Origin of the sequence: Sphingobacterium phlebotomi (assembly GCF_008180195.1) — a bacterium.
GTDB lineage: Bacteria > Bacteroidota > Bacteroidia > Sphingobacteriales > Sphingobacteriaceae > Sphingobacterium > Sphingobacterium phlebotomi.
In genome coordinates this window covers 1-57671 of sequence record NZ_VTAV01000008.1, presented here as the reverse complement: position 1 = coordinate 57671, position 57671 = coordinate 1, and the positions used below count along the sequence as shown (strand labels likewise).

General features: G+C 43.4%; 41 protein-coding genes and 1 tRNA gene (1 of these 42 running past the window's edge). 22 read left to right on the top strand and 20 right to left on the bottom strand.

What is annotated here, in order from left to right:
* Nucleotides 1–2053: the 5' portion of a SusC/RagA family TonB-linked outer membrane protein gene (locus tag FXV77_RS12490; protein ID WP_246162456.1), read on the bottom strand. Its footprint begins 1121 nt before the window's first position; 2053 of the gene's 3174 nt are visible here — the first part of the coding sequence; the start codon lies at nucleotides 2051–2053; the stop codon falls past the left edge of the window.
* A 672-nt stretch (nucleotides 2054–2725) separates the two neighbouring features.
* Between FXV77_RS12490 and FXV77_RS12485 the strand changes: the two genes are divergently transcribed.
* The 11 genes from FXV77_RS12485 to FXV77_RS12435 all read left to right on the top strand — a co-directional run bounded on the left by FXV77_RS12485 (nucleotide 2726) and on the right by FXV77_RS12435 (nucleotide 23999).
* Complete coding sequence (locus FXV77_RS12485; protein WP_394344145.1) at nucleotides 2726–3583, top strand: transketolase; 858 nt, start codon at nucleotides 2726–2728, stop codon at nucleotides 3581–3583.
* 9 nt (nucleotides 3584–3592) lie between these two features.
* Nucleotides 3593–4552 (top strand): transketolase family protein, encoded by a 960-nt coding sequence (locus FXV77_RS12480; RefSeq protein WP_148919562.1) that lies wholly within the window; start codon nucleotides 3593–3595, stop codon nucleotides 4550–4552.
* A 39-nt stretch (nucleotides 4553–4591) separates the two neighbouring features.
* Complete coding sequence (locus FXV77_RS12475; RefSeq protein ID WP_148919561.1) at nucleotides 4592–6499, top strand: alpha/beta hydrolase-fold protein; 1908 nt, start codon at nucleotides 4592–4594, stop codon at nucleotides 6497–6499.
* Between the two features lie 20 nt (nucleotides 6500–6519).
* Complete coding sequence (locus FXV77_RS12470) at nucleotides 6520–8985, top strand: glycoside hydrolase family 95 protein (RefSeq protein WP_148919560.1); 2466 nt, start codon at nucleotides 6520–6522, stop codon at nucleotides 8983–8985.
* Nucleotides 8982–10550, top strand: a complete 1569-nt coding sequence (locus FXV77_RS12465; protein WP_187444121.1) for a glycoside hydrolase family 43 protein — start codon at nucleotides 8982–8984, stop codon at nucleotides 10548–10550. The genes FXV77_RS12470 and FXV77_RS12465 overlap by 4 nt, the downstream gene beginning before the upstream one ends.
* A 33-nt stretch (nucleotides 10551–10583) precedes the next feature.
* A complete protein-coding gene (locus tag FXV77_RS12460) occupies nucleotides 10584–11963 on the top strand; it encodes a glycoside hydrolase family 43 protein (RefSeq protein WP_148919559.1) in 1380 nt (459 codons plus the stop codon).
* Nucleotides 11956–13824, top strand: a complete 1869-nt coding sequence (locus tag FXV77_RS12455; protein ID WP_222867787.1) for a sialate O-acetylesterase — start codon at nucleotides 11956–11958, stop codon at nucleotides 13822–13824. The genes FXV77_RS12460 and FXV77_RS12455 overlap by 8 nt, the downstream gene beginning before the upstream one ends.
* 49 nt (nucleotides 13825–13873) lie before the next feature.
* Nucleotides 13874–15964 carry a hypothetical protein gene (locus FXV77_RS12450; protein ID WP_148919558.1) on the top strand — a complete coding sequence of 697 codons (2091 nt, stop codon included), beginning with the start codon at nucleotides 13874–13876 and terminating at the stop codon, nucleotides 15962–15964.
* Nucleotides 15965–16081: 117 nt separating this feature from the next.
* Nucleotides 16082–18739, top strand: a complete 2658-nt coding sequence (locus FXV77_RS12445; RefSeq protein ID WP_148919557.1) for a glycoside hydrolase family 3 C-terminal domain-containing protein — start codon at nucleotides 16082–16084, stop codon at nucleotides 18737–18739.
* 235 nt (nucleotides 18740–18974) lie between these two features.
* Nucleotides 18975–22031, top strand: a complete 3057-nt coding sequence (locus FXV77_RS12440) for a SusC/RagA family TonB-linked outer membrane protein (RefSeq protein WP_148919646.1) — start codon at nucleotides 18975–18977, stop codon at nucleotides 22029–22031.
* Between the two features lie 15 nt (nucleotides 22032–22046).
* On the top strand, nucleotides 22047–23999 hold the full coding sequence (locus FXV77_RS12435; protein WP_148919556.1) for a RagB/SusD family nutrient uptake outer membrane protein: 1953 nt from the start codon (nucleotides 22047–22049) through the stop codon (nucleotides 23997–23999).
* Between the two features lie 59 nt (nucleotides 24000–24058).
* On the opposite strand, the gene FXV77_RS12430 is transcribed toward FXV77_RS12435, so the two are convergent.
* Complete coding sequence (locus FXV77_RS12430) at nucleotides 24059–25093, bottom strand: LacI family DNA-binding transcriptional regulator (RefSeq protein WP_148919555.1); 1035 nt, start codon at nucleotides 25091–25093, stop codon at nucleotides 24059–24061.
* A gap of 139 nt (nucleotides 25094–25232) precedes the next feature.
* Between FXV77_RS12430 and FXV77_RS12425 the strand changes: the two genes are divergently transcribed.
* Both FXV77_RS12425 and FXV77_RS12420 read left to right on the top strand, forming a co-directional pair.
* Entirely contained in the window at nucleotides 25233–25463 is a 231-nt protein-coding gene (locus FXV77_RS12425; protein ID WP_148919554.1) for a lipoprotein, read from the top strand.
* A gap of 83 nt (nucleotides 25464–25546) precedes the next feature.
* Nucleotides 25547–26548 carry a 3-keto-disaccharide hydrolase gene (locus FXV77_RS12420; RefSeq protein ID WP_148919553.1) on the top strand — a complete coding sequence of 334 codons (1002 nt, stop codon included), beginning with the start codon at nucleotides 25547–25549 and terminating at the stop codon, nucleotides 26546–26548.
* A gap of 273 nt (nucleotides 26549–26821) precedes the next feature.
* Here the strand turns inward: FXV77_RS12420 and hutG are convergent, their stop codons facing one another.
* Genes hutG through hutH form a run of 4 tightly spaced genes read right to left on the bottom strand, consistent with a single transcriptional unit; the run spans nucleotide 26822 to nucleotide 32610 of the window.
* Nucleotides 26822–27781: a formimidoylglutamase gene (gene hutG / locus FXV77_RS12415; RefSeq protein ID WP_148919552.1), complete on the bottom strand. Its 960-nt coding sequence runs from the start codon at nucleotides 27779–27781 to the stop codon at nucleotides 26822–26824.
* Between the two features lies 1 nt (nucleotide 27782).
* The gene (locus FXV77_RS12410) at nucleotides 27783–29786 is read right to left on the bottom strand and encodes a urocanate hydratase (RefSeq protein ID WP_148919551.1); all 2004 of its coding nucleotides are present in this window, start codon (nucleotides 29784–29786) and stop codon (nucleotides 27783–27785) included.
* A complete protein-coding gene (gene hutI, locus FXV77_RS12405) occupies nucleotides 29783–31036 on the bottom strand; it encodes an imidazolonepropionase (protein ID WP_148919550.1) in 1254 nt (417 codons plus the stop codon). Before hutI ends, FXV77_RS12410 begins: the two co-directional genes overlap by 4 nt.
* A gap of 2 nt (nucleotides 31037–31038) precedes the next feature.
* Nucleotides 31039–32610, bottom strand: coding sequence for a histidine ammonia-lyase (gene hutH / locus FXV77_RS12400; RefSeq protein ID WP_148919549.1), 1572 nt, complete (start codon nucleotides 32608–32610; stop codon nucleotides 31039–31041).
* 218 nt (nucleotides 32611–32828) lie between these two features.
* Here hutH and FXV77_RS12395 point away from each other — a divergent pair, with 218 nt between their 5' ends.
* Nucleotides 32829–33896: a major royal jelly family protein gene (locus tag FXV77_RS12395; RefSeq protein ID WP_246162455.1), complete on the top strand. Its 1068-nt coding sequence runs from the start codon at nucleotides 32829–32831 to the stop codon at nucleotides 33894–33896.
* On the opposite strand, the gene FXV77_RS12390 is transcribed toward FXV77_RS12395, so the two are convergent.
* Entirely contained in the window at nucleotides 33891–34196 is a 306-nt protein-coding gene (locus FXV77_RS12390) for a Smr/MutS family protein (RefSeq protein WP_148919547.1), read from the bottom strand. The genes FXV77_RS12395 and FXV77_RS12390 overlap by 6 nt on opposite strands.
* Nucleotides 34197–34242: 46 nt before the next feature.
* On the opposite strand from FXV77_RS12390, the gene FXV77_RS12385 reads away from it, so the two are divergent.
* Nucleotides 34243–35625: a M20/M25/M40 family metallo-hydrolase gene (locus FXV77_RS12385; protein WP_187444120.1), complete on the top strand. Its 1383-nt coding sequence runs from the start codon at nucleotides 34243–34245 to the stop codon at nucleotides 35623–35625.
* A gap of 17 nt (nucleotides 35626–35642) precedes the next feature.
* On the opposite strand, the gene FXV77_RS12380 is transcribed toward FXV77_RS12385, so the two are convergent.
* The 12 genes from FXV77_RS12380 to FXV77_RS12325 all read right to left on the bottom strand — a co-directional run bounded on the left by FXV77_RS12380 (nucleotide 35643) and on the right by FXV77_RS12325 (nucleotide 48429).
* Complete coding sequence (locus tag FXV77_RS12380; protein WP_148919545.1) at nucleotides 35643–36035, bottom strand: group III truncated hemoglobin; 393 nt, start codon at nucleotides 36033–36035, stop codon at nucleotides 35643–35645.
* A gap of 113 nt (nucleotides 36036–36148) precedes the next feature.
* Entirely contained in the window at nucleotides 36149–36517 is a 369-nt protein-coding gene (gene panD / locus FXV77_RS12375; protein ID WP_148919544.1) for an aspartate 1-decarboxylase, read from the bottom strand.
* Nucleotides 36518–36525: 8 nt separating this feature from the next.
* Nucleotides 36526–37596: a DUF6695 family protein gene (locus tag FXV77_RS12370; RefSeq protein ID WP_148919543.1), complete on the bottom strand. Its 1071-nt coding sequence runs from the start codon at nucleotides 37594–37596 to the stop codon at nucleotides 36526–36528.
* 9 nt (nucleotides 37597–37605) lie between these two features.
* Nucleotides 37606–38589: a PLP-dependent cysteine synthase family protein gene (locus tag FXV77_RS12365; RefSeq protein ID WP_187444119.1), complete on the bottom strand. Its 984-nt coding sequence runs from the start codon at nucleotides 38587–38589 to the stop codon at nucleotides 37606–37608.
* Nucleotides 38590–38692: 103 nt separating this feature from the next.
* Nucleotides 38693–39715, bottom strand: a complete 1023-nt coding sequence (locus FXV77_RS12360; protein ID WP_148919541.1) for a cytochrome-c peroxidase — start codon at nucleotides 39713–39715, stop codon at nucleotides 38693–38695.
* A gap of 67 nt (nucleotides 39716–39782) precedes the next feature.
* Complete coding sequence (locus FXV77_RS12355; protein ID WP_148919540.1) at nucleotides 39783–40643, bottom strand: MbnP family protein; 861 nt, start codon at nucleotides 40641–40643, stop codon at nucleotides 39783–39785.
* Between the two features lie 56 nt (nucleotides 40644–40699).
* A complete protein-coding gene (locus tag FXV77_RS12350) occupies nucleotides 40700–42688 on the bottom strand; it encodes a TonB-dependent receptor plug domain-containing protein (RefSeq protein WP_246162454.1) in 1989 nt (662 codons plus the stop codon).
* 4 nt (nucleotides 42689–42692) lie between these two features.
* A complete protein-coding gene (locus tag FXV77_RS12345) occupies nucleotides 42693–43619 on the bottom strand; it encodes a hypothetical protein (protein ID WP_148919539.1) in 927 nt (308 codons plus the stop codon).
* A 222-nt stretch (nucleotides 43620–43841) separates the two neighbouring features.
* Nucleotides 43842–44138: a hypothetical protein gene (locus FXV77_RS12340; protein ID WP_148919538.1), complete on the bottom strand. Its 297-nt coding sequence runs from the start codon at nucleotides 44136–44138 to the stop codon at nucleotides 43842–43844.
* A 234-nt stretch (nucleotides 44139–44372) separates the two neighbouring features.
* A tRNA-Pro gene (locus FXV77_RS12335) sits at nucleotides 44373–44446 on the bottom strand.
* A gap of 853 nt (nucleotides 44447–45299) precedes the next feature.
* A complete protein-coding gene (locus FXV77_RS12330) occupies nucleotides 45300–45749 on the bottom strand; it encodes a hypothetical protein (RefSeq protein WP_148919537.1) in 450 nt (149 codons plus the stop codon).
* A gap of 115 nt (nucleotides 45750–45864) precedes the next feature.
* Nucleotides 45865–48429 carry an ATP-dependent Clp protease ATP-binding subunit gene (locus FXV77_RS12325; protein WP_148919536.1) on the bottom strand — a complete coding sequence of 855 codons (2565 nt, stop codon included), beginning with the start codon at nucleotides 48427–48429 and terminating at the stop codon, nucleotides 45865–45867.
* Nucleotides 48430–48611: 182 nt separating this feature from the next.
* Between FXV77_RS12325 and ettA the strand changes: the two genes are divergently transcribed.
* From ettA to ccoS, 7 genes are all read left to right on the top strand, one after another.
* Nucleotides 48612–50294, top strand: coding sequence for an energy-dependent translational throttle protein EttA (gene ettA / locus FXV77_RS12320; RefSeq protein WP_148919535.1), 1683 nt, complete (start codon nucleotides 48612–48614; stop codon nucleotides 50292–50294).
* Between the two features lie 5 nt (nucleotides 50295–50299).
* Nucleotides 50300–51484: a PAS domain-containing sensor histidine kinase gene (locus FXV77_RS12315; protein ID WP_148919644.1), complete on the top strand. Its 1185-nt coding sequence runs from the start codon at nucleotides 50300–50302 to the stop codon at nucleotides 51482–51484.
* Nucleotides 51485–51496: 12 nt separating this feature from the next.
* Nucleotides 51497–52567, top strand: a complete 1071-nt coding sequence (locus FXV77_RS12310) for a response regulator (RefSeq protein WP_148919534.1) — start codon at nucleotides 51497–51499, stop codon at nucleotides 52565–52567.
* A gap of 99 nt (nucleotides 52568–52666) precedes the next feature.
* Nucleotides 52667–53110, top strand: a complete 444-nt coding sequence (locus tag FXV77_RS12305) for a Rossmann-fold NAD(P)-binding domain-containing protein (protein WP_148919533.1) — start codon at nucleotides 52667–52669, stop codon at nucleotides 53108–53110.
* Nucleotides 53094–54452, top strand: coding sequence for an oxygen-independent coproporphyrinogen III oxidase (hemN, locus tag FXV77_RS12300; protein WP_148919532.1), 1359 nt, complete (start codon nucleotides 53094–53096; stop codon nucleotides 54450–54452). Before FXV77_RS12305 ends, hemN begins: the two co-directional genes overlap by 17 nt.
* A 57-nt stretch (nucleotides 54453–54509) precedes the next feature.
* Nucleotides 54510–56936 carry a heavy metal translocating P-type ATPase gene (locus tag FXV77_RS12295; protein ID WP_148919531.1) on the top strand — a complete coding sequence of 809 codons (2427 nt, stop codon included), beginning with the start codon at nucleotides 54510–54512 and terminating at the stop codon, nucleotides 56934–56936.
* A gap of 164 nt (nucleotides 56937–57100) precedes the next feature.
* Nucleotides 57101–57259, top strand: a complete 159-nt coding sequence (ccoS, locus tag FXV77_RS12290) for a cbb3-type cytochrome oxidase assembly protein CcoS (protein ID WP_148919530.1) — start codon at nucleotides 57101–57103, stop codon at nucleotides 57257–57259.
* Nucleotides 57260–57444: 185 nt separating this feature from the next.
* On the opposite strand, the gene FXV77_RS22350 is transcribed toward ccoS, so the two are convergent.
* A partial coding sequence (locus FXV77_RS22350; protein WP_222867786.1) for a hypothetical protein occupies nucleotides 57445–57671 on the bottom strand: 227 nt, incomplete at its 5' end.

Below are 57671 nucleotides of genomic sequence, written 5' to 3'. Positions count from 1 at the left end.
AGCGGCCATAAACATTGTCATCTCCAATATCGCCGTATGACGCTCTTAGTTTTAACATATCCACGAAGGAGACGTCTTTCAGGAAGTTTTCTTCGGAGAGCAACCAGCCGATACCGCCGGAGTTAAAGAAAGCAAAGCGGTATTCGGAAGAGAATTTTTCCGATCCAGTGTAAGAGCCGTTGTATTCCAGGAGATACTTGCCTTTATAATTGTAGGTCGTCCGAAATACCCAGTCTTCCCGGAAGAAAGGTTGTTCGCTACCAGTCGCATATTGATTACGGTTGAACAAGCCCATGGCGCTAACAGTGTGATCCTCGTCAAAGGTATTGGCATAGTTGAGCTGCAGCTGATAAAATAAGCGCCGATAACTTTGCGAGTTGTTCAGTGTACCAGCCTGCTGTGCCCAGTTGATGCCTTCTACAAAATCGAAGCGACTTCCATCTAGTGTCTGTCCGTAGACGGCTTGTCCGGTTTCCGGGTTGATCCATTTGGTCTGTACATTGTTATTCAAGTCGTTCACCCCGCGCCCGGCTTCCACGAAGGTATTATCCAGCGAGATGGTACCCCGTACATCTAACCCTTTGAGAAACATGCTCAGGTCTTGCTCTAAAATAAAGTCGGTGGTAATGCGGTTGGTACTGGTCTTTTCAATGCCGGAAGTAGCCAGTACACGTGCCGAGTTGATACCAGCTTGTGTATCCGGCTGGTAGTAACCCCAAGTGCCGTCGGAATAGCGTGGGTAAATGAGATCCGGTGCTACCGTATAGGCAGCGATCCAGAAAGCATAGTCGTTTCCGCCACCCCAGGGGCTTTTGCGGATGCCGTGTGAACCGGCGAGATTGGTGGAAAACTTAGTGGTGGGTGTTAACTGAAAGTCTAAGTTAGAGCGCACATTGACCCGGTTAAAGCCGTACCCGGCATCGTAACCGCGGGCATTGTCGAAGGAGCGAAACATATCCCCCTCATAGAGGTAATCTGCCGAAGCAAAATACTTTACTTTTTCCGTACCCCCGGCGATATTCACATTGCTGTTTTGGGAGAAGGCGGCGCTTTTAAAGAGGACGTCCGCCCAATCGGTATTCACGTAGCGCTCCTCTTCTTCCATACTGGCCGGATAGCGGTATTTATGGATAATGTCTTGAGGTACAAAATAACTCCAGTTGTCAGGTCTCAAAGCTAATTCATATTCGATCGCCCGGTTACGCAACATGAGCGCGTCGTAGGAATCCATCTTTCCGGGAAGCTGCGATACCGTTTTCACAATGTTATTAACGGTTCCACGTACCGATGCACGTCCGGCAATACCCCGTTTAGTCGTAATAAGGATAACGCCGTTGGCCCCACGGACACCGTATACGGCTGTTGCGGAAGCATCTTTCAGCACCGAGATGGATTCGATAGAACCGATATCCACACTGGTCATCGGACGTTCCACGCCATCCACCATAATGAGCGGCTCCGTGCTGTTCCAGGTACTGCGACCACGAATCACAATTTGAGGGTCTTCCTCACCGGGCATCCCGGTACTGGCAGTGGTGATCACTCCTGGAACATTACCGGTAAGTGCTGCCCCAACACTAGAGACACCTCCGGCGCGTTCCAGCACTTTTCCGGTCGTCTGTGTAATGGCCCCCACGACTGTTTCTTTCTTTTGGGTACCGTAACCAACGACTACGGTTTCTTCAATGTCAATGGCGTAATTGTTTAATACGACTCTAAGTATCGTTTGGTTGCCTAGCACTACTTCCGAACGGTTATAGCCAACCTTAGAAACAACGAGGGTACTCGCATCGGCTGGTACAGCAGTTAAGGTAAAGCTTCCGTCTGCTTCCGTAGATGTGGCGATACTACTGCCTTCCACGATAACACTTGCATTCTCTACGGGGATTTGATCTTGATCGACCACGACACCGCTGACAGTACGGGCATTCTGGGCGAAAGTAATCGTTGTGCTACTGATCCACCCGATAAAAAAGATGATCAACGATCGACGGGAATTTCCCAAAAAACTCGTCCAATATCTCCAAGGAGAATTAGTAAATTTTATCATCATAGTTTATTAAATTGATTATTGATTCTTAAACAAAGACACGGTTCCATTGTGGTGAACACGCGCCATTATAGATTATCTTATGAGATAGTTTATGGACCCTGTTTGTTACACATATTGTTTTTGTTTAAGTGGTTATTTAAATTAGTTGTCGTTGTCTTTTTGCTATTTTGTCCAGACGTATACGCGGGGACAAAATAAACTTTGTAGGTTTACACTTTTAGCGTTAGTGATAAACGATTCGTTCGTTTATGGATATAAATGTCTATAAAACATTTTGTGAGCTCAAATTTTCTTGTTTCATTCTGATTTCTGTTTGTTACATGTGTGTTTAACTATCACTTTATCAGTTGTTTAAAATTTGTTTTTTATTTTTTATATTCTCGATACATGAATTTTTTTGGGAAAGTGGGTAATGGTGTTTTTTGCTTCTGGATGTTGCAAATTGCTTTCTATTTATTTCAAATCGTGTCGTTTTTCGGTCTTGTGGTATGATTGTTATTTCTTTTCGCCAATACCTTTTCGTGAAGGCATGAACAAGTTTGTAATTTAGCGATAAGCTAATTAATAAGTGTACGTGAAATGAACCTGATGAAATACAAAAATATTGTACATACCAAGATATTTAGAAATTCAATAAGTGTTAAATATACATATCTAAAATAAACTGTAAGAATGGTCATGACAAAAAATAGCATACATAATTTAGAGGCAATTTCGTCACAGGTAAGACGTGATATCGTACGCATGGTGCACGCCTGCCAGTCGGGACATCCGGGCGGCTCGCTAGGTTGTACAGAGTATCTCGTCGCTTTATTTTTTGAAGCGATGGAACGTCATCAAGAATTTAATCTGGACGGGATAGGAGAAGATTTATTTTTCTTGTCGAATGGACACATCTCTCCGGTGTTCTATAGCGTGCTGGCACGCGCAGGGTATTTTGATCCGGCGGAGTTGGCCACTTTTCGCCAGATAGATTCCCGTTTACAGGGGCATCCCACAACCCATGAGGGGTTGCCCGGCGTTCGTGTAGCTTCCGGATCGCTAGGACAAGGATTGTCTGTGGCTATCGGTGCTGCACAGACGAAAAAGCTCAATCGGGATAATAGCTTGGTGTATGTATTGATGGGTGATGGTGAACTACAGGAAGGACAGGTCTGGGAAGCGGCGACGTATGCCCCACACAACAAAATGGACAACATCATAGCAGCGGTGGATTATAACGGCGCACAGATTGATGGAGCTACAGAGCAAGTCCTATCCCTAGGAAACCTCCGCGCAAAATGGGAGGCGTTTGGTTGGGATGTCATGGAGGTAGAACAGGGAAATGACATGGCCTCGGTCATCCAAGGTTTAGATGACGCTATATCACGCACAGGTAAGGGTAAACCTGTCATGATCCTGTTGCATACAGAAATGGGTAGCGGTGTGGATTTCATGATGGGCTCGCACAAATGGCATGGTATCGCCCCTAACGACGAACAATTAGCATCTGCATTGGCACAGAATGCAGAAACCTTAGGAGATTATTAATTGCATATAATGAAAAAATACACATATACAGAATCAAAAGATACGCGTTCTGGTTTCGGCGCAGGTCTATTAGAAGCCGGGAGGCAGGATGAGAACGTAGTGGCCCTTTGTGCCGACCTGATCGGCTCGTTGAAAATGAACGATTTTATTAACGAGTTTCCGGCGCGTTTCTTTCAGATTGGAATTGCGGAAGCTAATATGATGGGAATAGCAGCTGGCCTGACCATCGGAGGTAAAATACCGTTCACGGGAACTTTTGCCAATTTTTCTACCGGTCGTGTTTACGACCAGATTCGCCAATCCATCGCATACTCTAATAAGAACGTGAAGATCTGTGCGTCGCATGCCGGATTGACATTAGGTGAAGACGGTGCTACGCACCAAATCCTCGAAGACATCGGATTGATGAAGATGTTGCCAGGAATGACGGTCATTAACCCCTGTGATTTTAACCAAACAAAGGCAGCAACTTTAGCATTGGTCAATCATGAGGGTCCAGCTTATCTACGTTTTGGAAGACCTGTTGTGCCTAACTTTACACAGGCGGATCAGACCTTTGAAATCGGTAAGGCGGTGATGTTAAATGAAGGTCGTGATGTCACAATTATAGCGACGGGACATTTGGTTTGGGAGGCAATCAAAGCAGGGGAACTGTTGGAGCGTCTAGGAATTGATGCCGAAATCATCAATATCCACACGATTAAGCCTCTGGATGAAGAAGCTGTTTTGAATTCGATTCAGAAAACGGGATGCGTGGTGACGGCCGAAGAACACAACCGGTTAGGTGGGTTAGGGGACAGTGTTGCTCAGTTATTGGTCAGGAAATTGCCGACCCCGCAAGAATATGTGGCGGTGGATGATAGTTTTGGCGAATCTGGAACGCCTGCGCAGTTGATGGAAAAATATGGGTTGAATGCCGAGGCGATTGTTATCGCGGTACAAAAAGTGTTGGCTCGGAAGGAATTATAATAGACCGTGCGGTCTAATTCCTAAATATATAAACATGTTATGAGAAAGGTCATTTTAATCTTAGGAGCGGTACTGATATGGGCTGCTTCAAACGCACAAAACGTAAAAATAGCGCCCGAGGGATTCGATGTACAGCGAACCGATATTGCCCGAGGTAAAATAGATACGATTTCCTACGACTCCAAAACCGTTGGCGTTACGCGTAAAGCGTTGGTCTATACCCCTCCTGGATATGATAAATCAAAGAAATATCCCGTGTTGTACCTGCTCCATGGTATAGGCGGAGATGAATTGGAATGGTTTAGGCATGGAACGCCGCATATTATTTTAGATAATTTGTACGCAGACGGGAAGATAGCACCTATGATTGTTGTACTGCCCAATGGTAGGGCAATGAAGGATGATCGGGCGACCGGCGACATCATGGCGCGCGATAAAGTGGAGGCTTTTTCCACTTTTGAGCGTGACCTTCTGGACGATCTGATCCCGTTTGTGGAACAAAAATATGCTGTTAAAAAAGGGCGGGAGCAACGGGCGTTGTTCGGTTTATCTATGGGGGGCGGACAAGCGTTAAACTTTGGACTCGGCAACATGGATGTTTTTGCTTGGGTGGGCGGTTTCTCTTCGGCGCCAAATACACGAGCACCGGAACAGCTGTTGCCTGATCCACAGGAAGCGAAAGATAAATTGAAATTCCTTTGGGTTTCCTGCGGGGATCAAGATGGGTTGATGCATAATAGTAAACGGACACATGATTATTTAAAAAAATATGATGTTCCACATGTGTTCTATCTGGAACCGGGCGGCCATGATTTCAAGGTGTGGAAAAATGACCTGTATATGGTTACACAATTGCTTTTCAAGGACGTCGATTATCATGCTTTACGTGATCTAAGTGTGGTAGGTTTTCCAGCGGAGACCAATGTAAGAAGGGCTTTGTACCCGCAAGTTTTACCGAACAGCAAGGTGCTGTTTAAACTGCATGCACCGGAAGCACGGCGGGTACAGATCGATCTGGGGAAAAAGTATGATTTGAAAAAAGATGGTACTGGATCTTGGTCGGTGACTACCGACTCGATTGGAGAGGGATTTCATTATTACTCGTTATTGATAGACGGTGTCGCTGTTGCGGATCCAGCTAGTAAGACATTTTATGGGATGGGACGGATGGCTAGTGGTATTGAGATCCCATTCGTGGGGGGAGATTATTATGCTGTACGGGATGTGCCGCATGGCGAAATTCGTATAAAACGTTATTTTTCCCCCGTCACTCGGTCGTGGCGCCAATGCTATGTATACGTGCCGCATGGATATGATCAGTCAGGCGAGGACTACCCGGTGTTGTATTTGATGCATGGCGGTGGTGAAGACGAAACGGGATGGGCTAACCAAGGAAAAATGGACCTTATTTTAGACAATCTAATAGCGGATAAAAGAGCGAAACCTATGCTTGTCGTGATGTTGGATGGAAATATGAGCGGACAGCCGTTTTCAGAAACACCTCTTAAACAATTTGATAGAGAATTGAAAGAGGTTGCTATTCCATTTATTGAGGCGAATTTTCGTGTTAAAAAAGACACTAATAGTCGTGCGCTGGCAGGTTTATCGATGGGCGGTATTCAAACCTTATATGCCGGGATCAAAAGCACAGATCAATTTGGCTATTTGGGCGTATTTAGCTCAGGTTGGTTTGCCAATCAAAACGAACTGACTGATCCACAGTATGCGTACATGAAAGAAAACAAAGATATGATCAATGCTAACTTAAAAACATTTTGGATCTCCATGGGCGGTAAGGAAGATATTGCGCATAATAACTGTCAGATTATGATGGCAAAATTTGACGAAATGGGTGTGAAATATGAGTATAGCGAGTATCCGGGAGGCCATACTTGGCCGGTGTGGCGGATGGACCTTTTTAATTTTGCGCAACGATTGTTTAATTAGTGATGCTAGAACCTGAGTATATGTCGCGTTTATCTGTTCGGAAAAACACCTTAAAAACACTGTTGTTAACCGTTGCGTTCTTGATCCATGCAATGGCCTATGCGCAAAAACAAACAGCATTAAAACTGTGGTACGACAAACCCGCAGATGCGAATGTTTGGGAAGAGGCGTTACCCATAGGCAATGGACGTTTGGGTGCGATGGTATACGGAATACCGCAACGTGAAGAGTTGCAGCTTAATGAGGAGACGATCTGGGGAGGCGAGCCGTATCGTAACGACAACGAAAAAGGAGGAGCGGCATTGCCCCAAATCCAACAGTTGATCTTTGACGGAAAAACCGGAGAAGCGGACAAACTGATTAACGAAACCTTTTTCACCAAGACGCACGGCATGGCGTTTCAGACGGCCGGAAGTGTTATCCTGGATTTTCCCGGACATGAGACGTATACGCAATATACACGCGAGCTAGATTTAGAAAAAGCGGTAGTGACCACTAAATATACCGTAGATGGTGTGACCTATACCCGTGAAGTTTTTTCCTCTTTTGCGGATGATGTCATTGCCATGCAACTGACCGCCAGTAAAAAGGGAGCGTTAAATTTTACCGTAGCCTATAACAACCCTTCCGAACATCGAATTTTTAAAGAAGGCAGCCGTTTGGTCTTGGAAGGACGAGGGACGGCACACGAAGGTATTGATGGTAAAGTCGTATATCGGACCTACACTACTGTCAAAAATAAAGATGGGAAAGTAACATTAACAGATCAGGCATTAAAGGTGTCCGATGCCACTTCTGTGGTTGTTTATATGGCTATCGGGACTAATTTTGTAGACTATAAAACGCTGGATGACACTCGAGTTTCCCGCGCTTCGGGCAAGCTTGATTTGGCAGAAAAAAGAAGTTTTAAAACAGCAAAAAAGGAACATAGTAGGCTTTATTATAAGCAATTTGGTCGCTTTTCGTTGGATCTCGGAAAGACAGGAGTGCCTCCAGGGACCACGACCGAGCATATCGCTAATTTCAAAACGACAAAAGATCCCTCTTTAGTAACCCTATTGGCTCAATTTGGTCGCTATTTGTTAATCTGCTCCTCCCAACCGGGTGGGCAACCGGCTAATTTACAGGGTATCTGGAATAACTCGCTGCATCCGGCATGGGATAGCAAGTATACGATCAATATTAACACCGAAATGAATTATTGGCCAGCCGAGGTAACCAATCTTTCGGAAACCCATCAGCCTTTATTCCAGATGATTAAAGAACTGAGTGAGCGTGGTCAAGGAACAGCAGAAAAGCTTTATGGAGCACAAGGGTGGGTAGCACACCACAATACCGATATTTGGCGTGTAACCAGTCCGATTGATTTTGCAGCAGCAGGGATGTGGCCTACTGGTGGGACGTGGCTCACACAACACCTCTGGGAGCATTACCTATACACGGGCGATACGGTTTTTTTGCGTGAGATATATCCGATTATGAAAGGTGCTTCGGACTTTTTGTTGGCTACCCTAATTGAACATCCAAAATACGCTGAAAAAGGCTGGTTGGTGTTGTCTCCGTCTGTTTCGCCAGAACATGGCCCGATGTCAGCAGGAGTAACGATGGATAATCAATTGGCTTTCGACATGCTGACCCGTACCGCATTGGCGAATGAAATATTGGAAGAAGACGAAACATACCGTGCTGCACTGGCGGCTGCTGCCAAACGTATTCCACCGATGCAAGTGGGGAAATACACGCAGTTGCAAGAATGGCTAGAAGACAAAGATGATCCAAAAAGTGAACACCGTCATGTTTCGCATTTGTATGGTCTCTATCCGAGTAACCAGATATCTCCGTATCGGACGCCCGAATTGTTTGAAGCGGCTCGCAACTCGCTGAACTACCGAGGGGATTTAGCAACGGGCTGGTCGATCGGATGGAAGGTTAACCTCTGGGCGCGTTTGCTGGATGGTAACCACGCGTATAAAATTATCAGTAATATGCTGACTTTGGCACATGGTAAAAATAAAGACGGACGAACGTACCCAAACTTATTTACGGCACATCCGCCTTTTCAGATTGATGGTAATTTTGGTTTGACGGCGGGCGTGGCAGAGATGCTGATCCAGAGTCACGATGGCGCGGTACATTTATTACCGGCGATTCCGGATGTATGGTCAACAGGCACAGTGAAAGGCATCAAGGCGCGCGGCGGTTTTGAAATTGATATGGTCTGGGCCGATGCAGAAGTACAGAAAGTGACTATTTCTTCTACGATCGGTGGAGATGTAAGATTACGTTCCTACGTTCCATTAACAGGTAAAGGATTGAAAGAAGCAGTTGGAAAAAGTTCAAATAAACTGCTTCATCCTATTGATGGTACAACAGGGCTTGTATCAAAAGAAGCTCATTTGAAAGGCAACCATTTGAAGAATGTTTACGAATATGACCTGTCGACCACCGCAGGCAGCAAATATGTATTTAAAAGAAAAGGAAAATGATGAATAAATTCGCTAATAAGATGAAAATGCTTGCATGTACAGGGATACTATCCCTAGCAAGTGTTTCCTATGCACAAAAGGCCCAGAACCCTATCATATTTGCGGACGTGCCCGATATGTCGATAATTCGGGTAGGGGATACCTACTATATGAGCAGTACCACGATGCATATGAATCCGGGAGTGCCATTGATGAAGTCCAAAGATCTAGTCAACTGGGAGATGATTGGATACGGCCACGATTCGTTGGCGGATATGGACGAGTTGAACCTAGATAATGGCAAAAGTACCTATGGGCGTGGGACATGGGCGAGTAGTATCCGACATCATAACGGTACTTATTACGTCAGTACCTTCGCACAAACAACCGGTAAAACCTATGTCTATGTAACGAAAGATATAGAGAACGGCCCATGGGAGGTTAAAGCGTTCGAGCCCATGATGCACGATCATACCTTGTTCTTCGAAGGCGACAAAATTTATATGATATGGGGAGGGGGCAAGTTAAATATGGTCGAACTAAAGGCCGACTTTTCAGGTATTAAGCCCGAAACACAACGTGTGCTGATCGAAAATGCAACCTTGCCGAGTACCCCGGCAGGTACAAAAGGTGGTCTGCCGGCGGAGGGATCGCAACTATTTAAAGTGAACGGAAAATACTATTTGTTCAATATTTCTTGGCCTCCGGGTGGAATGCGTACGGTGATCGTACATAAAGCGGACAAATTGGAAGGTCCTTATGAAGGCCGTGTAGTTCTACAGGATAAGGGCGTAGCACAGGGCGGCCTTATTGATATGCCTAACGGCGATTGGTATGCGTACTTATTTCAAGATTACGGTGCAGTAGGCCGTATACCATTTATGGTGCCGGTTACCTGGGAAGATGGTTGGCCTGTTTTGGGTATAGATGGTAAAGTTCCCATGGACTTGGACCTTCCGGCTAGTACAGGTCTAATACCGGGCATTGTCGATTCGGACGATTTCAGTCGAAAAAAAGGCGAACCTGCTTTGCCACTGGTGTGGCAATGGAATCACAACCCAGCAGATCATCTTTGGTCGGTGAGCGAGCGTAAAGGCTATCTACGATTGAAAACGGATCGCATAGATGAAGACTTCTTGCAGGCAAGGAATACCTTAACACAACGTACGATAGGCCCCACTTGTACAGGTTCTACAGCCTTAGATGTTTCCCACATGAAAGATGGCGATTTCGCCGGATTATCACTTTTGCAAAAAAACTACGGATTGGTCGGCGTCAGCATGATCGGAAGTAAGAAATCTATCGTCATGATCAATGCGACAACGGGAATACCCGAAGAAGTTGCAAACATCCCTGTAACCCAAAAGGTGGTACACCTAAAAGCTGAATGCGATTTCACGAATAAAAAAGATGTCGCAAATTTCTTTTACAGCCTTGATGGAAAAAAATGGGAACCTATCGGAACAGAGTTAAAGATGGCGTATACCATCCCCCACTTCATGGGCTATCGTTTTGGATTATTTAATTATGCAACAAAAGCCGCAGGAGGATACGTTGATTTTGATTATTTCGAAATCAAGGAATAAGGATCAAAACCAAAGTATAAAAATAAATAGGATATGAAGTTAGGTAACATTGTTTTTGGACTATCGGCTGCTTTATTTGGACCAGCATTATCTTTAGCACAAAACCCGATTGTACAAACCATGTACACGGCCGATCCGGCACCTATGGTTTACAACGACAGGATGTATCTGTATACCAGCCATGACGAAGATAATTCGACTTGGTTTGTCATGGACGATTGGAAGCTCTATACGACGGAGGATATGATCAATTGGACGGATCATGGTGCTGTCGCTTCATACAAAACATTCCATTGGGCAAAAGGAGATGCCTGGGCCATTCAGGTGATTGAGCGGGACGGTAAGTTCTATCTATATGCGCCGATAACCTCTGCCATCAACAATCGACCGGCGATCGGCGTAGCGGTCGCAGACAGTCCTTTTGGGCCGTTTTATGATCCGCTGGGGCATCCGTTGGTGCAGACGAAGGAAGGAGACATTGATCCGACCGTGTTTATAGACGATGACGGACAGGCTCACCTGTATTGGGGAAATCCTTTTCTGTATCATGTGAAGCTGAACGAAGATATGATTTCGCTGAGCGGTAAAATTACAGAGATTCCCATGGCTTCGGAGGCGTTCGGTGCGCGAGAAGGAAACGTGGAAAAGAGGCCGACGTTATATGAGGAAGCCCCATGGTTATATAAAAGAGAAGGGTTATATTATCTATTATGGGGCGGTGGGCCTATACCAGAACACCTCGGTTATTCGACCAGTGAATCGCCGGTCGGTCCGTGGAAGTATGGCGGAACGTTAATGCCAACGGAAGGACGCAGCTTTACGAACCATCCAGGAATTGTCGATTTTAAAGCGAAGACGTATCTATTTTATCACAATGGTGCACTACCGGGTGGCAGCGGTTTTACACGTTCTGTCGCGGTGGAAGAAGTAGAATTTACCGAACAGGGTGGGATCAAACCCTTAAAAATGACGCAGGGGATTACCGAACAGCTGAAACCGTTGAATCCGTACCAGAAGGTGGAAGCAGAGACGATCGCTTGGTCTGAACACGTCAAAGGAAAGCAAAATGCGGAAGTTGGCGTGTTTGTACAGGCGATGCAAGACGGTGCGTACACGAGCGTAAAAGAAGTAGATTTCGCGGCGGGAGCTTCTAAATTTACGGCTCGAGTTGGCACGACTCATAATACGGATGTCGCCATGGAAGTACGTCTGGACGGAATAGATGGGCGGTTATTGGCAACTATAGATGTGCCACGAACGGGAGGAGATAATAGATGGACGTTGGTATCACGTGATATTCCTAAGGTTTCGGGGAAGCACGACGTATACTTTGTTTTCAAAGCGAAGGATAAACCAGGAGTGATCATGTATTTTGATTATTGGATGTTTTCTAAAGAAAATCAGAATGGCTAAGCTGTTTTTTCAACTGACCTTTTTTTTATGTTTTTTTGGAGGATCAGGCGCATTCGCCAAGATACGTTTACCCGAGCTCATCAGCGACAAGATGGTTTTGCAACGCAATATTATCCTCGACATCTGGGGGTGGGGCGATGTAGGCGAAAAAGTAACCGTCCGCTTTCTGGGGAAGCATTATTATACCGAGGCTGGCCTAGATGGTAAATGGGCAGTGCAGTTGCCACCGCAAGCGGCAGGAGGGCCATACATCATGGAGGTCAACGAAATCGTGATCCGCGATATCCTGATTGGCGATGTGTGGCTGGCCTCCGGGCAATCCAATATGGAAACGCCGATTGCGCGCCTGACCGACCGCTACCCGGAGATAGACGTATCCAATAATCACATGATCCGCCATTTTAAAGTGCCGACCCAAAACACGGCCGAATCGGTACAGGAAGACATTCCTAGGGGCGGAAAGTGGCATTCAGCCGTAGCATCGGAAGTGATGAACTGGACCGCTTTAGCTTATTTTTATGCGCAGGAGGCGTATCGTCATACGAATGTACCTGTGGGGATGCTGGTTTCTAGTTTGGGGGGCTCCGCTATCGAAAGCTGGATTAGCCAGGAGCATCTAAAGGAATTTCCGGATTTGTTGATTGATCAAGCGGCTATCGATAGTTTAAAGATCGTAGGAACCGATTGGGGAGCGGGAAAATGGAATACGCCCGATTGGAAAGATACGGACTGGCAAACGACGACTGTACCCGGGCTTTGGCGTACACAAGGATTAGACACCAAAGGTGTCGTATATTACCGTCGGGATTTTGAGATCCCGCCTTCCATGGATGGGCGACATGCGAAGCTGCATCTGGGGATGCTGATCGACAGTGATTCGGTCTTTGTAAATGGTCATTTTGTGGGGTCGACTCCGTACCAGTATCCTCCTCGGGAGTACGATATTCCGGCAGGTGTGTTGCGCGCTGGAAAAAATAACATCACGGTACAACTGACGGCGAAGAATGGAAATGGCGGTTTCGTAGAAGACAAGCCTTATAAGCTTATTGGAGACGATATGGAAGTAGATCTGACAGGAGCATGGAGGTATAAAGTTGGGTTAGACCTAGACGAAATTAACCGTTATAAAAACCGTCTTCGTAATTTGAAAGCGGCTGGATCGGGATTATACAACGGTATGATTTACCCTATCCGGAACTACCGGGTGCGAGGAGCGATTTGGTATCAGGGAGAGACCAATGCCGGTCGCCCACAATATTACCAAACGTATCTGGAATCGTTGATTCGCAATTGGAGGAAACTGTATCAAGCTCCTGAATTGCCATTTTTGATTGTACAGCTACCCAATTACTTAGAAAAATCCGACGAACCGCAGGAAAGTGGCTGGGCAGAAATACGCGAAGCACAGCTTAAAGCGACACAGGAAGTACCGAACACGGCATTAGCGGTGGCATACGATGTGGGCGAATGGAATGACATTCATCCTTTGAACAAAAAGGATATTGCCCATCGACTATTTTTAGGTGCTCGGAAGGTATCTTACGGAGAGAAGTTAATTAGCTCGGGACCTATATATCAGGATATGAAAATAGAAGGCGACGAGATTGTGTTGTACTTCACGGAGATTGGTGGAGGATTACGAAGTAGAGGAGGGACGTTGCGGCATTTTGCGATAGCGGGGGAGGATAAAAAATTTGTCTGGGCAGAGGCCGTTATCAAAGGTCGTACAGTTGTGGTTCATAGTGAACAGGTGAAAAAGCCGGTAGCCGCCCGGTACGGGTGGAGCAATAATCCGGAAGACGCCAATCTGGAAAATAAAGAAGGGTTGTTAGTATCTCCATTCCGCACAGACGATTGGTAGAAGATAGAAAGAATTTATATAGAAGTACATTTATAAGAGATTTTAAATTATGTTTAAGAAAAAGCAAATCGTGTTATCCGTCGTTGCTGCGACGTTGTTTTCGGTAACGGGGGTACAAGGGCAGGAATATGCCACGCAAGGAACAACGTCTCAGCAGAAATTTATTCATCAAGCGGCAGGAAATCCTTATTTACCTCTTTGGGAGCATATACCGGATGGAGAACCTCGGGTATTTGAAGATCCCGATAATCCCGGAAAATACCGGGCATATATTATTGGCTCGCACGATTTGAGATTAACAAGTTACTGTGGACCAGATATTCGAATGTGGTCGGCACCTGTGGAGGACCTCTCCAGCTGGCGAGATGAAGGCGCAATTTTTACCTATGAAATTGACGGGCAATGGGATGTGATGTATGCACCGGATCTCGTAGAGGTAAAACGAAAGGATGGCACAAAGGAATATTATTTGTATCCACACAGCCGAGGAGAGAACCGCGAAGCTATGGTAGCAAAAGGGAGCCGGCCCGAAGGACCTTTTACGCCCGTCAACTTAACGGAAGATGGCAGACGTACGGCGTCTGGTAGTATGATTGGTTTTGATCCGGCTGTGTACGTCGAATACATTACGGATCCGAATGACCCAGATTTTGAAATTGGATTTAGAGCATACGCTTATTGGGGTTTCCAAAGGTCCTTAGCGGCTCAGTTAGACCAAAACACGATGTATTCGGTTAGACCGGGCACGGAGGTTATCAATTATTTTATACCGGCAAGTGCCCGATATGGCCAGTTGCGTGATCCAGAAGGAACGGAATATCCGAATATCTTACCGGAGGAAGACTTAGGCTCGTTCAACTTTTTTGAGGCGTCTTCGATTCGTAAGGTTGGTAATAAGTACGTTTCGGTCTATAGCGGATACTCTGGCCCGGAGTATGGTATCGGTAGCTCTAACTCTACCCTAAGGTATCTCGTAGGTGACTCTCCTTTGGGGCCATGGAAAAGTGGCGGTGTGTTGGTTGATTCACGCGGGCCGGTGCTGAATCAGGACGGTAGTGCTTTGGTGACTACCAATGGCGGACACAACACGCATGGGAGTATCGAAGAAATTAATGGACAATGGTATGCTTTTTACCACAGGCCTCCGCGAAATTTTGGTTTTGCACGCCAAGCGGTGGTAGCCGCCGTAACCATAGATTGGGACGAAAAACCGGTAGCCCAAGGGGGTACGGTGCGCATTCGTGCGTACGATCCGTATGCTGCGGATAACACATGGACAGCCGAAGATAGCCAGGGAAGGGAATATACGGGAGCAGAGGTGACCTCAGAAGGTTTTCACGTGTATGGCTTGGATCCTTATCAGTATTACTCGGCGGGCTACGCTTGCTACCTTTCCGATGTAAGCACGATGCAAGACTCTTGGGATATCTGGGATAACCATATGCCGATTACAAAGGTAAAAGATGGTCATATTATCGGGTATAAATATTTTGGTTTTGGTGGACTTGATCAGGATAAAAAGGGATTAAAAGCCTTTGAAGGAACAAAAAAAGGTAATGAAACGGCCTTCAATGTATTTCTTACACCCAAAACAGCGAAAACGTTTAAGGTGAATGTTTGGCTGGACGGACCATGGGATAACGATACTTGGAAAGGGAAAAAGATCGGAGAGATTACCGTTCCTGCTGGAGCTGAAGAGCAGGAGACAAAATTCACGATAGACGTTGCCAAGTTTGTAGACCATTTAGAGAAAAAGCACGCCATCTTTTTGGTGGTGGAAGGCGATGGATCGGAAGCGCTTTTTGATTTAGCGGGTATCGGTTTCAGTTCCCATAAAAAGGAAATCACCCGTCCGATCGTTCCGACGGTCAGCATTGCGGTTAACGGTAGGGAAATCGACCTGTCTGACGCGCCTGTTCGATCAACGAATGCGAATGGTATTGTCGGGTATGATCTATACGAAACGAGCTATAAACTGCCTTCGGGCACAACGGAGACACCTAAGATCTCGGCAACGGCGGATAATCCGGATGTGCAAATCCGTGTTGACCAAGCAGAATCTGCTCAAGGTGTAGCGTTGGTGAAATTTGATTACAAGGGAGTCGTGAAAACACACCGTGTGGTGTTTGATTCGGAGTAAAGACATCATCAACCTATTCGTTAGTCTACCGTGCATATGGTACAGGGATAAAACGGTGTGCAATTTTGGGGACTAATTTAACGTGCAGAATACATTAGAAAATCTAATATAAATGATATGAAGAGCAAATTTTTTTACTTGACGGGCGGACTTTTACTGCTCATCTTGATGGCTTTTACAGTGAATGAACATCTCAAAGAAGATCGTTACCCGTTTAGAAACCCCGATTTACCGCTTGAAGAACGGATCGATAATTTGATAGGGTTATTGACCTTGGAAGAAAAAATCGGATTGATGATGAACAGTTCGAAGCCTGTACCACGATTGGATATTCCGGCGTATGATTGGTGGAACGAAGCTTTGCACGGCGTGGCACGTTCGGGAACAGCGACGGTGTTTCCGCAAGCTATCGGTATGGCTGCTACCTGGGACGATCAAAATCATTTGAAGACTTTTGAAATCATCTCGGACGAAGCCCGTGCGAAATACAACGAGGCGGTTCGGCAAAACGAACGTGGTCGGTACTATGGTCTATCATTCTGGACACCGAACATCAACATCTTTAGAGACCCAAGATGGGGGCGCGGGCAAGAAACATATGGAGAAGATCCCCATCTGACGACCCGTTTAGGGTTAGCGGCGGTAAAAGGTTTGCAAGGGGACGATGATCGGTATTTTAAAACGCATGCCTGCGCTAAACATTATGCTGTACATAGTGGTCCAGAATGGAACAGACATTCGTATAATGCTGTGGTTTCCGATCGTGATCTTTGGGAAACCTATTTGCCTGCATTTAAGGCGTTGGTACAAGAAGGAAATGTGCAGGAAGTGATGTGTGCTTACAATGCCTTTGAAGGACAGCCCTGTTGCGGAAGTGACCGGTTGATGATGGATATTCTCCGCAATAAATGGGGATTCGAGGGGATGGTGGTATCGGATTGCTGGGCCATTGACGACTTTTACAAGAAAGGTCATCATGAATCGCACGATACACCAGCGGAAGCTGTAGCCAATGCGGTATTGACATCGACCGATCTGGAATGCGGACAGTCTTATGAGCATTTACTGGCGTCGGTAAAGGAAGGACTGATCACGGAAGAACAAATTAACGTCTCTTTGGGGCGTGTACTTCGTGGTTGGTTTGAACTGGGCATGTTCGATCCGGAAGACCGTGTACCATGGAGTCAATTATCTTATGACATTGTAGCCTCCGACAAGCATAGGCAGCAGGCATTGGATGTGGCCCGTCAGTCCATGACGCTATTAAAGAACGAGAACCAGACCCTTCCTTTGCGTAAAGATAGTAAACGGATTGCAGTGGTGGGAGCTAATGCGGCGGACAGTATGATGTTATGGGGGAATTATAACGGTACGCCGAGATCTACCGTTACAATTTTAGAGGGCATCCGAAGGAAAGCACCAAATGCAGAGATCATCTACGAAAAAGGCAGTGATCTTGTCGACCCATGGGTGAGGCATTCCTTGTACGAATTGTTCTTAACGGAGGAAGATGGTGAGCGTGGTTTGCAAGTTGAGTTTTTTAATAACAACGCCTTAGAAGGAGAACCCGTTCGTACAGTAACCAATCGTTTAGGGATCGAGTATTCCAACCGTGGCGGTACTGCTTTGGCGCAGGATGTCCATCTAGAAAACACATCTACACGTATTTCAGGCGTTTTCGTAGCCCCTTACACAGGCGAAGTTGTTTTTAAAGCCCATGCCAATGATGGCTACATAGTGACTTTTGACGGTAAGGAAATCGGTAAGATGGTTGGTCGTGAGGCGGTTCGTGGCGCTGAATATGCCGTCCAGGTGGAGAAGGGAAAAGCGTATCCGGTGGTATTCGAACACCGTCAAAAAGGAAGTATTCTGACCATGGGGTTCTCTGTCTTTAAAAAGGAAAAAGCCGATTTTACGGATTTAACGGAACGTTTGAAAGGGGTTGATGCTATTGTTTACGTCGGCGGTTTGTCTCCACAATTGGAAGGGGAAGAAATGTTTGTGGATGCCGAGGGTTTCAAAGGAGGCGATAGAACTTCAATTGACTTGCCGAAGGTTCAACGCGATCTGTTGGCGGCATTACGCCAAACCGAAAAGCCGGTCATCTTTGTCCTATGTACCGGAAGCGCTCTTGCACTCGAGCAGGATGAAAAAAATTATGATGCACTGCTTTGTGCTTGGTATGGCGGAGAGCAGGCCGGAACGGCCGTTGCGGATGTACTCTTTGGAGATTACAATCCCGCTGGCCGGTTGCCGATAACTTTTTATAAATCCTTAGCCCAGTTGGACGGCGCTTTAGCGCAAACGGGGGACAAGACACGTCAGGGATTTGAAAATTACGATATGCAGGGCCGCACATATCGGTATATGAAGGAAGATCCATTGTATGCATTTGGCCATGGATTGAGTTATGCCACTTTTTCCTATGGAGATGTACGGTTACCGCAATCCACGATAGATGGCAATAGTCCGGTACAGTTGTCGATTCCGGTGACTAATACTTCAAAAATAGACGGCGAAGAGGTCGTGCAAGTTTATGTGTCACGGAATAACGATGTGCTCGCTCCAATTAAATCGTTACGTGCCTTCGCGCGGGTTGCGCTCAAAGCAGGCGAGACGAAAATGGTGGATGTAGAAATTGAACCCGAGGCTTTTCATTTTTATGATGAACGTACAGGTGCTTTACAGCGAAAATCTGGTGTATATACGGTTCGTTATGGAGGGACTTCGACCGATCGGGGATTGGAAACTTTAACACTCAAAATCATGGATTAGAGAACATCAACGCATCATGTAACCAATTGAAACGTTTATGTTACATGCACGAATGTGATCATTTGTGCATAGTCCTAATATTGCATGAGCAACCAAGATAATTCTATTACAGTTCCGATATTTTATGGGAGAAGTGCAACCGGTTGTATAAAGAAAGAATGCAACAAATTTTATACTAAATTTTAAACTTAACATGATAACAAAACCTGATTTTTTATCGCTCGAGCGATTTCAGATGAACAGGAGAAAAACTCCCCTGCATCGTATTATGCTCGTATTGTTTTTTTTATTGGCAAATAACGTATGGGCGCAGGAAACGGAAGTTAAAGGGAGAATCACCTCAGAAGCGGGAAATCCATTAGCAGGTGTTTCCGTTCACGTTAAGGGGACGACGAACAGCACTTCCTCTGGAGACAACGGACAGTTCTCTTTGGCGGCAAGCTCGGGATCGGTACTCGTCTTTTCATATGTCGGTTTTGCAACACAAGAATATACGCTGGGCGATGAAACAGATATCCAAATTACGATGTCAAGTTCGGATGCGCAGCTGGACGAAGTCGTCGTCGTTGGATACGGTACACAGCGTAAAGAAGCGATAACGGGATCGGTGGCTTCCATCAGTGGCGAGAAGATGAACGAGGTGCCGGCGGCGAATATTACACAGGCCTTGCAAGGCCGGGTGGCAGGGGTGCAAATGACCCAAACATCATCTAAACCCGGAGCCGCTATGCAGATACGTATCCGGGGTACGCGTTCTTTGAATGCCAGTAACGATCCCCTAGTCGTGTTAGACGGGATTCCATTTGCGGGATCTATCGGAGACATCAATCCGATTGATATCAAAAGTGTCGATATCCTAAAGGATGCGTCAGCGACCGCTATTTACGGTTCACGGGGCGCGAATGGGGTAATCCTTGTCACAACGCATAAAGGATATAGTGGGCAACAAGCAAGAGTCACTTTTAATAGTTATACAGGGCTGAAAACGCTGTTTTCGCGTTACCCGATGATGGATGGCCCTGAGTTTGTCGAACTTAGAAAAGCTGCTGGCCTGTATCAGAACGGCGAAGACGAATCCGATGACGTGGATGTAGACTGGCAGGATCTGCTTTACAAAAACGGGATCATGACCAGTCAGGATCTTAGTGTTTCGGGCGGTACGGAAAAAACAATCTATAATTTTAGTACCGGTTATTTCCGCGATGAAGCTGTCTTGCCTGGACAAAATTTCGATCGCTTTTCGTTGCGGGGAAGTTTGGACCAAAAAATAGGAGAGCGGATACGTGTGGGTTTCAGTACGAATAACAATTATTCGGTCAATAGGGGAAATAACCTAGGGGTCTATACGACTTTAAGTACAACACCCATTGCAAACCCTTATCATGAAGACGGTTCCTTCAAGGATATCGTCCGGATGGCACAGGATAATCATTGGGTATTTTCGAAGGACATCATAGAAAACCTCGGAAATAAATGGGTAGATATGGCGAAAGGTTTTGGCTCTTATAATACGTTTTTTGGCGAAATAGACATACCTGGTATAGAAGGATTGAAATATAGAGCGAATGTTGGTCTCAATTTTAGGACAACAAACAGTGGTGCCTATACGGGAGAAGGAGTTTTTAGTTCGGAGGTTAATAATCCATCTACGGCGTCGATCAACAATTCATTGCATACACAGTGGACGATAGAAAACCTATTGACCTACGATCGTACCTTCGCTGAAAAACACAATCTTAATGTGGTCGGGCTGTACTCGGCAGAGCAAATAAACTACAATAGCTCTTTCGTTTCGGCCTTACACATTCCGGAAGATAAGTTCCAATTCTACAATTTGGGACATGCAACGGGTGAAATCACGGTCAATCCGGATGATCAGGATTATTACAAAACGGGATTAATGTCGTGGATGGGACGTGTGATGTATGATTACGATGGTAAATATATGGTGAGTGCCACTATTCGTACGGACGGTTCATCAAGATTAGCACCAGGACATCAATGGCATGCCTACCCAGCTATTTCTGTTGGATGGAACGCAAAAAGAGAATCGTTTCTGTCGGATGTCAGTTGGTTGAATCTATTGAAATTCCGTGCCGGATTTGGGCAAACTTCTAATCAGTCGGTAGCACCTTATAAAACTTTAGGAAGGCTTTCAACAAGACCCTATAATTTCGCGGACGAGTTCGCTATGGGATATTATATGTCCGAATTACCGAATGCGGCCTTGGGTTGGGAATACACCAAGACTTGGAATTACGGGGTAGACTTTGCGCTATTGAATAATAGAGTACGGGGTACTTTTGAATACTATACACAGCATACGAAAGATTTGCTGCTGAGTGTTGGATTACCGGCATCTTCTGGTGTGGGTAGCTATATGGGGAATATCGGCGAAACACAAAACAAGGGTTTTGAATTTTCGCTAGATGGTTTGATTCTTGATAACCCCGAAGGATTGACTTGGGAAGCAGGGTTTAACTTCTATTTAAACCGGAACAAGTTATTAGCGCTTTCTTCTGGCCGCGACCGAGATGAGGGGAATGCCTGGTTCGTGGGGCATCCGATCGATGTGATTTATGACCACGAAAAAGTTGGTCTGTGGCAGGAGGGTGATCCTTATTTGGATATCTTGGAGCCGGGCGGGAATCCGGGTATGATCAAAGTGAAATATACCGGAGAGTATGATGCCGATGGCGCGCCTGTACGCCAAATTAATGCCGACGATCGCCAGATTCTAGATGTTAATCCGCGTTTTGAAGGTGGATTTAATACGCGATTGGCTTATAAAGGATTTGATCTAGGTCTCGTGGCAGTATTTAAAAACGGTGGAACATTAATCAGTTCGCTCTATTCTTCTGCGAGTTATTTAAACCTGATGAGCGGACGTCGAAATAATGTTCGAGTCGATTATTGGACCCCTGAAAACACCGATGCCAAATATCCGAAACCGGGCGGGATAGCTAGTGGAGATAACCCGAAATATGGAAGCACGCTGGGGTATTTTGATGCCTCTTACTTAAAAATAAGAACGATTTCGCTGGGATATAATTTCAATCGTGAAGGCTGGTTGCAACGGGCAGGTATTGGTGGCTTGCGTATTTATGGAACGGTACAAAACCCTTTTGTATTATTTTCTCCGTATCATCGCGAGTCTGGGATGGATCCCGAACCTAACTCGAGGGGAGATGAGAATCAAGCGGTGGCTTCTTATCAAAGCAGGCTCATGGTCATTGGGACCAACACCCCGGCTAACAGAAATTATATGATCGGACTGAATGTATCATTTTAAGAAGAGGAGGTAGTTATGAAAAATACATATATAAAAATAGTGTCGGGTGTTATCATAGCGACATTAACACTGGGCGGTTGTTCAAAAATTTTAGAGGAAGAGCCGAGAAGTGTATTTACACCGGATTTCTTTAAAACGGAGAAAGGTGTACTAGGTGGTATTACCGCATTGTATGGGCATTTACGGAATATATACGGAAATGGTTACTATTATAATGCTACTTTGACCGGTACAGACGAATATACCTACGCACAACAAGCAGATGGGAATTTCAAAGATGCGGACTTATCAGGAGTGGGGTCGTTGACACCGAGTAGCAGCCGATCAGACGTGTTGTGGAACGAAGCTTTTCCCGCGATAAATACCGCAAACGGCGTGATAGAAAATGCGGTGGAAGTAGAAGGCGTTTCGGATGCCATCGTCGCCGAAGCCTATTTTTTTAGGGGGTTTGACTATTTTATGTTGGTACAGTCTTTTGGTGGCGTTCCGTTGGATTTGGGATCGGGTGAACTAAAGTTCAATACATCCACCATCCGGACATCGGTTCGCAACACGGTTCCGGAGGTATATACCCGAGCAGTTTTTCCGGATCTATTGAAGGCAATTGAAGACCTGCCTGATGTTGGACGCGTCACGGGAGGCGCAACGAAGACGTTGGCCCGTCTGTATCTGTCGAAAGCATATCTCACCTATGCTTGGTGGTTGGAAAATCCCAACGATATACCGACTCATCCAGAAACGGCACGCACGGATCCCGATGGTCACGACGCGCCATATTATTATCAAATGGCCTACGATATTGCAGTCGAGGGGATTGATAACCCGGGAAATTACGGTTTGCAAGAAACGTATTATGACGTAAACTACGCCCCTAACGACCGGAATAGCGAAATTATGCTCTACGCGGACCATACGGAAGATAGTGAGTATTTTAACGGAGGGAGTCACTCCTACGGAAGTGGTGGAGCGCCAGATAACTTTTCCGTTTGGATGGTGACCTGGGACTACACTTTTTTGGAAAGCGCGACAGCTGCAAATTGGTCCTCCGTCGTGAGATCTGTGCAGCGTGAGGCAGCCCAAGCGTACGGCAGGCCTTGGACACGTATGGCTCCAACACAAAATGCGATTATCAACACATTTGCAGACAAAACAAACGATTCGCGATATGACGGCACATTTGTAACCACCTGGCGCGGTAACTGGAACAAAGCTGGTGTACCTAATGCGGTACTTTACAATGCCAACGGCATAGAAGTTCATCCTGGAGATGCCATCTTGACCATCCTAGATGAAGAACCAACACAAGCGGTAGATTATTCCAATGCGACGTACAAAAGTAATATCGGAGCAGGTGTATTACCGGGTAGAGCAGATTTTGTCATCGCGCCGAGCGCTATCAGCAGAAGGAAATATCCAAACTTATGGAAGATAGGACAATACCGCACCAATAATGGTGACGGATTAGGTCAACCCAATGGCGGAAGTACGCGTCCTTTCAATATTGCGAAGTTTTCGGAACTGTATTTTGTTGCAGCAGAAGCGGCTGTAAAAGGCGCATCGGTTCAAGCGGGTAAGGGCGCTCGCGATTTGATTAACGTCCTAAGAGCACGAGCAGGTGTATGGCGTTGGGACAATAATGGTAACGTGGAGAAAATTGAAGACTTGAGCATGGAAATGGTAGCAGCAACGCCAGCCAATATAACCATCGATTATATCCTCGATGAGCGTTCAAGGGAATATTTTGGAGAAGGCTATCGCTGGTTTGACTTAGTAAGAACACAGAAATGGGGTGAACTTTCGAAGACTTACCAGATTGCGGGACCCAATATCGGGGATCATACGCCTATCACGTTTACGCGGGATATTCAGCCATTTCATTACCTACGTCCTATCCCTCAAGGTCAAATGGATGCGATGGAGCTGGGTGCGGCGGAAAAAGCGGCGTATCAGAATCCGGGATATAATTAATACGACCTAGAAACATTTTTTTAAAACTCGTTCATCTAATCTTGAAGGTGAACGAGTTTTTAAATATCTGTTGATTTCCGATAGCTAGTTGTTGCCTCCAGTAGAAAATTTTCATAAACCATGTTCTCCCTGTTTTGTTGTTTTTCTATCAATGGAATCAATAGATCCAGCGTAAGTTGTGCCATTTGTTGTGTGGGCTGTCGAATCGTCGATAACGCTGGATTTAAATAATCTGCTAAGTCGGTATTGGTAAAACCGATGACGGCTACGTCCTCCGGAACACGGAGGTGAAGACCAGCCAATACGCCCAAAATCTTAATCGATAGTGTGTCTGTGCCGCCCACAATGGCATTAGGCATATGATCACTTGCTTGTAGCCTTTTGAAAACTTCTTTCAATTCGCTATCAATATTTTCGGCCGGATCTTGATAGTCGGCATCAATCACATATTCCTTCCGAAAGGGAATGCCGTAGTTGTGAAGCGCATTTTGATAACCACGAAGACGGTCTTTTGTATTGCCAATATCTTTGCCACATAGAAAAGCAATCTGAGTACGTCCTTTCTTGATAAGTTCTTCTGTCACTTTAAATGTTTCTAAACTATTATGTATGCCGATCTTATACGTGTCCAGATTATGCTGTATGCGGTCAAATAGAATGACAGGACAGTGTTGGTGGTGGATGTCTCTTAATACTGCTGTATTGGAGTTTTCAAAAGCGGGTGAAATGATAATTCCGGCGACATTCTGACGTATAAGAAAATCCAGCGCTTCTTTTTCTATTTTCTCACTATTTTGGGTTTGAAAGGGCAGCAACGTATAATGGTGTGCCATGGCGAGTTTATAGAGCTCATCAATAAATTCTAAAAAGAATGGACTGGAAAGGAAAGGAATGACAACGCCAATAAGGTTGGTTTTTCCAGTTTTGAGGTGCTTCGCAAATGGATTGGGTCTGTAATTATGTTTTGCAGCATAGGCCAAAACCCGCTGTTTAGTTTCCTCTTTAATTTCATAGCTATCATTTAATGCCCGGGAAACCGTTGCCGGAGACAGATGGAGCGCCGCTGCAATAGACTTTATATTGACTTTACCCATGATAACCTACTCATTGTTTTTGGCTAAATTATCGATTTATTTCCATATAACCGGGATTCGACTGGAATAACTGGTTATTTCGTCCATGAGTGTCGCTTTGGCTCAGAATTTGTATGCACTTGCAAAATAGAGATTGGATATGAAAAGAATTTTAGGATTTTTAACGATCGTATTACTGTTGTTCACGGTTTCTTCTTGTTACTCGCACCGACATCCCCACGGACATTTGCCACCGGGTAAGGCAAAGAAAATCTATGGAGACAAATCGGCCAAACGACACGCTCCTGGTCAGAAAAAGAAAAGATATAAAAAAGCGAAGAAGGGGAGAGGGCATTACAAACATGACGTATTGCTTCATTTTGGAAGATGATCCGTTTCTCTTTCGTTGAGAATGGATTATATCGTATTATTTTTTTGTAGATTAGTGGCTTCAAAAAACGCTAAACTAAAGTTATGCTAAAAAAGTATGTTGGTTATAGCACACTGCTGTTTTTATTGACAGCCAGTGTGGTTTCGTGTAACAACGGAACAACAGAAGAGAAACAGAAAGAGGAAATACATAATGCCGCTACACAGGTGGTGCCCGAAGAAGCCCAAGGACTGATCGGCCGATGGGATATTACAGTCGATAAAGAAGGTAAGGAAGCACCATCTTGGTTGGAAGTGAAGCTGTCGGGATTTAATGTATTGGTCGGATCGTTTGTAGCGGATGCAGGAAGTGCTCGTCCTATTTCGGTTATTCAACTCAAAGAAGGAAAGTTTTCTTTTCAGATTCCGCCCCAATGGGAAGGTGGGGATGGATATTTTACCATTGAAGGAGAATTGATCGGTGAAGAAATCAAGGGAACGATTACTTCCAATAAAGGGAATACATTTTCATTTACCGGCGTGTTAGCGCCTTACCTTGTTCGGACAGGTGAAATTCAATGGGGAGAGCCAATCGAATTATTCAATGGCAAAGACCTAACGGGTTGGACAACTTCAGGCAATAACAGCCAGTGGGTGGTTGAAGATGGTATTTTGATCAACAAGGAAACCGGAGCTAATTTGATCAGCGAACAGAAATTCGATGACTTCAAACTGATTGCCGAATTTCGTTATAAGGAAGGGGCAAATTCGGGCATCTACTTGAGAGGCCGTTATGAAGTACAAATCGAAGACTCGCCAAAGGATAGACATCCCGGATCCATGTATTTCGGTGGGGTATATGGTTTTCTATCACCCAGTGAGATCGCTACGTTAGGACCAAACGAGTGGAATACCTATGAGATCACGTTACGTGGACGTATGGTAACCATCGTGGCAAATGGAAAAACAATCATTAGCAACCAGGAAATTCCCGGTATTACAGGAGGGGCTTTAGATAGTCAAGAAGGTGAGCCGGGGCCGATTTATTTACAGGGCGACCACACCGGTGTAGAATTTAGGAAGATTACGGTTATTCCGGGAAAATAGTAAGCCTCTTTCACACAGATACTGTTGGTTATTGAAAAATTGCATATGCGTTTTGTTGAAAATGCATATGCAATTCTTATAAAACGCATATGCGATTTACCTAAATTGCATATGCGTTTTTTTACATAGGATAAGTTGTTTAATGATAATGACTTATGGTTTTAATAAAATCAGGCTGTTCATTCCGGAAATAATTTAGACTCCCTTAAAAATAACCTTTATCGTCGACTGACATAAACATGTATGGATAAAAAAGAATGAGGCCCGTCGTGATTAGGGCGAAACGACTTTAAAAACCAAATCAGCTACCAATTTCGCGGTGCGATTATCGATATCATAATCGGGATTTAACTCGGCAAAATCAATACTGACGAATTTTGGAGAGCTGATGATATGTTTAAATATGCTCATAAAGAAAGCGTTAGGCATGATCCCGTTATAGGCAGGCGCACTCACACCGGGCGCATAAGGTGCCGCAAATACATCCATATCCACGGTAACATATAGCTGATCGATCTGATTTATAAATGATGTGATCTGGGTTTGGATGGTTTCTTGATTCGAAACATCAAAACCCTGTGCTTCTATCCAATTTACGCCATAGGTCTGAGCGGTGTTGAACAGTGCTTGTGTGTTGCTTATTTGCTGTATTCCAATAGGAAGATAGTGGAAGCTTTTTTCGCGCTGTGCTATCTGATAAAAACCCGTGCCGGAAGAGGCTCCGTTATTTTGCGGTTCTCGAATGTCAAAATGAGCATCGAAGTTGATGATACCGATTTTTTGGTCGTTTGCCTTCCGAAGGCCAAGATAATGGCCAAAGGTAACTTCATGTCCGCCACCGAGTACAATCGGAAAACCACCTTTCTTGCGGATGTTAGCTACCGCTTCGCCGAGTGCTTCTTGCGAGGCTTCCAAGTTCTTATCTTGACAGTGGATATCACCAACGTCTACCATACCCTTTTGTTGTCCTGGAAGGAAAGGAAGGTTCGATAAGCTTTTTCGTAGCGTTGTCGGGGCTTTTGCAGCACCGACTCGTCCTAAATTTCGTTGCACGCCTTCGTCACATGCATAACCCAGCAGGACGAAACGGTCACGTAAGTTTTCGATTTTATTCAACTGTATACATTCAACAACTTGATGCCAGCGGAGATGATCCCGGTCAGAACCGTCCACTCTTCCTGTCCAATTATCAGGTGAAGGTGCTGTATAATAGTTTTGAAATGCGATCGACATATTATTTGAAAATATGATTTAATATACGGTCATCTACTTCGTTTGCTAGCGTCACCTTCAGTGAACCTGTTCGGTTCAACTCTACTTCTATGGCTTGGCGAGCTTCTTTATTGCGTGCCCATGCACGGCGTGCGATACCATTGTTAACATCGTAGAATAACATACTTTCCAGTTTTCGATCGGCCTCCGGAGAGCCGTCCAAAACTATGCCGAATCCACCATTGATAACCTCGCCCCAGCCCACACCGCCACCATTATGGATAGAGACCCACGTAGCACCTCGGAAACTATCACCGATAACATTGTGGATAGCCATATCTGCGGTGAATTTACTACCATCATAGATATTGCTCGTCTCGCGATACGGAGAGTCGGTGCCACTAACATCATGGTGATCACGTCCTAAGACAACGGGAGCTGTAATTTGTCCGTCCCGAATAGCTTTATTGAATGCTTTGGCGATCCGTATGCGCCCAAGAGCATCGGCATAAAGTATGCGGGCCTGTGAACCGACTACAAGTTGATTGGTTTCCGCCTGCCGTATCCATTGGATATTATCTTGTAGTTGTTGTTCGATTTCTGGGTATGCTGACGTCAATAACTCTTCTAATATCTCCACAGCGATTGTGTCGGTTTGACGAAGGTCGCTGGCCAGGTCGGAGGTACACACCCATCGAAAAGGACCAAAGCCGTAATCAAAGCACATGGGGCCTAAAATGTCTTGTACATAAGAAGGATAGCGGAAGTTGATACCGTCCGCAGCCATCACGTCAGCACCTGCCCGGCTGCTCTCCAAAAGAAACGCATTGCCATAATCGAAGAAGTAAGTTCCACGAGACACGTGCTTGTTGATCGCGTCTATTTGCCGTATCAATGAACGTTGCACCACTTCTTTAAAAACTTCGGGTTTTTCGACGAGGAGGGTATTGGATTCTTCGAATGAAAACCCTACCGGATAATAACCGCCCGCCCAGGGATTGTGCAAAGACGTTTGGTCTGAACCTACCGATACGTGTATGTTGGCTTCCCAAAAGGCTTCCCATACATCAACCACATTCCCGATGTAGGCAATTGAAATCACCTCTTGTTGCTTAACGGCTTGTCTTACCCGACTAATAAGCTTTGCCATATCCTCGATCAAGAGGTCTACCCAACCTTGTTGGTGACGTTTATGTGCCGCAGCTGGATTCACTTCTGCACATACCGTGATACATTCCGCGATATTTCCGGCTTTGGGCTGGGCGCCACTCATGCCACCGAGTCCCGACGTAAGGAAGATTTTGCCACGTGGACTTTCATGTTTAGGCAGCTGTTTTCGGAAGGCGTTCATGACGGTAATGGTCGTACCATGGACGATACCTTGCGGGCCAATATACATATACGATCCGGCGGTCATCTGCCCGTATTGGGTAACACCAAGCGCATTGTACCGTTCCCAATCGTCCGGCTTGGAATAATTGGGGATCATCATACCGTTGGTGACGACCACCCGCGGCGCATCTTTAGAAGAAGGAAATAGTCCCAACGGATGTCCGCTGTAGACGTGAAGCGTCTGTTCGTCCGTCATATGGGATAAATATTGCATCGTCAGTAAATACTGTGCCCAATTCTGAAAAACGGCTCCATTTCCCCCGTAAGTAATCAATTCGTGCGGATGTTGAGCGACGGCTGGGTCAAGGTTGTTCTGTATCATGAGCATAATAGCCGCAGCTTGTTTGCTTTTTGCGGGATATTCCGCAATGGGACGTGCATGCATGGTGTATTTAGGACGGAATCTGTACATATAGATACGGCCATAGTTGTTGAGTTCTTCCAGAAATTCCGAAGCTAGCTCTTCGTGCCATGTAGCCGGGAAATAACGGAGCGCATTTCGAACGGCGAGTTTCTTCTCATCAGGTTGTAATATATCTTTGCGTTTCGGAGCGTGGTTTATCGTGCTATCGTATACCGCCTGAGGGGGTAGCGCTATGGGTATACCTTGCGTTATTTTTTCTTTAAATGTCATGGTTGCTCTCCTTTCGTATAGATTAACTCGCCGCTTTTCCAAACTTGTTGTGGCAAGAGTGTCCCTTGTTTATAGGTGATGTTTTGATAGTTGGCGGTCGCATAGATATTGAAATCTGCAAGTTGTCCACGTTGTAACTGTCCTCTATCATATAAGTTTAAAGCCTTTGCTGCTCGAGAGGTAATGGCAGTAAATACTTCCGCATTGCTAAGTTTTTCGGCAGCCGCTAAAATAGATGCCTGAATCATGAGCTGCCCCATAGGCGCTGAACCGGGATTCCAATCGGTTGCGATGGCTAGAATTGCTCCTTTGTCCAGCAGAAGGCGTGCGGGAGTATATGCGCAGCCGAGTCCCAACGATGCACCGGGCAAAGCTACGGCGACAGTATCTGACTTAGCGAGTATTTGAATTTCGTTTTCTGTGGACGCTTCCAGATGGTCTGCACTAACAGCCCCAAATTCAACTGCAATTACAGAACCCGATGATGTAAACTGGTCGGCATGTACCGTAATATCAAATCCCTGCTCCTTAGCGCTACGGAGATATGGTCTTATTTCGGTTGCACTAAAGGCACTTTTTTCGACGAAGGCATCGATTCTATTCGTTAGGTTCTCCTGTCGTAGGATAGGGAATAGTTCAGTCGCTATCTTTTCTAAATATGCAGTGGCATCTTCTGCAAAATCCCAAGGTTTCATGTGGGCGGCAAGACAGGTAGGCACTAAATCGGCAGGGACTTGTTTTTGCGCCTGTTGTATTGCGCGTAGCGTTTTGACTTCTTGTTCTACCGAAAGACCATAACCGCTTTTGACTTCAATGGTGGTAATACCTTGCTTTATCAAGACATTGACCCGTTCAATAATATGTGCAGTAAGTTCTTCGATCGAAGCGTCCCGCGTGTGTTGTACCGTACTCCAAATACCGCCACCTGCTTCCGCTATTTCCAAGTACGTGGCTCCTGTATTGCGTAGGGCAAAATCGTTTGCCCGATTTCCGCCAAAGGCGATATGGGTATGGCAATCAATATAACTCGGCATACATACCGCCGGCGTATCGATTTCGACGAATGTTATCGTCGGACTATATTTTTCCTGCAAAGTAGCGTACGGTCCAACGTCGACGATGCGGTTATGCTCTATAACAATACCGCCGTTTTTGATAATTTCCAATACATTATCAGCCAATGCGCCATGTAACGGCAAGTTTGCCAAAGGCAATAATTGCGTGAACGGACCGATTAGTTTTTTTGTCATAATCAAAATGTATTGAATTGTTCGACATGATCACCATAATAGGGGACGCCTTGTTCTTCTGCTACCCGCAAAGCCAATGCGACGAGCTCCCCTAAGCTGACCAACTCCTGCGCTTTGGATAGGATATCTTCCATAGGTTGGTCGGCCTCGATATGTGGGATATGTTTACGGACTTCTCGATGAATAGCCTCTATAATAGGGGTCGATTGTAAAGGACGGTGAAAATCGAATGCTTGAGCTGCACAAATCAATTCGATGCTAAGGATACAGTTTACGTTTTGGATGACTTGACGCAGTTTACGCCCACTGATTGACCCCATGCTCACATGGTCTTCCTGTCCGAGAGATGTTGGAATACTATCTGCACTAGCTGGGAAACACAATCCCTTATTCTCGCTTGCCAAAGCAGCCGTTGTGTATTGCAATATCATAAATCCGGAATTTAGTCCGGTTGATCGGAGCAATAATTTTGGCACGCCAATAGTATCCCCTTCCAGCGAAAGATATATGCGCCTATCCGATACGTTACCTATTTCGGAGGTAGCCAATGTGGCGTAATCCATGGGGAGTGCGATGGGCTGTCCGTGAAAACTACCGCCGCTGATCGTCAGGTTTTCGTTGATAATAACGGGATTGTCCGTTACGGCGTTAATTTCTGTTTCGACAACGTCCCTAAGGTGTAGCCAGGCTTGTCGGGATGCACCGTGGATTTGCGGGATACAGCGTAGCGAATAGGGATCTTGTACACGCGAACAGTTTTTATGAGATTCGACAATTTTGGAACCGTTGAGCAAATTATAAATCGTACTCGCAACAAACTGATTTCCCGGGTGCGGACGGAGAGCATGCAACTCGGTAAAAAACGGTTTGATGGAAGCGTTTAATCCTTCGAGCATCAAGGCGGCTATCAGGTCAGCATTTGCTAGTGCATTATGCAGTTCGGCTACAGCCATTACAGCGTGTGCGGCCATGAACTGGGTGCCATTAATAAGTGCTAAACCCTCTTTGGCTCCTAATGTAATAGGAGAAAGCTGATGTTCCGCCAGAACCGAAGTCGCATCTTTTATTTCGCCATCTACCCAGACCTTTCCCAGTCCGATAAGAGGCAAGAAAAGATGGGCTAAAGGCGCAAGGTCGCCTGAAGCACCTACAGAGCCTTGTTCTGGCACAATAGGTATGATGTCGTGATCGATATGCCACAGGATACGTTCCATGGTACGCCATTGTACACCGGAGAAACCCTTCGCCAGGGCATGGATCTTCAGCACAAGCATGAGTTTGGAAAGCAGGGGGGAAATAGGTTTGCCTACACCCACGGCATGGCTCTTCAAAATATTTTCTTGTAGTTTTTGCGTGTCACTGGCATTTATAATCGTTGTACACAACGGACCAAATCCGGTATTTACACCATATACGGTATCGCCCGAGGCTACGATGTCACGAACGTACCGTGCGCTTCGTAGCACAGCTTCTTTGGTGGTCTCTGATAAGAAGCCTTTTTGTTCCCCCCGCGCTAAGCGTAGAGCCGTGGAGCTCTGGAGAACATCGATGCCATATTTGAAGTTGTTCATCATATCATTTATATTTGGATGGAAGGATAACATCCTCGCTAAAAATCAAATTTAATGGATTTGATTTATATTCAGCAATCGGGTACCGTACACTGGATTTACCGTAATCGTCAAATTGCAAAAAACAAACTAAATAGGTGTTGTCTTGTTTAAAATTATAGACATATCGATATCAAAAAAGAAATATTATGCCGAAAAATTTAATTTTTATTTATTTAACAATGATAAGTTTACCTGTGTTTGCCCAAGAGATAAAAGACCCGCGTTTGGAGGTTGTTGCTTCTTTCGGAAAGTCGCAACCGATAGGGGTAAGCGTTTCAAGTGATAACCGGGTGTTCGTGTCCTTTCCGCGGCGAGAACCTTATTCCATGGGGTTATCTGAAATTATCAATGGCCAGCGTAAACCTTACCCAGATAAAAGCTGGAATGCGGAAGATGGGAGACCAGATAGTCATTTTGTAAATGTACAGGACATTTATGTGGATACGGAGGACCAATTATGGGTTTTGGACGCTAAACCTTCTTCGGCGGGTTCGGTGTTCGGAAAAGACGGTTCAGAGGAGAGTCGGGAAGGGCAATTCAAATTGGTACAGATAGACTTAGCGGACAACAAAGTGGTTCGACAATATACTTTTGACGATTTGGATAAAGCGGAATCAGGATTAAACGATGTGCGCGTGGATACCGATAAAAAACTGGCCTACCTTTCGGATCCCGGCCAAGCGGGTATTGTGGTATTGGATTTAAATACGGGGGCGACAAGATTACTGTTAGCAGAATCATCGTTTACAACGGCTGATCCTGATGTTGTGTTAAGCTACGAAGGACGGGAGATGCGTGATGACAAGGGCAATCCATTCCGTTCCAACGTGAATGGTATTGCGTTGACGAAGGATAATACATATTTTTATTTTAAACCGATCAATACGAGCAAGCTTTATCGGATAGAAACAATTTATCTTGCGGATGCGTCATTAACGGCGGAGGAATTGAAATCAAGGGTAGAGGACTTGGGAGAAACGACTATCACCCATGGGCTGGTAGCCGATGTCAAAGGGAATATCTATTTGACTTCTTCCTTGGATTATAGCATTAAACGATATACTCCCGAGGGTAAAGTAGAGACCGTAGTGCAAGATAGCCGTTTGATCTGGCCGGATTCTTTGGGCGTGGGAAGCGATGGTTATTTGTATTTTTCTTGTGCACAAATGAACCGTTTGCCCCAATGGAACAACGGCGAAGATAAGGTTTTTTATCCTTACGAGGTGTATCGTGTAAAAGTGTTATAGACCGATATGGACGACCACGATATCTTCATTGTGATAGGAGGGATGATAGTTGGCAATAGCACCGTTCTGTTTATAATAGGCTAATTCCTCATAAACGGCTTGGCGTAATATTCCCTTTCCTTTTCCGTGGATAAAACGGATTTCTGTATAATCCCAATAGATAGCTGCGTCGAGCATCTCCCGCATCAATTCCAGCGATTCCGCCAATAGTTCATTGGTCTCGTAGATGTCGAGGTTGCCCAAGAAAGCTTCTGTATGTAGATCCACCGTGTTTGGAGGTTTCGGTAATGTCCTTGCCATATGTCAAAAATAATGGTTATTTTAGGATTATAAATAGCAAATGTACATGAAAGCAATTTTTAAGGTTTTACTTCTTGGTGTTTGTGGTTTAGGGAACGTGGTTGCCCAACAGGATTCACTGATGATGGAACGTATATATACAGCATCTTTCGAAAAAGGGAAGGCCTACGAGAATTTGCGCTATCTAACCAAGAACATCGGTCATCGTATAGCGGGTTCAGCGAAGGCGGAAGAAGCCGTAACATGGTCTAAATCACTTATGGAAGAGTTAGCGTTTGATCGTGTTTACCTGCAGAAAGTACAGATGCCTTATTGGGATCGGGGGGAGAAAGAAGAAACCTATATTATATCTACAAAAGAATCGCTAAATGTATTGTCATTGGGGGGGTCGGTAGCGACACCGCCGGGCGGTTTGGAAGCAGAAGTTATAGAAGTTGAGTTATTGAGCGAATTGCGAGCACAAGGAGATAAGGTAAGTGGAAAAGTTGTGTTCGTCAATAAATCTTGGGATGAATCTATGGTGGAAACGGGCATAGCATATGGCTTAAATAGCAGCCAACGTAGCCGAGGACCGGCGGAGGCCGCTAAACTAGGCGCGGTAGCATACCTTTTTCGATCGTTGTCATCGTCTCCAGATGATGATTATCCACATACTGGAGGGACAAAGTATGTCGAAGGGATTGATAGTATCCCAGCTTTGGCTATATCGCCTGTTGGCGCGAATAAACTTTCAGATGCATTAAAGAAGGATCCTAAAACACATATTCATATCACGAACCATTCCACTTGGAAAGGAAATGTAACTACCCATAATGTTATTGCCGAGTGGCGTGGGGCGGAGAAACCGGATGAGATTATAACAATAGGTGGACATATTGATTCTTGGGATGTCGGTGAGGGCGCGCATGATAATGGAACGGGTACGATGGGAACATTAGATGCGATCCGCACGTTAATGGAATTGGATTATAAGCCTAGACATACCATCCGATTGGTGTTTTATATGAATGAGGAAAATGGTGTGCATGGCGCTGTACAATATGGTGAAACAGCCAAAGCTAAAGCTGAAAAAATAATTGCCGCTATTGAAAGTGATGCAGGAGGCTTTGCACCGCGCGGATTTGATATCAAATCATCGGCGGAACGGGTCGATTGGATTCAACAACATTGGAAACCGCTCTTTGAACAAAAATTTTGGGTATCACGCTTTTTACAAGGAAGTCCGGGTGTGGACTCTGGTGTATGGGGACGGCATTTCCCGAATACGATCATGTTTAATTTTCGTCCTGATCCACATCGTTACTTCGATATACACCACACCGCTAAGGATGTTTTTGAGGCGGTAGACCATCGTGAATTACAATCAGGGGTGGCTGCTATTGCTTCTTTGCTATATCTGGTTGATCAGCAGATAGACCGGTTGCCATAAAAAGGGGAGGAGGTTATTTAAAGTAAAGGTTTAAAGGGTGATTGGCGTATATGATCAAGTTTTACCTGAAACAATGCAGCCATTTTACGTCCCCGGCTTTTAGCCTCGTCAGCTACGGGACCTTCGAAGAGATCGTTTACGGTCTTATCAAAAAGCTGTAACCAACGTTCGAAGTGCTCTGCTTCAATCGGCAATTGTGCGTGAGGAGGGAACGGACGACCTTGGTAAGTATATTCATCCAATAAGATGGTTTGCCAGAATGTATACATCTTTTCTAAATGAACTGGCCAATGCCCTTCTAATTTGGCGTTGAAGATAGGGCCGATAAGATCGTCATGTTGTACACAACCGTAAAAGGTATCGACCATCAACTTAATATCATCCAACGTTTGTATATCTGTTTTCGCCATGACTTATCTCCTAAATGCAAAGTTAAACAACAAATTGAAGAAAAAATATGACGAAACGCACAAAAGGCGCACCATTTGTCGGTATAGTGCAACCTTTTAGGTATGTATTCCTACTAATAATCGTACTTTTCAACCGACTTTATTTTGTTTTCGCCCTCTGTGAAAACAAGAGTAGGTTGGTAATTATCCGCCTCTTCTGGCGATAGCTGCACAAAAGAAAGAATGTGTACCGTATCACCCACTTTGGCGTGAAGCGCTGCACCTCCATTCATACAAACTTCTCCGCTACCTCTTTTTCCTGGCAATACATAGGTCATGATGCGACTGCCGCTGATAGCATTGTTAATATAGACTTGTTCATATTTCTTGATGCCAGCTGCATCCAGTAAATCTGCATCTATCGTGATAGAACCATTATATTCTACATTTGCCTCTGTCACCTTAACCGTGTGAATTTTTGCTTTTAAAATTGTTAATTCCATATATGTTCTTAAAAAATAACGTTTATGTTTTCCTTATCGTTCTCTGTGTGGTCGACGGTTTTCATTGCCGAAAATATGTACAGATTACTGTCCTGTATAATTGGATAGTTATCATATAGGAAGTTGGGCGTAAAGGTATATGGACGATCGATTTCGAATTTTTGGATACAGGTCGTTTGTACCTTATATTCTAATTTTCCCGAAGCTGCATATTTATGAATGAAAAACGTGTTTTCACCTTCGAGTTGCTCCAATCGGAACCAAGCGCCCTCACCAATACCGCCGATCCATTGGACATGCTCCGGTAGGTTGGACGGACGTGATGGAGCTTCTATCATTCCAGGTGTTTGGTCACAAGCTAAATCTTGCGAACCTTTTCTAGTAAAATTATCTTTCAGCAAGCCGAATTGAAATAGCAGTGAATCTTTTCGCCCCATTTTCCACTGCTTGAGTATCCCTTGATCGTAACAGAAAACTTCTTCGTTCGGGACGGCGTTAATAACATTACTCATCGGACTTGCCTTAAGGCACTCCGGGTATAGTATTTTACGACGTCTTTTATCATCTATATCCATACCTTCCGTTAATACCTGTGCTACAAAACGGGAGCAACTGTTGTTATCTTTCGCAAGAGCACCATATAAAACAGGTCCCTCGGCTACCAGTTTTTCAGCATAATTGATGCATTTAGAAAAGGAAACCTGTTTGCTTATTGAAAAAAATGTCCGTCCACCTCCATGTGTAGCCTCCTCTTTTTTACAAAGTTCCTCCAAGATTTCGTTTATGTTCTGTATTTCACCCTGACGTGTAATTTGTGCTTTTGTGGAAATTTCCAAGCGTGGATCAAAAAGAGCGGATCTCGCTCGTCCATAACCGCGTGGCGATAAATAACGGCCGAAATCGAAATAGAGTATCCTTCCACTCGTTCTTTCGATAAGTAATATTGCGGCGTGCCCTACTTTAAAATGGAGATTTTTTACGAGACCAATCTGCTTTAAAAATGCCATCCATTTCTCATCTCCCAGTGCAGTTTTATCTGGCCAGGAAATAGGAACAGCGATATCGTTGAAAGTATCCATATCTAAATGTTAGAATGTAGTCATGTTTGAAGAAGTATGGGGTCGACGGATATTGTCGTTATAAAGCTTGCTGATATATCGGTCCCCATGATCTGGAAAAAATAAAACCACCGTATCGGTTGGTGCAAAGTCCATCCTGTCAATATAGCTATCCAAAGACGCCATGACGGCAGCACTGGAAAATCCTACTCTAATACCGGTTTGATTATAATACTCCTTTGCCACACGCTTTGTTTCTTGACAATTCACCTGAAAGATATGATCTACATAGTCTGCGTCAAATGATCCTGGAATGAAGTTTCTTCCTATTCCTTCGATGGGATCAAACGGAACTATGCTTGTAGGCAATGTCCGATGCTTAACAAAGTGACCGAGGATAGAACCGCTTGGTTCTATGCCCCAAACGTTAATATCGGTATGTTGTTCCTTTAGAAAACGGCCGACACCCGATATGGTTCCGCCTGTACCAACCCCTGCTATAAAATGAGTAATGTCGCCGTCTGTTTGTTCCCAAATTTCGGGGCCAGTCGTTTTATAGTGTGCTCTGATATTCTGCGTATTGTAATATTGATTGGTGAAGTAGGCATTGGGATGCATAGATGCAAAGGACTGCGCGCGAAATTGTGTTGAATTGAAATCGTGCAACCCATTGGAGTTCTCACAAATTTCGATATCGGCACCGGCTTTTATCAGAAGATCTATTTTTTCTTTTGAACAGCTTTGCGATACGAATATTTTAGCAAGATATCCCAATTTTTTTGCTATTAAGGTAATTCCTAGGCCTGTATTGCCGCTGCTAGCTTCTACAAAAATTCCTCCGGGTTTAATTTTCTTTCTAGCTATTGCATCCTCCATCATAAATAGGGCAGGCCGATCTTTAGCAGACATTCCAAGGTTATGAAATTCCTCTTTAATAAAAATGTTGGTGTGATATCGAGTGGAAAGCGCATCACAGTGCCGAAGTGGGGTATTGCCTATAAATTTGCTAATCAAAATATCGTGTTTCTTAATTATGCCATATCTATAACGAAGAAATTACTGTTATAGCATATCTTGAGAACAAATATTAATCTCAATTTAGGAAACAATTGGGAATTTATTTTCCAACGAATGTACTATCGCTCAATGTTCTAATAAAAGAAATGATATCATCCTTTTCCTGTTCATTTAACGGTATCCTATTGCCATTTTCTTTTAAGATAGGGTCGAGGTTATCAGCATCTGACACACCATTGTCAAAATAATCCAAAACAGCTCTTAAAGTCGGAAACTGCCCGAAACTACCATAAGGTGCGGTGTATTCGGCGTTCCTTAGAGAGGGCACCCGAAAACGCATATAATCTGTCGGAATCCCCGTTACTCTGCCACGTCCCCCCTCTTCTGTACTGGGGTTTAAAGGAAAACCGACATTTCTGAAACTTTGGTCTGTAAACAGTTCTGTACTATGGCAATCGACACATTTGATTTTAAATACTTGATAGCCTCTTGCTTCACTTTCTGTAAATGTTTCCCCCTCGTTTCTTATCACTTTATCATACTTGCTATTTGAGGAAATTAGTGTATATTCATACTGTGCAATACTTCGATAAATCCTGTCAGGGGTGATACCTTCATCGCCGAATGCTTTTCGGAACATATTCTTATAATCATGGTCATCCCTTATTTTTTCAATCACTTCTAAAATAGAGGAATTCATTTCTTCATGTGTGATTATAGGAACTAACGGTTGGCTTTCCAACGTGAGTTTGTTGCCATCCCAATTATAAAACTTCATAAACGCCAGATTTTGAATGGGAGGTGTATTGCGAAGACCTACTCTGTCGTAAATACCTATAGCCTGAATGTTGTTGTCGGCAAAAGCACTTGATTGGTTATGGCAGCTCGCACATGAAATCGTGTTATTGCCACTGAATTTTTTCTCGTGGAATAATTTTTCTCCTAATTCCACCCCGTACTTTGTGGGTTTATTTTTATTTATTGCATTATTTAGTGCCGGGAAGCCAGAGGGGATATTCAAGGGGATTTCGGGGTTGTCATGGCGTATTGGTTCGATAACATCATCCCGATGACAGGATAGTAGGAGTAGTAAAATAGATAATGCAACAAATAAACGTTTCATGTTTGATAAATTTTGGAGAAAAGAGCTGCCGTTTTTTTACCGATTTTGGCAGCTCTGTTTCTTCACTTTAATTTTCTATGCTTTCAATCGAAAATATACCCGTACGGTCGTCGGAACCATCACCGCCCAGGTTATCGACAAACAATACCATATTCGCAGCTGTATGAACGCTTGGTGTAGCATTTCCTGGACCTAACGTAATCGTATTGGTTTTTCCACTCAGAAGGTTGTCAAAGTCTGCTTTAATTGTAATTTTGGGTGAGACTTGTCCTACTACCGCATGGGTAGCGAGATCCAGTGTAATATCTCGGTAAGCATTCACGCCCTGCGTGTATGTCTCTTCTTCACCTTCCGTGCCCTCTACCGTGCTCCCTGTATGGATAGATATCTCTTTGTGATCGTTATCATAAAAACCTTCGATTTTGGTAAAACGATATCCCGTACCCCATTCCCAATGCATTTTAGTATCGTTTGCACCAGCTTCAGCGTAGAAATTGGGAAATTTTACTTGGTCGAGCGTATTTAATTCAGGCTTAACACCCAAACCAAATTTGATCTGCTTATATTCACCTGTGGGAATATTGGCCAATACATAATCTAACGTTTGCGGTTTTGCATGATTGATGACCGTCGCTCCTTTATCTAAATCATTGATGTTGTAGGGATTTTCATTGCCGTCCACTTTTACCAAGCGGATGTTGCTTATCACGTATTTCAACTCAGAGAAATGATGGACTTGGCCTTCTGCGGAGGTGTTTACGGTGGCGGTAGAAGATGTTGCATCTCCCAGTACAATTGTCTCGCCCTTAAAAGTATTGTGAAAATGCAAGGTGATATTGTTGGCAACAGGGTTGTCGTCATTCTTGCTACAGGCGATACATGCAAGTGCACATACCGACAATAATAGATAGTTTTTAAGTGTTTTCATTTTTTGATATTTGATTTGTATTTAAAATTATAATTGTTTTAATCCATCGTTGTGTGTTAGAAACTGAATGTTAAAGAAGTGAAAATGTTACGCCCCATTCTCGGTATATTCCCCCAATCGGCATAGGTACTGTAATATTCATTGAATAAATTTTCAGCACCGATTTGCACAACGGCTCTATAATTATTGAAATTGAAAGTATAGTCGGCAGAGAGGTTCCAAATTTTATACGCCGGGGTACGATCTTCACCGTATTCAGGACTATAGTTGTCTTGTGCAAGATCACCGTGCAAAGAGGTCTGCACACCGAATTTCTTATGCATAAAATGGATAGATGTCTGATAAGTCAACGGCCGGATGAAGGGTAGATTCCCATTTTTATCATCCGCGGCTCTTGCATATGTAACTGTTCCTTTCCAGTGCAAGTGTTGCAGTATGTCGTATTTGGCGTTTATTGCCGTATTGAAAAGCTTGGCATGGTCTAATGATGTGTAACCTTTCACACCGACTGATTGATAGTTCATCGGGCTTCCTAAGCTTAAAATTTTTCCGACGATATAATTTTGGATATAGAAATAGTTTACTTTTGCCTCTATGCTCATCTTTTCATTTTTAAATCCTGCACTTGCATTGACCTCATAAGAAATTTCGTTTTTGAGATCGGGGTTTCCGATATAATCGTAGCGGTCAAAGCTATTATAGATGTAGTACCCATATCCTTCCGAAACAGAAGGGGCTCGATGTCCGTAACCTGTACCGACAGAAAAATCAAATTGATTGATCTGCAGCTGATAACTCGCATGTAAAGCCGGCAATATTCTATTTTTTTTCTGTGGTGTACCGGGATAGAAAATCCAATTAAATTCTACGTACTTGGAGTGGTTGTAATTCCATCCCAAAGAGCCTCCGAAATTCAATCGGCTCATTTCGGAAAAGTCCCACGAATTGTTTACGGAGAGTCCGGCAAAACGCGTTGTTACCCAAGGCCAACTGTATGCAAACATCGTTTTTTTACTACGATCTTGTGGATACATCGTCATTTCCGCAATGGATAGATTATCGTATATATTCAGCTGGATTTCGGAACTGTAATCACCACGTTTTAAATTTGCGCGTGAAACCAAGCCGTAGGTGGTACTCCAGCCGGGCATATCCATGTGAACCAAATTTTCAGGACGTTTGGTATCGTCCATGTAATGTTCTATCGCATTGAAATACAGTTTGGTGTCCCAAACCCGCAGCATACCCTCTTCAAACAATTGTTTATAAGCGGCAGATGTGATTAGTGCACGGGAAAGCCATAAATCCATAGGAAGTGCGGGGAAACCTACATCTTCTGCTTTGTCGTAGATAGCATCCACCCGAACGGAAGAAAGTGGGCTTGTTTTATAGGCCAGACCCAATGAGGTGTTAAATTTACTGTATTGAGAGTGGTTTACTTCACCGTTATTTCCATCGTAATAATTGCCCGCTTTCCGAAAAGCAATACTGCCGTCTGCTACAAACTTATCGCTTGAATAAGCCAAGTTTCCGAGGTTGAAAAACTGTTTGTTATTGCTCTCAAAGCCGGTTTGATAACCTCCGCTCCACGTCTTTTCCAGACCGAATGGTGTATTTCTCCTTTTAAGGTCGATACTTCCTGCTACAGTTGCACCGTGCATACTTCCTTTTTGTCCGGATGTAATGTCAATAGTAGAGAGGTTATTGCTTTCTACATACGACGTGACCGGATCCATTTTATCCGTACAAGCGCCAAAAACGTGCATACCGTCAATCGTAATCGTAGAACGTTCTGTACTCATGTTATTTAACAGAGGTTCCCAAGCATAGGCCCCTCGTTTTACGAAACTGATGTTATCAGAAGATGCTAAAAAGTCATCTACCGAAACCGCCATTTTCATTTCGGTTTCTATCTTTTTTTTGGCTTTGGCCATGACCTTTACCTCTTCGATTCGGTGAGTACTATCATTTTGGGTTGGCAGATTTTGGGCATTAGCATTCATTCCAAGAGAAAGAATCGCAAAAATAATATGTAACTTCATCATTACCTTAGAATAGAATATCAATATGTAATTCGCTTTTCACTCCCTCGACTCCGGGTGTGAAATCCGTGGAGACTTCCGTGCCTTTGATCATTTTTCCGTTTTGGTTCAACATGATGAAATTCAACGTCCAGTTCCCCGTCATGGTGTAATTGACCACTCCGTGGTACAGACCATCGTTTTGCTGCATTAAATCCTTATTGTTTGGTGAAGAATGATTCCCCATAGAAGGCTCGGGCATCCGTGGATCCAGCTGTAAAGTATAATCACTTACTTGCGCGTATGAGAACTGCGAAGGATCCGGAAAATCTCCAGTTGGTGGATTGGTGGGTTTGTTGAATTTATAAATTCCGGCAATCAATTCATTTTCACCGACCTTTGGCCTTTGAGGTGATACTAAAGCGATGAAATACTGTTCATTATCCTTTCCGGTAAATGTAGCCATATGCAGGTTTTTGTTAATCTGCTCTTGAACATTGATAGTTTCCTTTACTGTGTAGGTTTGATTATCAATAGTGAAACTGATATAAAATTCCCAGCGCCCATTCGGACTACTTTCATTCGTAAATACAACGTATCCCAAAAAATAGTTTTCTGCTGTTAAATAAGCCAAATCGTATTGATGAGGGCAGGAAGTGTTTTGCTGCTCTCCGTCGCTTCGGATAGGGAGGAAGGTAACGGAAGAGGCCGACGTTTTCTCGTTGGTTTGGCTATTCGTAATCTTTAAACGGATTTCATTGTATCCCTTATAGAATGTTCCATTCAATGCTTCAATGCTGATGTCATAAATTCCGTTATGGATATTAGCAGCTTCTTTAAATTCATCGTACGTTGGAACTACGACCTCTATTTCCGCTTCGTAATCCGTTTTTTCTTTTGTACAGGACAATATTGCAAAGCATGCTGCCGTAAGAAAAAATAGTGTTTTTCTCATTATTATTGATGAATGTTTTATGAAAAATGATTGAAATTCAGTAGCCTGTTAATGGAATTGACAGATCGAGAACTAACATATGTTATATGGGATGAACGAGGTATTTCCAATAGCCATCATTATAAAATGATACTTTGTTTCTAGTCTATGCTAAGAAATGAATTGCATCCAAATAACAAGTAGCGCCAAGTTGACGTCAGGGCTACGCTCCACTGATGTGGATTAGCTAATTGGGGGATGGAATATAGAGGTGTTGTAATTAAATAAATAATCAATTAGATAAGGTGAGAAATGGTTTGGGCTGATTTCTTCTTTTGGCTGGTACATAGTATAAGCGGTGTTCTCTTTATGCACGTAAAGAGCGCTATATTCATATACTACTAGATTTTTTTTTGTTTCCTCTTTCTCTTTTTCCTTTATTTTCTGCATCAGTACGCATTGACCATCACAATGAAGCTCTGGTCGGTCTTTATTTATACATTTTGCCAAATATTCAGGAAGGTGTATCTGATATTCCATAGTCATAATACTGCGATAAAATGATTGCAGTGTTAAAGTGACTAATAGAATATATGTACAAAAACGTATCAAAATCCGTTTCTTATTTTTATTGATTGTTGTCAAATATACGGAAACAATTTCTCATGGAAATGACAAACATCACTTTTGTGAATTATTTAATATTCTGTGCATTTTTATTGCGGATTATTCCACTTGAAAATAAAAAAGCTCGATGAATATCGAGCTTTTCAGTCGGGGTGGCAGGATTCGAACCTACGACCTCCACATCCCAAATGTGGCGCGATACCGGGCTACGCTACACCCCGAAAAGGTATCACCTTTTTTCTGTGGCACAAAGATAAAGTTTATTTTAGTTTTGTCAATATGTTTTTTTGATTAACAGCTTAAATGGTTGATAATATGATTGATATTTTTCAGTTTATTCATTTAATATGTGGTATTCCTTGAATTAGGTTTATTGACGTCGACGGACAACAAAGAAATAAACCTGCCTAAATTCGGAATAGATACCTTAGCGTTTGTTATGAGCTGAGGTGTTTTAATGCCATATGTATATGTCCTTGTGTCATCCAACTTATACTTTGTTGTGAAGTAGAATATGTTCGTAGAAAACATATTTGCTGCGATCGTTTTCTGTTACATCAATAGAGTAAAGGAAGCGAGCAGTATATGTAAATAACGCGTGTTCGTGATAAATAGATATTATTTTGTGACAAGTGCAGTTGTGGACTAGCTAATGCTACGTAACATGCTTTTAACGAAATGTTTTTTAACTCAAAATACACTTCGCTTGAGTTCTAGCTTCATGTTTTTATAGTGCAGTACGTCTATGGCCATGCATAACCTAGTGGGTGTGAAATAAAAGTAAGTAAATTAGGGGATATGGCATCTGTGGTTATGTTAGAGAGCAATAAGGATGGCTCAAAGTGGGCAACCCTAGCTAAAAGGTCGATCGTACTGACGAAAAAAACAACGTATTTAGTGGTCTAGGTGGATAGCCTCATCTCTAGGAACTATGCGACTATGACGAAGTTCGTTGCAGCCGAATCCATGTTACGAAACAAAAGAATACTGAAATGAACAAGTGGTCTGGCAAAAAAACAGCCATATCGTTGTTGGATATGGCTGTTGTATATTTAAGGTTCGGTTTATCAAGAGTTACTCTACAAAATCCGCATCAGTTAGAGAAATTTTAATATGAATATGTGCGGGGGGGGTGATAGTAACTCCATCTTCCAAAATAGGATCCTGTGCATAAATTCGTACAGATCCAGTAGTATAATCGTATGAATATGAAATAGCGTCAAAAGTGGTAGGAATAGCGAGATAAGTTTGTTCGTCGTTGAAACTGATTGCCACATTGACAATTCCTTGATCTTTATAATAGTTAGTTAACTCTGGAACCTCTAAATCTAGATAATCGGTTCCGTAATCATCAACTCCCCATTGGTTTGCTGTCCGCTCGTAAACCATGGTAATACTCGGCACCATGTCATAATATTCCTCATAATATTCTTTTGTACAGCTACTCGTCACAGCCAAGGTGGCTGTACCGACTAAAAAGGCTAATAAAATTTTTTTCATGTGTATCGTATTAAGGGTTGTCAAATTTTGTTTATATCCAATAAGACGTTAAAAAACGTTAATAGTTTAAATTAAGCAAAAAATAAGCCAAATAAAAAGCGCTGTGTCTCTTGGCACAGCGCTTTTTTGGATGGGAATCTTACTCTTTTTCTTTATCGTTCGATTCCGAAACATCGGATTTTATAGAATCACCAGGTGTATCCTTTGGATTGACACTATTAACCGTGATTTCCTTTTTATCGTCATCGTAATCAATATTCAACTTTGAGCCAGTTTTAACCTCGCCCTTTAATATTTCTTCGGCAATAGGGTCTTCTAAGTATTTTTGAATAGCGCGTTTTAACGGACGTGCACCAAAATTACTGTCATATCCCTTCTCCGCGATAAAGTCTTTTGCTTTATCCGTGAGCGTAATATGGTAGCCTAATCCTTCTATTCGGTAGAATAGATATTTCAATTCAATATCGATAATCTTAAAGATATGTTCTTTAGTCAATGAATTGAAGACGATAACATCATCGATTCGGTTCAAGAACTCCGGTGCGAAAGCACGTTTGAGTGCTGTTTCAATAACCCCTCTGGAATGCGAATCCGCTTGGTTGGTTTTTGCTGACGTGGTAAAACCTACACCTTGACCAAACTCTTTCAATTGACGGGCTCCGATATTGGAAGTCATGATAATAATCGTATTGCGGAAATCTACCTTTCTGCCCAAACTATCTGTCAATTGTCCTTCATCCAATACCTGTAACAATAAGTTGAATACATCGGGGTGCGCTTTCTCAATCTCATCGAGAAGAATAACCGCATATGGTTTGCGACGCACTTTCTCCGTTAACTGCCCACCTTCTTCATAACCCACATATCCCGGAGGCGCTCCAACCAAACGTGACACAGCGAATTTTTCCATGTATTCACTCATGTCAATTTGGATCAAGGCATCTTCCGAATCAAACATAAAACGGGCCAATTCTTTTGCCAACTCTGTTTTACCAACTCCGGTAGGGCCTAAGAATATAAACGAACCGATAGGTTTCTTGGGGTCTTTCAATCCGGCGCGCGTCCGTTGTATAGCTTTTACTAACTTCTGCACGGCGTCATCTTGACCGATAATACGACCTTTAACCGCTTCTCCCATATTCAACAGCTTCTGGCTATCCGACTGGCTTACGCGTTGTACCGGAATACCCGTCATCATGGATACGACCTCCGCTACGCTATCTTCCGATACGGTATAACGCTTGGACTTCGTCTCTGCTTCCCAAGCTGCTTTTTCCTTTTCAAGCTGGTCGAGTAGTTTTTTCTCCGTATCCCGAAGTTTTGCCGCTTCCTCATATTTCTGGCTACGCACCACTTTGTTCTTTTCTACCTTAACCTCTTCGATTTTCTCTTCAATATCTAAGATAGATTGCGGAACGTGGATGTTGTTCAGATGTACACGTGAACCAGCTTCGTCCAAAGCGTCAATAGCCTTATCAGGTAAGAAACGGTCCGTGATATAACGTGTAGTCAGCGATACACAAGCCTCTACTGCATCGGGTGTATATGTTACGTTATGATGCTCTTCGTATTTATCTTTGATGCGATTCAAAATTTCTATCGTTTCGTCGTGCGAAGCAGGTTCTACAACGACTTTCTGGAAACGACGGTCTAATGCACCATCTTTTTCGATATACTGACGGTATTCGTCTAGTGTAGTAGCACCGATACATTGGATTTCACCCCGAGCCAAAGCCGGTTTGAACATATTCGAGGCATCCAACGAACCCGAAGCACCACCTGCTCCCACAATAGTGTGGATTTCATCGATAAATAAAATCACATCTGGTGATTTTTCCAGCTCGTTCATCACAGCTTTCATGCGCTCCTCAAACTGACCACGATATTTTGTGCCAGCCACTAAAGAGGCTAAATCTAGCGTAACCACCCGCTTGTTGAATAATACGCGAGATACTTTGCGTTGTACGATGCGCAACGCTAATCCCTCGGCTATAGCCGATTTACCAACCCCAGGCTCCCCAATTAAAATTGGATTGTTTTTCTTGCGGCGGGAAAGAATCTGTGAAACGCGTTCAATTTCTTTCTCGCGCCCCACAATAGGATCCAATCTGCCTTCTTCTGCTGCCTTGGTTAAATCTCTTCCGAAATTATCCAATACGGGGGTTTTTGACTTGATGTCAGAAACTTTCTTCGGTGCTGTAAATTGTTGGTCATCGTCTGCAAAATCATCATCTCCTGTAGACGAACTCGATGCTTCATCCTTTATAGTTGTTTTATTTTGCTCAACTTCGCTTTTAAATAAATCGTACGTGATGCTGTATTGCTGTAAAACCTGAGATGCGATATTCTCCTCATCTCGTAAAATTGCCAATAATAAATGTTCCGTACCAATGACGTCACTTTTAAAAATCTTAGCCTCTAAATACGTTATTTTCAGAACCTTCTCAGCCTGTTTAGTCAACGGCATGTTCCCGATAGGTGCACGTGACATTGATGACCCTTTTACTGCATCTTCGGTAGATTGACGGATTGATCCTATATCGACTCCAATATTTTTTAAAATCTTTATTGCCACTCCATCGCCCTCACGAATCAAGCCGAGCAAAAGATGTTCTGTGCCAATGTAATCATGGCGGAGTCTTAGCGCTTCTTCTCGACTATAAGAAATAACATCTTTGACGCGTGGTGAAAACTTTGCTTCCATGTATAAACCTTTCCTTTGTTAATGATAGGATGTTATAAATGTAAAAAAATTAATTATAAATCCTATGCTTATTACTGTATTGATTTTATCAACAATTACGCCACAGCACGGAAACTATCAAAATGGCAGTCGTTCCGAACCAAAAATGACTATATTTGTACAAAAAAAGCAATACGAATCTTATGTCTGACGAGAAAATTATTTTTTCAATGGCTGGTGTAAATAAAATATACCCGCCGCAAAAACAAGTTCTTAAAAACATCTATTTATCTTTTTTTTACGGAGCAAAAATCGGTGTTATCGGTTTGAATGGTTCTGGAAAATCCTCTTTGCTGAAGATTATTGCTGGGCTCGACAAATCTTATCAGGGAGAAGTTGTCTTCTCACCGGGTTATTCTGTTGGCTATTTGGCGCAGGAACCTGAGTTGGACACGGAGAAAACGGTTAAAGAGATCGTAGAAGAAGGAGTCGCTGAGACGACAGCGATCCTAAAAGAGTATGAAGAAATAAACGAGAGATTTGGTTTGCCGGAGGTGTACGAGAATCCAGACGAAATGGACAAATTACTTGCTCGCCAGGGCGAACTGCAAGATAAAATTGATGCCACCAATGCCTGGGAATTGGATACGAAATTAGAGCGTGCGATGGATGCGCTCCGTTGTCCGGAACCGGATGCGAAAATTGTCAATTTGTCAGGGGGAGAGCGTAGGCGGGTGGCACTTTGTCGCTTGTTGCTCCAAGAGCCGGATGTTTTACTCTTGGATGAACCTACCAATCACTTGGATGCCGAGTCTATTGACTGGCTAGAACAACACTTAAAACAGTATAAAGGTACCGTTATCGCTGTGACGCACGACCGGTATTTCTTGGATAACGTTGCGGGATGGATTCTGGAGTTGGATAGAGGAGAGGGGATTCCCTGGAAAGGAAATTATTCTTCTTGGTTAGACCAAAAAGCAAAGCGTTTGGCACAAGAGGAGAAACAAGAAACCAAACGCCAGAAAACACTTGAAAGGGAGTTGGAATGGGTGCGCATGGCGCCGAAAGCAAGGCATGCAAAATCTAAAGCCAGGTTGCATAACTATGAAAAACTGGCATCGGAAGAAACAAAAGACCGGGAAGAAAAACTAGAACTGTTTATTCCACCTGGGCCACGATTGGGAAACACCGTTATCGAAGCTAATAATATTTCAAAGGCGTATGATGACAGACTTTTGTTTGAAAACCTCAGCTTTTCCTTGCCGCCAGCAGGTATTGTGGGCATTATTGGTCCAAATGGTGCTGGTAAAACAACCTTGTTTCGATTGATTACAGGGCAGGAGAAGCCTGACACAGGAATGTTTAAAGTAGGGGAAACGGTGGTATTGGGCTACGTGGATCAAAACCATGATGACCTCGACCCGAATAAAACGGTGTGGGAGAATATTACGGAAGGTAATGATAACATCCTGCTTGGAAACAGGTCGATAAATTCCCGTGCGTATGTGTCCAAGTTTAATTTTAATGGCGCTGACCAACAGAAGAAGGTAGGCGTATTGTCTGGAGGAGAGCGAAATCGCGTTCATCTGGCCATTACATTAAAAAAATCATCTAATGTGTTGCTACTGGATGAACCGACTAACGATATTGATGTAAATACTTTGCGCGCACTGGAAGAAGGATTGGAAAATTTTGGCGGATGTGCCGTTATCATTTCTCACGACCGTTGGTTTTTGGACCGTATCTGTACGCATATTTTAGCATTTGAAGGCGATTCTCAGGTTTACTTCTTCGAAGGAAACTATAGTGAATATGAAGAAAATCGAAAGAAACGTCTGGGCGATACAGGACCAAAACGTATGAAGTACAAAAAGTTGGTGAAATAGAGATGATTGATTCTGCTAGACTTCTCGAGGCTATAATTGAAAATGCGATTGATGGAATTATCACTATTGATAATCGTGGTATGGTGGAATCTATCAACCCGGCCGCCTCTACGCTTTTCGGATATAACCCAGAAGAAGTGATTGGGAACAATATTTCCATGTTAATGCCCGAACCCGATCACAGCCGGCATGATGAGTATATCGAGCATTATCAGAAAACAGGTGTCAAAAAAATAATCGGAATCGGCAGAGAAGTTCGTGGATTAAAGAAAGATGGTACCACCTTTCCTTTTCGATTGGCCGTCAGTGAAGTGCATTACAAAGACAAAAATATCTTTACGGGGTTTATCCACGACCTATCCAAGGAACGTGCTGCTGAGGATGAGTTAAGGAAGCATGCTGATGAGATGGAAGAAAAGGTGAGAGAGCGGACAAAAGATTTAATCAAGCTGGTTTCTGAATTGGAGAAAGCGAAATCAGACGTTAGCCTGTCATTAGAAAAAGAGAAAGAGCTCAATCAAATGAAATCCCGCTTTGTATCTATGGCCTCACATGAATTTCGTACGCCGTTAAGTTCCGTACAATTGTCCGCATCATTGATAGAGAAATATGCAGAGCGACCTGATCTTCCGAATATTATGAAGCATACCAACCGTATTCGTGGAGCCGTTCAATTGCTGAATAATATTCTGAATGATTTTCTCTCTTTGGAGAAATTAGAAGCGGGCAAAGTCGTGGTAAATAAAATAGATGTTAATTTGGTGCAGCTTGCTGAGGAAATAACGGAGGAGATGCAGATGATCTGTAAAAAGAATCAGCATATCGTATATCAGCATACTGGGGCAGTAGGCATGTTTTATTTAGATGGGCACTTGATTAAAAGCAGTGTTATCAATTTGATCTCAAACGCTATAAAATATTCTGGAGAAAATACCTTTATCGAGTTTTCTACGGAGATAAAAGATGACATTTGTATCATCTGTATTAAGGATAACGGTATCGGGATTCCGATAGAGGATCAGAAAAATCTATTCGAACCTTTTTTTAGGGCGCATAACACGGGAAATATACCAGGAACTGGTTTGGGTCTTAATATCGTTAAGCGCTATGTTGAATTGATGGACGGGAGTTTGGAATACCATTCGGCAATAAACGAAGGAGCAATGTTCAAAATGAGTTTTCAACAATAATATAGTAGAAAAATGTCTAAAACGATATTGATAATTGAAGATAATTTCGAAATCAGGGAAGGAACGGCTGAAATCCTATCGTTGACTGGTGAGTATAAGGTATTGACAGCCGTGAATGGTAAAGAAGGGGTAGACATGGCATTTAAGCACCAACCTGATCTTATTTTGTGTGATATCATGATGCCGGAACTCGACGGATACGGTGTATTATATATGTTGAGTAAAAACGAATCAACTGCTGATATACCTTTTATCTTCCTAACGGCCAAGACAGAAAGAACCGACATTCGTAAAGCGATGGAAATGGGTGCTGATGACTATTTGACAAAGCCATTTGACGACATTGAATTACTCAATGCGATAGAAAGTCGTTTCCGTAAACGGGAGAAGCGTATCGTTAATAACTTAGTGAACGATTCCCCAAAAGGAACAGCTTTGCAACTGAATGAGGACGAACAAAACTATCTGTTACAAGGTTTGGTAAAAGAGGCTCGTGTAAAAGCTTTAAAAAAGAAGCAACATATTTATGAAGCGGGGGATACGCCGCTTTTTATCTTTTACTTGCTCAAAGGCAAAATACGTAGTTTTTTGTTGTACCAGGATGGGCGTGAGCTGTCAACAGGTATTCATATCGACGATAGCTTTTTTGGTTATGAAGCGCTCTTACTCAATGAGCAATATAGTGATAATGCAGAAGCGCTCGAAGACTGTGAGGTTGCATTGATCCCGAAGGAACTTTTTTTTGAATTGCTGTATAACAAACCGGCTATCGCGAGTAAGTTTATCACCTTGCTTTCGGGGAATATTCGGGAAAAAGAAGAGCAAATGCTGGGCTTCGCTTATGACACGGTACGTAAACGCGTAGCAAACGCATTGGTGAATATTGCGGAAAAATCCGCACTATCCAGTAAGGATGGTGAAATCATGATTCGTATCTCCAGGGATGACCTTGCTGCTTTGGCGGGTACGGCAAACGAGACTATCAGCCGTATGTTGGCAGATTTCAAAGACGAGAAGCTGATCACAAAAACAGGGAATGCCATTATTATCCCCGCTATTGCTAAATTGAAAGCAGTTAGGTAATTAAGTGACGAATATCATTTTCTAACTTGATGCTGTGCATCCTAATCTTCAAGAGGTCTTATTATTTTTGTATTGTTTACATTACAGAAATTAGACCTCATGAAAGCTGTCGCATATAATATCAAGGACTATGAGAAGGAATCGTTGGCGATTGCGAACGGTAAAGTTCATGATTTGACCTTGATTTCTAATTCATTAAATCTCCACACAATACATTACGCGCATGGTAAGGAAGTAGTTATTGTCTCGGAAGATGATCGTTTGGACGGGGACTTGCTGGAAGAATTACAGCGGGTTGGGGTACAGAAAATCGTTACCCGTTCCATAACAACAGATCATATTGATTTGCACCGTGCGTATGATTTGGGAATTCAAATAGCGAATACACCGTATGCAGACCGTACTCCAAAAGGTATTGCAGAACAGACCATCCGAAACCTAAACCTGTGGGGTAGTGGCAAATGTGTAGGCCAGGCGTGTTGTTGTGTGAAAGAATGTAATGTCGCAAACGCAAACCAAATAAAAAATGGAGCAACCGAATAATAGCTTGATTGCGAAATACAATGTAGCTGCACCGCGCTATACCAGCTATCCTACCGTACCGTTTTGGGAATCTGACGTTTTTAATCCAAAAGAATGGCTCAGTCGTTTAAAAACAACTTACGCCCAATCAAAAAGTGACGGAATAAGTTTATATGTCCATCTTCCGTTTTGTGAGCGTTTATGTACCTATTGTGGGTGTAATACCCGGATTACCAAAAATCACGGCGTCGAAACACCCTACATTAATTATGTACTCCGAGAATGGGAAATGTATAAAGCTGCTATTGACGAAGAAATTGTTATCAGTGAAATACATTTGGGAGGAGGGACGCCTACCTTCTTTGAACCGGTAAACCTGCAGCGCTTAATTGTAGGTCTGTTAAACGGTGCCACCGTAAAAGAAGGGGCGTCTTTTTCTTTTGAAGCTCATCCGGCAAACACGACGAAAGAACACCTGCATACATTATATCGTCTTGGTTTCCGAAGATTAAGCTTAGGTATTCAAGACTTTGATCCGCATGTGCAATATCTTATCAATCGGCATCAAACGGTGGAGGATGTACAGCGTGTTATGGATGAGGCTCGTGAAATAGGCTATACTTCAATTAATTTTGATCTGATATATGGGTTGCCTTTGCAGACACAAACAACTGTACGGGATACGATAAAAAAATCCCTACGTATGTCGCCCGATCGTATATCTTTTTACAGCTATGCGCATGTGCCTTGGATAAAGCCCGGACAGAGACGTTTTACGGAGCATGATTTACCTGTCGGAGAAGAGAAGTTAGCACTTTATATATTGGGCAAACAAATGATCGAAGAAAAAGGTTATAAAGACGTCGGTATGGATCATTTTGCAAAACCCGAAGATGAGCTTTTTAAAGCCGCTTTATCCGGAAGTTTGCATCGAAATTTTATGGGGTATGCGGATCGCTATACACCTGTTTTAATAGGATTAGGCGTATCCTCCATAAGTGATGCTTGGAGTAGTTTTGCACAAAATGTAAAGAAGGTGGAAGACTATTATAGGCTATTGGATGAAGAGCGTTTACCTGTGGTAAAAGGACATTTATTACATGAGGAAGATAAGGTGTTGCGCCGTTATATTCTGGAGATGATGTGTAAAGGGAAAGTGGAATTGAAGGATGGTTTTTCGCTTAATGAGGTTATAGTTGACCGATTACATCCTTTAGAAAGAGATGGTCTAGTAGCGTGTGGAACAGGTTATATCAAAGCAACGCAAATCGGAAGATCATTTTTGAGGAATATATGTATGGCATTTGACCAGCGATTGCAGCTATCTAAGGAACAAGAACAGTTATTTAGCCAAGCGATTTAAGACCAATCGCACGTAACATATCACGGACAACAAATCACGAGTCACGAAACATAAAAAATGCCGGAATCAGAACAAATTGTTAAGGAAAAAACATGCTTTCATTGCGGAGATAAAGTAGATGCTATACCTTATGTGTTGGATAACCATAGCTTTTGTTGCTTGGGATGTCAAACGGTATATCAGGTATTAAACGAAAGTAATCTACATCAATATTATCGCTACAATCAACATCCTGGGAAATCTCAGAAAGGACCTAAGACGGATTTGAGCTATCTCGATGAACCAAATATCGTTGCCAAGCTCGTGGACTATAAAGATGAGGATGTAACCATGATTACATTCTATATTCCGGTCATTCATTGTAGTTCCTGTATCTGGCTTTTGGAGCATCTCTATAAATTGCATGCGGGTGTTAAAAGTTCGGAAGTTGATTTTATGAAGAAGCAGGTGAGTATCACGTTTAAGCATCAGGAGATTTCCTTACGTGAGCTGGTAGAATTACTGGTGCAGATTGGTTACGAACCTAAAATTACACTGCAAGATATCGTAAAAGAAGGGAAAAAACTCAATCAACGCGGATTGATCGCTAAAATTACTGTCGCGGGATTCTGTTTCGGAAATTCGATGATGATCAGTTTCCCGGAATACTTTGGGATGGCTGCATTTGAGCAACAATATGCTAGCTTTTTCGGTTATATGAACCTGGCGTTTGGTATTCCGGTTTTACTTTATAGTGCTTCGGATTATTTTAAATCGGCGTGGTTAAGCTTGAAACAAAAGCGACTAAATCTTGACGTGCCTTTGGCATTGGGGATTTTCGTACTGTTTTTTCGTTCGGCATTCGAGATCCTTACACAAACGGGTCCGGGTTTTATGGATACATTATGTAGTCTGGTATTTTTTATCTTAATTGGTAAATGGGTGCAGCAGCGGACATACTATCATATTTCGTTTGAACGAGATTATCGATCGTATTTTCCAGTTGCCGTAACGGTGATCGAAGAGGGTAGTGAAAAACCAATGCAAATTGCCGATTTAGAAGTGGGGCAACGTATCCTGGTACGTAATAACGAGATCATTCCGGCGGATGCTATCCTGTTAAAAGGAAATGCCTCCGTTGACTTTAGTTTTGTAACAGGCGAATCGAAAGCTGTCGATAAAACATTGGGGGAGATTATATACGCGGGAGGAAGGCAAGTTGGGGAGGCGATTGAGTTAGAAGTCGTCAAACCCGTATCTCAAAGTTACCTGACGAGATTATGGAACAACGAGAGTTTCAAGATGCAGGAGAAGAAGTATGATACCTTTATCGATTTTATAAGTAAATATTTTACGGTTGCGTTGATTAGTATAGCTATTGTTGCTTGTGTTTTCTGGCTTGTCGGTGGCGACTCATCAAAAGCCTGGGGTGCGTTTACTGCTGTATTGATTATTGCCTGTCCCTGCGCATTGGCTCTTAGTTCACCTTTTACGCTTTCTGCCGCACTCAGTATTTTCGATCGAAATAAGTTCTATATAAAAAATACAGCCGCTATTGAGCAGCTATCGGCAATAGATTGTGTGGTATTTGATAAAACAGGAACAATTTCCTCTCCTAAGTCTTCGTTGATGCTATTTGAGGGAGAATTGGACGGAGAAGAACGTTCTTTGGTATCTTCGGTATGTCGAAATTCCAACCATCCATTAAGCAGAGAGATTGTAAAATGGATTGGTCACACCCTAATGCAGACGGCAGATACTTTTAAAGAGATAACAGGTAAAGGTATGGAGGCCCGGTTTGACGCTATCGAAGTAAAAATTGGATCAGCATCTTTTCTGGGGATCAAAAATGAGTATCAAGATGGTTCTGTGGTGTATGTCATGATAAATGAAGTGGTGAAAGGGTATTTTACGCTAGAACAATCCTGGCGGCAGGGCTTGCCGGAGGTGGTAGGCACATTGAACAAAGGGGGATACGATTTACATTTGATTTCGGGAGATAATGAAAGACGCTCTGATGCCTTGAAGCTCATTTTCCCAAACAACGCTCGTTTACTATTTAATCAGAGTCCATCGGATAAACTGCACAAGATAGATTTTTGGCAAGACCAAGGAAAACAGGTGTGTATGTTGGGGGATGGACTGAATGATGCGGGGGCATTGCGGAAAGCGGATCTCGGAATAGCAGTTTCTGATGACATTAACAACTTTTCGCCCGGCTGTGACGCGATTTTGGATGGTGACTCGTTTGCCAAATTACCGTCGTTTTTTGCTTTTGCAAAAGATGCAGTGAAAGTTATACACATGAGCTTTGCCATATCGTTAACGTATAATGTGGTAGGATTAAGCTTTGCCGTGCAGGGTACGATGTCTCCATTATTTGCTGCGATTCTAATGCCAATCAGTACGGTAACCATTATTTCATTTACCAGTTTGACGACACGTTGGTTTGCCAAACGAAGGAAATTGTTGTCGCTTAACTTAAGCGACATAAAGAAATATTAATTTCGTATATTTCCTCTATAAAATATTTCTAGATGGCTGAGGAGAGCGAAATAAATTCTTTTTATATTATGCGCAATTATATTGCATATAAAAATGAATTTATTTAGGTTTAAAAATCTGGATATAGATAGCTGTCTAAATACATACTATTCAATACTATAAGAATGAGCATTATATTCTTTTTAATCGGTTGCAGTGTTTTTATCGCCTTGATATTTTTAGGAGCGTTTTTCTGGGCAAATAAAACTGGGCAACACGAAGATACCTACACACCTTCTGTACGGATTCTTTTCGACGATGAAGTAGAGGAGGAAGAAAAATAAAAAATATCTACCAGTTTTCCAGTGATTTGTGTTTTTTGGGATGTAAAAGGTGGGGTATGTGTTGGATTATGTGTTTAATTTTTCTACCTTTGCCCCACTCCGCGAGGGAGGGGAGGATAGCTTAGGGGTATCCATAAGGGGGGATAAAAAAGAAAATATTTTTTTTGTTTTTCCGGAAAACTTTCCTACCTTTGCAGTCCCTTCGGGAACGGGGGTAAAAAATAAGAGATCGATTGCCGCATAGCGGTATAGATATATAGGCCGAAGCGCGAAGCGGGGCCGAATAAGTTCTTTAAGAAGGATATATGATCATGTAGCGCAGCAGGACCCTTTTGAAGGGGGAGAGCTGTAGAAGATACAATTTTTTCGGTCCGGGCCGTACAGTACATATTACTGACGATCCGGTCAACAG

Coding starts and splice junctions, on each gene's coding strand:
- FXV77_RS12470 (WP_148919560.1), top strand. CDS start 6,520: ATGTCGCGTTTATCTGTTCGGAAAAACACCTTAAAAACACTGTTGTTA.
- FXV77_RS12435 (WP_148919556.1), top strand. CDS start 22,047: ATGAAAAATACATATATAAAAATAGTGTCGGGTGTTATCATAGCGACA.
- FXV77_RS12295 (WP_148919531.1), top strand. CDS start 54,510: ATGCCGGAATCAGAACAAATTGTTAAGGAAAAAACATGCTTTCATTGC.
- panD (WP_148919544.1), bottom strand. CDS start 36,517: ATGGAATTAACAATTTTAAAAGCAAAAATTCACACGGTTAAGGTGACA.
- FXV77_RS12325 (WP_148919536.1), bottom strand. CDS start 48,429: ATGGAAGCAAAGTTTTCACCACGCGTCAAAGATGTTATTTCTTATAGT.
- FXV77_RS12380 (WP_148919545.1), bottom strand. CDS start 36,035: ATGGCGAAAACAGATATACAAACGTTGGATGATATTAAGTTGATGGTC.
- FXV77_RS12310 (WP_148919534.1), top strand. CDS start 51,497: ATGTCTAAAACGATATTGATAATTGAAGATAATTTCGAAATCAGGGAA.
- FXV77_RS12430 (WP_148919555.1), bottom strand. CDS start 25,093: ATGGGTAAAGTCAATATAAAGTCTATTGCAGCGGCGCTCCATCTGTCT.
- FXV77_RS12355 (WP_148919540.1), bottom strand. CDS start 40,643: ATGAAAACACTTAAAAACTATCTATTATTGTCGGTATGTGCACTTGCA.
- FXV77_RS12480 (WP_148919562.1), top strand. CDS start 3,593: ATGAAAAAATACACATATACAGAATCAAAAGATACGCGTTCTGGTTTC.
- FXV77_RS12305 (WP_148919533.1), top strand. CDS start 52,667: ATGAAAGCTGTCGCATATAATATCAAGGACTATGAGAAGGAATCGTTG.
- FXV77_RS12410 (WP_148919551.1), bottom strand. CDS start 29,786: ATGACATTTAAAGAAAAAATAACGCAAGGTATACCCATAGCGCTACCC.
- FXV77_RS12395 (WP_246162455.1), top strand. CDS start 32,829: ATGATAAGTTTACCTGTGTTTGCCCAAGAGATAAAAGACCCGCGTTTG.
- ettA (WP_148919535.1), top strand. CDS start 48,612: ATGTCTGACGAGAAAATTATTTTTTCAATGGCTGGTGTAAATAAAATA.
- FXV77_RS12440 (WP_148919646.1), top strand. CDS start 18,975: ATGAACAGGAGAAAAACTCCCCTGCATCGTATTATGCTCGTATTGTTT.
- FXV77_RS12425 (WP_148919554.1), top strand. CDS start 25,233: ATGAAAAGAATTTTAGGATTTTTAACGATCGTATTACTGTTGTTCACG.
- FXV77_RS12460 (WP_148919559.1), top strand. CDS start 10,584: ATGAAGTTAGGTAACATTGTTTTTGGACTATCGGCTGCTTTATTTGGA.
- FXV77_RS12390 (WP_148919547.1), bottom strand. CDS start 34,196: ATGGCAAGGACATTACCGAAACCTCCAAACACGGTGGATCTACATACA.
- FXV77_RS12445 (WP_148919557.1), top strand. CDS start 16,082: ATGAAGAGCAAATTTTTTTACTTGACGGGCGGACTTTTACTGCTCATC.
- FXV77_RS12370 (WP_148919543.1), bottom strand. CDS start 37,596: ATGGATACTTTCAACGATATCGCTGTTCCTATTTCCTGGCCAGATAAA.
- FXV77_RS12340 (WP_148919538.1), bottom strand. CDS start 44,138: ATGGAATATCAGATACACCTTCCTGAATATTTGGCAAAATGTATAAAT.
- ccoS (WP_148919530.1), top strand. CDS start 57,101: ATGAGCATTATATTCTTTTTAATCGGTTGCAGTGTTTTTATCGCCTTG.
- hutH (WP_148919549.1), bottom strand. CDS start 32,610: ATGATGAACAACTTCAAATATGGCATCGATGTTCTCCAGAGCTCCACG.
- FXV77_RS12345 (WP_148919539.1), bottom strand. CDS start 43,619: ATGAGAAAAACACTATTTTTTCTTACGGCAGCATGCTTTGCAATATTG.
- FXV77_RS12475 (WP_148919561.1), top strand. CDS start 4,592: ATGAGAAAGGTCATTTTAATCTTAGGAGCGGTACTGATATGGGCTGCT.
- FXV77_RS12420 (WP_148919553.1), top strand. CDS start 25,547: ATGCTAAAAAAGTATGTTGGTTATAGCACACTGCTGTTTTTATTGACA.
- FXV77_RS12465 (WP_187444121.1), top strand. CDS start 8,982: ATGATGAATAAATTCGCTAATAAGATGAAAATGCTTGCATGTACAGGG.
- FXV77_RS12485 (WP_394344145.1), top strand. CDS start 2,726: ATGGTCATGACAAAAAATAGCATACATAATTTAGAGGCAATTTCGTCA.
- FXV77_RS12385 (WP_187444120.1), top strand. CDS start 34,243: ATGAAAGCAATTTTTAAGGTTTTACTTCTTGGTGTTTGTGGTTTAGGG.
- hutG (WP_148919552.1), bottom strand. CDS start 27,781: ATGTCGATCGCATTTCAAAACTATTATACAGCACCTTCACCTGATAAT.
- FXV77_RS12455 (WP_222867787.1), top strand. CDS start 11,956: ATGGCTAAGCTGTTTTTTCAACTGACCTTTTTTTTATGTTTTTTTGGA.
- FXV77_RS12360 (WP_148919541.1), bottom strand. CDS start 39,715: ATGAAACGTTTATTTGTTGCATTATCTATTTTACTACTCCTACTATCC.
- hutI (WP_148919550.1), bottom strand. CDS start 31,036: ATGACAAAAAAACTAATCGGTCCGTTCACGCAATTATTGCCTTTGGCA.
- FXV77_RS12350 (WP_246162454.1), bottom strand. CDS start 42,688: ATGATGAAGTTACATATTATTTTTGCGATTCTTTCTCTTGGAATGAAT.
- FXV77_RS12450 (WP_148919558.1), top strand. CDS start 13,874: ATGTTTAAGAAAAAGCAAATCGTGTTATCCGTCGTTGCTGCGACGTTG.
- hemN (WP_148919532.1), top strand. CDS start 53,094: ATGGAGCAACCGAATAATAGCTTGATTGCGAAATACAATGTAGCTGCA.